A 57,169-nucleotide genomic window follows, 5' to 3' on the forward strand; every position below is an offset into this window, starting at 1 on the left:
CCGCGACCAGCCACTCCATCACCGAGGTGTGGATGAAGCCGAACAGGCCGTCCTCGGTGCGCACCAGCAGGCTGCCCGCCCCCACCGCGTGCACCGCCTGCCCGGCGGACAACCGGGACTCGGCGAGCCCGGCCAACTGCCCGGCGGCCTCCGCCAGCTCGGCCAGGCGCAGGTAGGACTCGCCGCTCTCCCAGAGCTGGAACGCCAGCCGGCTGACCGCCGCCCACAGCTCGGGCCGGCGCAGCGTCACCGGTGACCCCGGCACACCCTGCGTACGCCGCTCCTCGAAGTCCAGCCAGGACTCCAGGATCTCCCGGTAGAGGGCGGCGGCGCTGAACGTGCCGCCCGCCCCGGCGACCGCGGTCAGGCGGCCGGGGTCGAGGTTGGCGATGAAGCCGAGCATCCGCGGGTTGCGGGAGAGGCCGAGCAGGTCCTTCACCCCGGCCAGCAGCTGCATCCGCTCCCGCGCGGCGGTCTCGTCCCCGCCGTACCGGTGGCGCAGGAAGACCTCGATCTGGCCGGGGGTGAAGTCCTCGACGGCCAGCACCCGCCGGTGCGGCAGCAGGCCGACCCGCTCGCCGAGCGCGGTCAGCACCTGCGAGTTGGTCTTGAAGTGCTGGGTCCGGCTGCTGACCACGATCTTCGCGTTGCCCTCGGCGGCCTGCAGCAGCGTCTCCAGGTGGTCGGCCGCCCGGTCGTAGGTGACCCGGGCGACCAGCTCGTCGAAGCCGTCGAAGAGCAGCACGATCCGGCCCTGCCGGAGCATGTAGCGGAACGCCTTGAGGTCGATCACCTGCTCGCCGTGGTTGGCCAGGTGCGCGGCGACCAGCCCGTCGACCGAGTGCGCCTTGTCCAGCGCGCGCAGCTCCACCAGGATCGGGATCAGGTCCGGCGCGGCGGTGGGCAGCCGCCGGGCCACCTCGCGCAGCGCGAAGGTCTTGCCCCGGCCGAAGTCGCCGAGCACCAGCGCGAACCGGCCGTCCGGCGCGGAGACCAGCTCCAGCAGCTCCTCCACCACGTCCTCGCGGACCCGCTGGTCGGCGCCGACCAGGTGGCGGTAGCGCTGCGGCACGTACTGCGCGGGCGGATAGAGCCGGTCGGCCTGGAGCCGGGCGGTCTGCGCGGCGACGTACCCGCGCAGGTCGAGCAGGCCCTGGAACTCGGTCAGGTGCAGCACCCGTACGCCCCGCCGCTGCGCGTCCTCGGCCAGCGCGCGCGGGATCCGGTCCCCGTCATAGACCAGCTCCGACGGGATGTCCGGGTCGGTGGCGTGCACCCGGCGGGCGAACCGGTCCACGTCGGCGGCGGTGGGGGTGCCGACGTGCGCGGCCACCCGCTGCTGCCGGACCACCCCGTCGGCGCGGTAGGTCACGAAGAGGTGCGGCGGGTCGGCCGCCACCCGACGCACCAGCACCCGGTCGTGGCGCGCCTCGCAGACCTCGCCGAGGCGCTCCAGCAGCCGCTCCAGCGGGGTCGTCGCGGCCACGGCCGGCGCGACGGCGGGCGGGTCGGCCGGGGTGCCCTGGGTCGGGCCCTCCGCCGCCGTGGGCAGCCGCGGGTCGGGCACCTGGGCCGGGCCGGTCGCCCCGAAGGTGGCCTCCGACCGGGGCCAGGCCACCGGGACCCGCTCCCCCACGTCGTGCCGGTCGTCGCGGCCCAGCACCCAGCGGGTCATCCCGTCGGCGGCCAGCCGCAGCACCTGCGCCCGGCCGTCCCGCGACGGCCACGCCAGCGGCACCACCGCGTCGACCGGGCCGCCCGCCGGGGCCGCGCCGGTGTGCAGCAGGTTGAGCATCGGGGCGACCAGCCGGTGGAACGACGCCCGATCGCGCACCGTCACCCCGTCGTCGGCCGGCCCCTCCCCGGCGTACGGGGTGCGCGGGCCGGGGGCGTGCGCCATCGCGCCCAGCCGCAACCAGCCCGACTGCTGGTAGTGCCGCAGCCGCTGGGCGAACCAGGCGGCCTGCGCCTCACCGAGCCAGCCGTACCGGTCCTCCTCGCGGTGGGTGACCGCGACGGTGGAGTTCAGCCCAGCCACCACCACCCGCAGGTCGGGCACGGGGAAGAGGGTCCACGGCTGCTCGCTGTCGAAGATCCGGTCCTCGAGCCCCTGATAGAGCTCGTCGAAGAGCCGCGCGTAGTGCCGCCACTTGGGCCAGTACGGCGGCTGCGGGTCCACGTCGTCGGCCTCACAGGTGGCGAAGTACGCCCGGCTGGCCGCCATCGTCACGTCGCGCGGCCCGGGCACCACGACGAGGCGGTGCGGCTCCAACCCGAGCAGCACCCGCAGCCCGGTGAGGAAGCTCAGCGCGTCGGAGAACTCCCGGGGACTGCCGGACTCGGTGAGGTTGCCGGCCACCACCAGCAGGTCCGGCCGGGGCACCCCGTCGTTCATCAGCAGGGTCAGGTCACCCATCAGGTGTTCCTGGAGCTCACCCGGGGTGACCGGCGCGCCGGGGTCGATCACGCCCCGGCCGAAACGCGGGCCGGCCACCTGGAGCACAGTCACCGCGCCGCGGGTCTGCGGCACCGCCGCGGCGGCCGGCGGGAACGGCGGCGGGTTGATCGGCGTACGCCGGGCGCGGCGCGGTGCGGGCGGCGCCGGCGCGGTCGTCGTGCTGAGCGCCCCGGCCGGCCGGCTCGGGTGGTGCGGGAAGGCCGGTTGCAGCACCGGCTTGGCCCGGCCGTCGAGCGCCTCCCGGATCCGGTCGAGCACCCGGGCGCGGGCCTGCGCCGCGTCGGTCACCCCGACCAGGTCGACGTAGGTGATGGTGGCCAGCAGCCCGTCGATCGGGCAGTCCTCCACCCGGACCGTGACCAGCTTATTGCCGGTGCCGTCCGGGTCGGCCCGCAGCGCCGCCTGCCACTCCAGCTTCCCGTAGGTGGAGTGCAGGTAACGCTCGGAGAGGACGGCGACCACGACCGCGGCCTCCCGGACCCCCCGGTCCATGAAGTCGATGAAGTTGGTGCCGGCGACGAAGTCCCACGCCTGCAGCAGCGTGCGGTAGCCGGCCGCCTCGAACTCCCACGCGAGCCACGTCGCCCAGCGCTCGTCGGCCGGCGAGTAGCTGATGAAGAAGTCGATCGGGCGGTCGGACCGGGTGGGATGCGCGCCTGGGGACACCTGGTCATTATGGCCACTCATCGTCAAGTCGTCGCCACCCTCGGCAGCCGCCGGGGTCGCGTCGGGCCGCGCCGGCCGGCCGCGGGTGTGCGAGGATCGTCTCCCGTGAAGACCGTCGGCGAGCCGCCGTCCGCCGTACCGGACCGATCGCGCTGGGGCCGGCTGCACGTCCTCGACTGGATCGCCGTCGGGCTCGCCGTGGCCGGGCTGCTCTGCGTCCTCACCGGACTGCTGCCCCGCGTCGACGCCGAGGCCACCGTACGCCGGATCGTGCCCATCCTGATCTTCCTGGGCACGGTGGTGGTGCTGGCCGAGCTGACCGCGGTGGCCGGGGTCTTCGACGCGCTCGCCGCGCGGGTCGCGATCACCGCCCGGGGCAGCTACCCGGCGCTGTTCTGGCTTTGCGTCGGATTCGCCTCGGTCACCACCGTCGCACTCAACCTGGACACCACCGCGGTCCTGCTCACCCCGGTGATGATCGCGCTGGCCCGCAAGCTCGGCGTGTCACCCACCCCGCTGGCGATGACCACGGTCTGGCTCGCGAACACGGCGAGCCTGCTGCTGCCGGTGTCCAACCTGACCAACATCCTCGCCAGCGACCGGATCGGGCTGGACCCGCTGCCCTGGGCGGCCCGGATGTGGTGGCCGCAGCTGGTGGCGATCGCCATCACGATGCTGCTGCTGTGGTGGTGGTACTGGCGGCCGGCCCGGACCGGAGCCGACCCCTTCGTGCCACCGCCGCCGCACGTGCCCCCCGACCCGGTGCTGTACCGCACCGCGCTCGGCGCCTGCCTGCTCTTCGTCGCCGGCATCCTGGCCGGAGTGCAGATCGGGCTGGCCTCCGGGGTGGCCGCCGCGATCCTGGTCGCGGGATTCGCCGTCCGGTCCCGCGGCGCGCTGCGCGCCGCGCTGGTGCCGTGGCGGCTGCTGGTCTTCGTCACCGGCCTGTTCCTGGTCGTGCAGACCATCGGCCGGCACGGCCTGGACGAGGTGATGGGCGCGCTGATCGGCGGCGACCCCGGCGCCGAGGGCGCGCTACGGGCCGGCGCGGTCGGCGCGCTCTTCGCGAACGTGGTGAACAACCTGCCGGCGTACGTGGCCGGGGAGGCGGTCATCGCCACCGGGCACCACACCCAGCTGCTGGCGCTGCTGGTCGGCACCAACGTCGGCCCGCTCGCCACGCCGTGGGCGTCCCTGGCCACGCTGATCTGGTACGAGCGCGTCCGCGCCGCCGGGGTGGCCGTGCCGCTGGGCCGCTTCGTCGCCACCAGTGCGGCCCTCGCGGCGCTGGCCACCACCGCCACCGTCGCCGCCCTGCTGCTCAGCCCGTAGCCGGCCGTTCCGCCCGCGATCCGGGTCGCCGCCGCCGCACGAGCGTCCCGCCGAGGCCTGCCAGCGCCACCAGGACCAGCACCGTCAGCAGGACCCGCACCACCGTCGGCACCACGTACGCGCGCCCCGGGACGGCGACGACCACCGGGTGGCGCGCCGCGGTCGGCACGTCCACCTCCCACTCGAAGTTCGCGTCCGGGTCGAGCGTGCGGGCCTGCCACCGTGGGCTGACCCGCACGCCGTGGACCGGCCCGGAGGCGACGTGACCCAGCCGGGTCCAGTGGCCCACGCAGCGGCTGTGCTGCCGCTCCTGCCGGTCGTACGTGACGTGGCAGTGGTCCACCGCGGCGCGCGCCGAGTCACCCGGCACCAAACCGGCGAGGTAGCCCGCCACGGCCACCGCCGCCACCAGCACCACCGTCACCACTCTCCGGCCCCGTGACATCGGTCCCCCTCCCGATCCGGCCGCGCCACGCACGGCGCGGCCGGACGGCGACGGATCGACACCCACGGTAGGGGTTCGACGCGCGCCGGTGGGGGCAGGTCAGCGCACGATCGCGGCCAGCTCCTCGACCTGCCCCGGATCCTCGGCGTAGCAGTAGAGCACCAGCTCGTCGGCGCCGAACTCGCGGTACGCGGCGACCGTGTCGGCGAGCTGCGCCGGATCGCTCACCGGCGCGCCCCAACCCGGCCGCCCGATGAACGCGTAGTAGTCGGCGACCGCCCGCCGGGCCCGTTCCACGGTCTCCGGTGGGCCGGCCGCGACGGTGAGCTGACAGACCAGCCGCCGGACATCCGGTCGAGGGTGGCGACCTGCTTGGCCAGCAGCGCGGTGCCGCGCAACGGGCCGAGCAGCACCTCCGTCTGCAACCGGACGCGGGTGGTGACACCGGCGAGGACGGCGAGCGCGACGAGCGGCTCCGGATTGTCGTACGCGAGCCGGTCGAGCAGCGCCAGCGAGGCGAAGCCGGCGGCTTCCGCCCGACGGGCCCAGTCGGGCAGGCAGCCGGGGTTGCCGATGGGGAGGCCGAGGCCGAGGTCCATGGTGATCTCCTGAAGGTGGGCAGCAGACAGTGCTGTCGCCACCTCCTCCCCGCCCGTGCGGGGTCCCGGGTCCATCTGCGACGTCATTCCCGGACCGGAGATTCGGAGTTCCGCACCGATCCTAGGGCACCTCGGCGGGGCGCGTGGTCCCCCCGACGATGGCCGGCGCCAGCCGCGCCAGCTGGCGGTCGTGCACCCGGCTGAGCAGGACCAGCGAGGTGACCGCGCCGACCAGCGCCAGGAACATGTCCCACTGGGTGTCCCAGACGTCGCCCTGGGTGGCGAGGAAGTCGTCGGCGGCGGACCCACCGGCCAGCGCCGCCCACCACTCGATCAGCTCGAAGAACGCGCTGAACGCCAGGCAGGCGCAGACCACCAGCGGGGCGAGCCAGCGACTGCCCCGCAGCGGCGAGCGGCGGACCAGGATCTCGCGGACCAGCACGGCCGGCACGAAGCCCTGCGCGAAGTGCCCCAGCCGGTCGTACGGGTTGCGGGACAGGTCGAACAGGTCCCGCACCCAGTCACCGAGCGGCGTCCGCGCATAGCTCCAGTGCCCGCCGGCGATGAGGATCAGCGCGTGCCCGGCCAGCAGGCAGCACAGCAGCGTGGTCAGCGGGAAACGCCGCCAGGTGAGCAGCACCACCGGCACGCCGACGATCACCCAGACCGTCTCCAGCAGCCAGGTGAGCCGGTCGTACGGCCGGATGCCGGAGGCGACCAGCGCGACGAGGACGACGCCGAGCAGCACCCGGGGAAGGACCTTGCGCACCGATGACCCTGCTTCCGCTCGTGGCGACGACCCCTCGGTCGGCCGGTCCGCCGATCCTGCCCGACGGGTGACCGGCGGCGCGAAACGGGGGTCACCAGCCGACGGTGGTGAGGGTGACCGGGGTGAGCCGGCGGATCTGCGGTTCGATCCACTGTGCCGCGGTGACCAGCTTGACCAGCCGGTCGATGGTCTCCGGCGGACCGGCCACGAAGCTGCGCCGCTCGGCGGGGCAGCCGTACCGGTCGTCGAAGCAGCCGCCGTCGAGCGCCCGGACCGTCATGCCGGCCTCCACGGCGAGGAGCACCCCGGCGGGCAGGTCCACCGACTCCGGGTGGTAGCCGATGATGCCGTCGATGTCGCCCCGGGCCAGCATCACCCAGGACAGCAGCGGCGCCCACAGTTGCAGCACCCGGCGGGCGGTGGAGTCCAGCACCACCTTCAGCGCCCGGGCGGTGCTGTCGTCCCGGCGTACCCCGTGGCCCTGGGTCCAGGCCAGCACCGGCGCGGCCGGCACCGGCCGGTGGCGGGCCCGCAGCGCCCGCCCGGCCGCGCCACCCGCGCCCACGAACGCCCCCTGCCCCCGGACCGCCGACCAGGTCCGCCCGGCCACCGGGTCGTGCACCACGCCGACGACCGGCGAGCCCCGGTCGCAGAGCGCGATGCCGACCACGTACGCCGACAGCCCGATGGCGACGTTGTTGGTGCCGTCGAGCGGGTCGACCAACCAGGCCCACCGGGTGTCGGGGGCGTACTCGCCGCCCTCCTCGGCGATCACCCCGTGCTCCGGCCAGCGGGCCCGGATCCGGTCGACGATCAGCCGCTCGGCGGCCAGATCCAGGTCGGTGACCAGGTCACCCGAGGCGCTCTTGGCGCGGGTGTGCAGCTCGCCCCGCACCCCCCGGCGCAGCAGCCCGCCGGCCGCGCGGGCGACCTCCAGCGCGAACCGGTGCGCGTCGCGCAGGTCGGGTCCGGGTCCGCCCGGCTCCTCGTCCATGGCCCCTCCAGCCAGTCAGCCCCGTGCCACCAGCCGGGCGATCGCCCGGGCCAGTCGTGCCGTCTCCCCCGCACCGCAGCGCTCCCGCCGGACCCGGTGGCTGCGCCCGTCCACCGCGCCGAGGCTGAGGTCGCAGGCGCCGGGGGTGGTCCGGCCCAGCGCCACCGTCACCGCCGGCTCTCCCCGCCGCACCTCGGAGGTGTGGAACCCGCCGGCCCGCAGCGCGTACGACCGGCCGGCGGCGTGGGTCTCCACCGTGGCGGTCACCGCGGTGACCAGCCGGTCGGTCGCGGCCATCTCGTCGACGTCACCGCGACTGCGCACCTCGTACACCCGCCAGGAGGGGTCGGCGGGGGCGTCGGTGACCTCGACCAGCTCGTTGCGGACCTCGCCGTGCAGCACATGGCTGAGCAGGTCCCAGCTGTGCGAGTGCATGGTCGAGGTGGTCGGTGCGACCGGCGGCGGATCGGCCGGCCAGGCGTGTACGCAGACCCCGTCGAGGCCGGCGCGCTCCACCGGCAGGCAGGTGAAGCCGAGCGGGTGCCGCACCGCGGCGAGCGGACGGCGTCCCTCGGCGATGTCGTCGAGCACGTCGAGCACCCACCGGCGCAGCCGGTCCGGGCGGGTGCCCCGGTCGATCTCCCGTTCCAGTTCCGCGTAGCTCGTCATGCGTACGGGTTCCTCGCCTGGATGGCCTTGCTGACGATGTCGGCCACGTCGCGGTCGCCGAAGGCCCGCGGCAGCGGCAGCCCGAGGGCGGTGAACAACCGGCGTACCTGCTCCACGGAGGGTTCGTCGTCGAGCCGGACCTGGCCGGCGGCCTCGATCGGCACCCGCCGGCTCTGCTCGCGGCTGTACTGCAGTTCGATGTTGTAGCGGTTGTAGTAGAGCTCCTTGCGGTCGATGCGCAGGGCGGGGGTCTGCGGGTTCTCCTGGGTGATGACCACGCAGGACGACGAGAGGTCGTAGCGGAAGGTGGTCATCCGGGTGGCCAGGCGGACGTCGATGGTGAGCAGCCCGGAGCGTTGCAGGTGCCAGCAGGCGGCCAGCACGGTGGCGAAGGACTCCTTGCGGGTGCGGTCCACGGTCCACCGCTCGCCCGGCGCGTCGGGGGCGAGGCTGCGCCGGAACCGCGCGTACCGCTCGCAGACCTCCTCGTCGGTCGGGTCGATGATCTCGATGTCGAAGCGCAGGGTGGCGTTGCGCCGGCGGGCCTGCTCCAGGCACTCCGGCAGGGTGACCGCGCGGGTGAAGGTGCCGGTGCCGCCCTTGAACGCCCACCGGTCGGTGTGCCGGCGCGCGTCGGCCAGGGCCTGCCCGACCTCGGTGCCGCTGAGCACCCGCACCATGGAGACGCTGTCGATGGCCTCGCGGGCCCGGTTCAACGCGCCCCGGTCCCCGGTGATCTCCTCCAGCTGCGGCACCAGCTCGGTGAGCCGGTCCCGGGTGTCGGCGAGCACGTGCTGCACCCGGTGCTGGGCGTTCTCCCGGCGCAGCCGGTCGCGCAGCATCGCCTGCGCGAGCAGCGCCAGGATCAGCAGGATGGCGCTGTTGACGACCTCCTGGCTGACCGTGCTGGTCAGGCCGAGCACCGAGACGGTCAGGGCGAGCACCAGCCCGATGAAGGCGTCGAGATTGTTGACGACCCAGGTGAACAGGCGCGCCATGACATCCCCCGCTCGACGACGGTCCACCCATGATAGCCCTATGTCAATATCACGATCACGCGCTGTTCCGGGGCCGCGGTCCGTCCGGCGTCACCCGGCGGGCGGCGCAGATCAGGGAACCGCCGAGTCCCGGCGCGAGGCGGGCGAGCAGCCGGGAGGTGACCCACCGGCCGGACGGCAGCCGCCAGCCGACGTGGTTGGAGCGGATCGCCAGCGGGACGAACCCGGCCCGCCACAGCACCCGGCGCAGCAGCGACGCGGTGAACGGCCGGATGTGCAGCCACAGGTAGGGGTGCAGCGGGTCCACCTGGCGCGGCGCGCGGCCGGCGAGGAAGGCCAGCCGGTCCTGCACGGTGGCCAGGTTCGGCGTGGTGAGCACGAGCAGTCCGTCCGGGGCGAGCACCCGGTGACACTCGCGCAGCAGCGCCACCGGGTCGTAGACGTGCTCGATCAGCTCGCCGGTGACCAGGCCGGCGAAGCTGCCGGCCCGGAACGGCAGGCCCCGGGTGGCGTCCAGACAGACCGGCAGGGCGGCCGGCCCGGCGGCCCGCCGGGCGTCGCGCAGCGCGGTCTCCGCCAGGTCCGCCAGCACCAGCGGCACCGGCAGGTCCGCCGGGTCGAGCATGCCGCGCGGGCCGCAGCCCAGTTCCAGCACCGGCAGTCGCCCGGTGAGGCCGTCGGCCACCATCCGGGCCGCGACGCTTCGGCGGGTCCGGTGGTACGGGTCGTCGACGTACCCGTTCACCTGGACGCCGTCGTGGTAGCTGCGCCGGTTGGCCCGGCGGCCGTGCGCCTGCGCGCCGCGCGACGCGGCCCCGGTCGGTTGCTCCACCATGGCGCCTCCCCTCCTCGGCCGTACTGGCGTCCAGCCTCGCACCGTGCGGCGGCGCGGGCGGCGATCGGCGCGACGGACAGACGCCGACGCGGCGGCCGGGAGCCGGCCGCCGCGGCGGAGGGTCGATCAGGTCAGAGGGCGCGGGCCCAGTCGATCCGGCTGCTGTCGTCGTACTCGTCGCCGGGGATCCACCACGAATCGCCGAAGCCGCTGGTGGTGACGATGATGTTGCCGCCGTCCGGGTACTCGTTGGTGCGCGGCACGGACATCGCCGCGCAGTAGCGGCCGTCCGGGGAGAAGACCGGCGAGGAGTACATCCACTGGCCGTCGGTGAGCCGCTTGAAGCCGGTGCCGTCGATCCGGACGGAGGCCAGCGACTGGGCGGTGTACGGGTCGCCGGCCACGGCCCAGCGACTGGTGCTGAACACCACCCGCTCCGAGTTCGGCATGAAGACCGGGTCGCTGAAGTACTCGCCCTCGACCCCGGGCGAGTAGATCCGTCGCAGCTTCCCGGTGGCCAGGGTCAGCGTGCGCAGCTGCGGGCCCTCGGAGCGGCTGTACCACCACATGGTGATCATGGAGCCGTCCCGGGACCAGTGGGGCTTGCTCATGGTGTGCCCCTGCACCAGGATCCGGGTGCCCCCGGTGGCGACGTCGACCGCCAGCAGGGTGTCCCGCTCGCGGAGCAGGGCGATCTCGGTGCCGTCCGGCGACCAGACCGGCCACTCCCAGTGGACCCCGTCCTCGGCGGCCAGCAGCGGCCGGAGCTGCCCGGTGACCCGGTCGAAGACCGACAGGGCGGCCGGGCGCGGCTCGCCGGGACGCCAGCCGCCGGAGAGGACGGCCACGTACCGGCCGTCGGGTGAGGCGACGCCGTCACGGCAGTTGTCGATCAGCAGCCGCGGCGTGGTGCGGCCCGGCTCGACGGTGAACACGCCGTAGGTGCTGACCAGCCACGGCCCGTTGACCACCCCGGTGGTGTCGGCGGCGCTCGCCGGGAGCGCCCGGGTCAGGCCGCCGGCCAGGCCGGTCACCGCCGCGGCTCCGGCCAGGGCGGCGCCGCGCAGCATCGTCCGTCGGTTCAGGTTCATTCGTTACCCCCGTGTGAAGAGACCTCGGTCCACCCTCCAGAAGCGACGGACGCCGCCGTATCGGATGACCGGCCCGACCCGGGTGGGCCGGTCGGTCAGCCCGCCGTCGACGGAGCGAATGGTCGTACGCCCCGGTCGGGTGTTTCACGGCCGCCCGACCGATCGATTTCACCGTCCTCCTTTTCGGTGTTCCGGGAACCGCTCGGCCTGACCGGTAGACGACTGAGATGTCGGTCACCAAGGGCCTGCAAAACGGTTGAAGAAGGCCCCCGAGCAGGTCTTTCACCTTCACTCGCCGGTCGGCCAACAGGTCGGTAATACCGCCGGGGAATGGTCTGTCAATTAGCCGTCCGGCAATTCGCTTCCGCCGCCACACCGTCGTGCCGCTCACTGGGGACACCACTTGTGCAGAAACGGAGTCCACCGTGTCCACCACCACTGAGACCGGGACGGCGATCGTCCTCGGCGGCAGCATCGGCGGCCTGCTCGCCGCCCGGGTGCTGAGCGACGCGTACGCGAAGGTGACCGTCTTCGACCGCGACCTGCTGCCCACCGCGGACGCCGACCGTCGGGGCGTGCCGCAGAGCATCCACTCGCACGGCCTGCTCGCCCGAGGGCTCCAGGTCCTCGAGGAGCTCTTCCCCGGCCTGATCGCCGACCTGACCGCCCGGGGCGCCGTCCCCGTCGACGTGCAGCGGGACTGCCTCTGGGTCAACGACGGCCACCGGGTCCCCCGGGTCACCTCCGGGATGGCGGGGCTCTGCGTGAGCCGGCGCGCCCTGGAGGGTTACGTCCGGGAACGGGTCCGGGCGCTGCCGAACGTCGACCTCCGCGACGGTTGCGAGGCGGTGGGGCTGATCGCCGACGCCGACGGCGGCAGGGTCGTCGGCGCGCGGATCCTCCCCCGCGGCGGCGTGCCCGAGCACCACGACGCCGACCTGGTGGTGGACGCCACCGGGCGCGGCAACCGGGGCAGCACCTGGCTCGCCGAACTCGGCTACCAGCCGCCCGTCTCCGACCGGGTCGACCCCGGCACCGTGTACGTCTCCCGCGAGTACCGCCGCACCCCCGGCGAGACCGACTTCGCCGCCTTCATCAGCGGCCCGTCCCCCGAGACCCCGTACGGCGGGGTGGCCATCTCGGCCGAGGGCGACCGGTGGATGGTCACCCTGCTCGGCGTCGGCCCGGGCCAGGACCCGCCGGTCGACCCGGACGGCTACCTGGCCTTCGCCGGCCGGCTGCCCGCCCCGGAGCTGCACGCGCTGCTGAGCCGGGCCGAGCCGCTCGGCCCGCCCCGCCGGCTGCGGCTGCCCACCAGCGTGCGGCGCCGCTACGAGCACCTCACCCGCCTGCCGGAGGGCTTCCTCGCCGTCGCCGACGCGCTGTGCAGCTTCAACCCCGCGTACGGGCAGGGCATGACGGTCGCGGCGGCGGAGGCGATGGTGCTGCGGGACTGCCTGCGGCAGGGCCGGACCGGGCTGCCCCGACGCTTCTTCGCCGCGGCGGCGAAGGTGGTGGACGTGCCGTGGGACATGGCGGTCGGCGCGGACCTGCGGTACCCGACGGTGGTCGGGCCGCGCAGTCGACGGACCCGCTTCCTCAACGCGTACGTGGCCCGGCTGCACGTCGCCGCCGCGCGGCACGCCGTCGTCGGGCGGCGCTTCCTCGGCGTCGCCAACCTGATGACGCCGCCGCCCGCGCTCTTCGCGCCGGGGATCGTCGCGCGGGTGCTCTGGTCCGGTCGGCGTACCGCCCCGACGGTCGCCCCGGCGGAGGCGCGGGTGGAGGAGTTGTCGGTCCGGTGAGGTGCCGGCACGCTCACCGGCGCGGGGGCGGCCCGTCGGTGAGCAGCTGCTCGATGGCGGCCCGGATGACCGGGTCGACCGGGTACCGGTCCACCAGCCAGGCCAGGGTGAACGCGGCGGCCCGCCGGTTGTCCGCATAGCCGGGAACCATCTCGGCCAGCGGCAGGACCTCCGGCGGGTACGCCGCCTCGACCCGTCGGGACAGGTCGAACGGGTCCCGACGGTGGCCCGGCCCGGCCGCCAGGTGCAGCAGTGCGATCACCCGGTCCACGGCGTACGACTGGATGAACCGCGACGCGGTCAGCCGCTCCCCGCGCAGCTCCCGGTGCAGGCCGACGTAGAGGTTGGTCAACGCCTCGTTGAGGTGGAACTCGACGGTGTCGAAGGGCGGGCCGGCCGGCGCCGGGCCGCAGCTCGTCAGGTCGGCGGGCGCGTCGGCGCGCCGCCACACCACCCGCGCCCCGGCGATGGGCAGGGCGCGCAGTTCGTCGACGGTGAAGACCGCGTACTCGACGAAGACGCCGTCGGCGTAGCGCGCCTTGCGGCCGTTGCGGTCGTTGGCGAAGCTGTACGCGACCGGGCAGGGTGCCGCCAGCCAGTCGGTCGACGCCAGGTAGCGGGGCTTGGCACCGTCGTCGACAATGACGAAGAAGTCCAGGTCGGAGTGGTCGTCCAGCCGGTCGTGCTCGGCCCCGGCGGAACCCAGGCCGAGCAGGGCCAGAACGTCTCCCCGGGTGGCCAGGTGGGCGCCGAGGTCGTCCAGTCGTCGCAGCAGGGGATGCACGCGCGTCGTCCCTTCGTGAAGAGTCGACGTTTCAGCCCGCACGGCCCATGAGGGCCGCCGAGGTCGCGACATCCGATGCGTCGATCCTCGGACGGCGACCCGCCCGCGTCAAGCCGCGACCGCCGGGACGGCGTCAGTCGGCCAGGGCCGCGCTGATCGCCCGCACCTGGGCCGGTGCCACGGAGACCCAGTAGTCGGTGTCGTGGCAGCCGGTGCCGATCTCCACCATCGCCGGGTCGGGCAGCCGCTCGCGCAGCCGCCGGACGGCGGGGGCGAACGGGTCGGCCGCGCCGATCGCGATCCGCACCGGCCGGCCGGCCAACTCGCGGGCCCGGGCGGTGAGGTCGTAGCGGGCCCACTCGTCGGCGCTGTCGAACGCGCCGGCGTTGACCCGCTCGGCGTCGGCGTAGGAGTGGAACACCGCCGGGGAGGTGGCCACCACGGCCCGGAACCGGTCGGGGTACGTGACGGCGGCCAGCAGAGCGCCGTACCCGCCCATCGACCAGCCGGCCACGGCCACCCGGTCGGCGCTCAGGCCACGGGCGGCGAGCAGCGGCAGGAACTCGTCGACGAGCATGCCGAGCGGATCGTCACCGGCGTGCGGGTGCCAGTAGCCGTCGCCGCCGTCGGGCGCGGCGAGGGCGAACGGCGCCGCGCCGGCGGGGAGCGCCCCGGCGAGGAACTCCGGATAGCGGGCGGCGGTGACGGCGCTGCGGGCGTCCGCCGCGTACCCGTGCAGCGCCAGGCAGACCGGGAGCGGGGAGCCCGGGGCGTACCCGGGCGGGTAGGAGATGGCGAAGGCGACCTCCCGGCGGCGCGCCGCGGAGCGGAAGCTGCCGGTGACCGGCGGGGGCGCGGTGGCCTGCGGCGCGTGCGGCGGCGGGGCGTCGCACCGGCCCAGCGCGTGGTCGAGCACCGAGCGGCCCGGCAGCACCTCCGCGTCGACCAGGGCGAGCCCGCCCGCGCCGAGGCCGGCCACGCCGACGACGGTGCCGAGAGAGGTCAGGAGTCGACGGCGGGTGACCGGCATGCGATCACCGTAGCGGCGGGCGGCGCCGGCGGATGCCCCTACCGGGAGCCGGGGTCGGGCGCCTCGTAGATCCAGGTCCCGTCCGCGCCCTCGGGCGCCCGCTCGACCCGGCGGTACGCGAACGTCTCCGCCCCCTCGTGCGGCCCGTGGAGCCTCAGCTCGTACGACATCGGCGGATCGTCCGGATCCGGCACGTCCCAGCCCACGGTCTGTCCGTCGTACGGCCCGCCACGCAGGCGCAGGTTCACCTCGGCCACGCCCCGACGGTAGCGAAGTCGGGGGCCGAGCAGGTCCGGGATGCCCGCATCGCCCTCGCCGGTGAACCGCCCGTGAACCCCGGCGGAACGGATTCGTTTCGCTGTCCGCTGCGACGTCGCTCATATTTCACTCGCACACGGGTCCGGGCCGACTAGCCTCAGTACGACATCGTTTCGCTGGAGGTGGGGATGCGGGCAGAACAGCGGGGCGGCCTCGACCAGGCCACCGCCGCCGACCGCAATCCGGAGCTGATGACCACCGTCATCGACCTGCTCCGCGAAGTCGGCTACGACCGGATGACCATCGACGCGGTCGCCACCCGTGCCCGGGTCAGCAAGGCCACCATCTACCGCCACTGGCCGGGCAAGGCCGAGCTGGTCGCCGCCGCGCTGCGGCACCGGCACGTCGCCGTGCACACCCCCGCCGACACCGGCTCGCTCCGCGGCGACCTGATCGAACTGCTCCGCACCACGGCCGCCATCTGCATCGCCGACGGCGACCTCATGCAGGCGCTGACCTTCGCCATGCGCAGCAGCCCCGAGCTGGCCCACCTGATCCGGCAGCAGGTGATGCCCGCCGGTCAGGTCGGCAGTGTCGCCGTCGTGGTCCGCGCGGCGGCCCGAGGCGAGATCCCCGCCGAGGCCGGCGAGCGGCACCTCTTCCACGACCTCGCCCCGGCCATGGTGATGTCCCGCCTCCTGGCCCACGGCCTGCCCGTCGACGACGCGTTCCTCGTGCAGCTCGTCGACCAGGTCCTCCTCCCGGTGCTCCGCTACCGGTCCGACTGACCACCCCGGCGCCCGTCACGACGCGGGTGTCCCACCCGTCCACTGCAACACCCCGGCTCTCGTCACCACGGAAGGCCCCTCCATGTCCGGAACCACCTCGACCCTGCCCGGCGCGTCCGACGCCCCGGCCCCGACGACGCCACACCCGCGCCGCTGGCTGGCGCTCGCCGTGATCGCCATCTCCCAGCTGATGGTCGTCCTCGACGCGACCATCGTGAACATCGCCCTGCCGCAGGCCCAGGCCGACCTGGGCATCTCCGACGCCGACCGGCAGTGGGTGGTCACCGCCTACACGCTCACCTTCGGCGGTCTCCTCCTGCTCGGCGGCCGGATCGCCGACTACTGGGGGCGCAAGCGCACCTTCGGGGTCGGCATCGTCGGCTTCGCCCTCGCCTCCGCCATCGGCGGCCTCGCCCAGACCGGCGGCCTGCTCTTCGCCGCCCGGGCCCTGCAGGGCGCGTTCGGCGCGCTGCTCGCCCCGGCGGCGCTGGCCCTGCTCACCGTGCTGTTCACCGAGGCCCGGGAGCGGGCCAAGGCGTTCGCCGTCTACGGCGCCATCGCCGGTGGCGGCTCCGCCGTCGGGCTCGTCCTCGGCGGCGTGCTCACCGAGTACGCCGACTGGCGCTGGTGCCTGCTGGTGAACATCCCCATCGCCGCCGTCGCGCTCGTCGCCGCCATCCCGCTGGTGCCGGAGAGCCGCGCCCACGGCGACACCCGCTACGACATCCCCGGCGCCGTCGTCGTCACCGCCGGCCTGGTCTCCCTCGTGTACGGCTTCACCAAGGCGGCCGAGGACGGCTGGGACGCCGCCGCCACCATCGGTTTCATCGCCGCCGGGCTGGTGCTGCTCGCCGTCTTCGTGCTGATCGAGCTGCGCTCCAGCCACCCGCTGCTGCCGCTGCGTATCCTGCTGGACCGCAACCGGGGTGGCGCGTACCTCGCCTCGATGCTGATCGGCGCGGGTCTCTTCGGCGCCTTCCTCTTCCTGACGTTCTACTTCCAGGTGGTGCTGCGCTACACGCCGGTCAAGGCCGGCCTGGCCTCGCTGCCGGTCACCCTGGGTGTCCTCGTCGCCGCCGGCGTGGCCAGTCAGCTGCTGCCCCGCATCGGCGCGAAGCCGCTGATGCTGGCCGGTGCGGTGCTCGCCGCCGGGGCGATGCTCTCGCTGACCCGGATCGGCCTGGACACCTCCTTCGTCGCGCACCTGCTGCCCGCCCAGGTCGTCCTGGGCCTGGGGCTGGGCTTCACCTTCGTGCCGCTGTCCAGCCTGGCCCTGGTCGGGGTGCCGGAGCACGACGCCGGGGCGGCCAGTGCCACCCTCAACGCCACCCAGCAGGTCGGCGGCTCGCTCGGCACCGCGCTGCTCAACACCATGTACACCAGCGCGGTCGCCGCGTACCTGGTCGGCAGGATGCCCGATCCGCTCACCCAGGCCAAGGCGCTGGTGCACGGCTACACGGTGGCGTTCGCCTGGGGCGCGGGGCTCATCCTGCTCTCCGGCCTGGCCACCCTGCTGCTGATCAAGGTCCGCAAGGAGGACCTCGCCACGACCAACGCCGTACACCTGGGCTGAGGCCCGCACCGCACGCCCGATCGCCGGCCTCCCGTCACGGGGGGCCGGCGATCGCGTACGGGTCGGCGGCTAACCGTGGTCCGGCCCTGGCGCCGGGCGGTCTCGACGAGCTGGTCGTTGGCGCGGGCGCTGGCGATCGTCGCCTGGTAGAAGAGTTCGTCGTCGACGACGTAGCGGTCGCGGCGGAGTTCGTCGCGTTCCCGACGGACTGGGCTCTGGCTCTCCAGGAAGGCGATCGCCTTGCCGGACCGCCGACAGGTACCGGAGTCGTGACCTGATGAGGTGCCCCGACCAGGATTCGAACCTGGGCTCTTCGGCTTCGTAGGCCGACGCTCTCTCCACTGAGCCACCGGGGCGTACGGTCGGCGCCCCCTCGGGCGCCGACCGGCCTAACCCTTCACGCAGACCACCTGCTTGAGGTGTGCGACCACCTCGACCAGGTCGTCCTGCTGCGCCATCACCTCGGTGATGTCCTTGTACGCGCCGGGGATCTCGTCGACCACCCCGGCGTCCTTGCGGCACTCCACCCCGGCGGTCTGCGCGACCAGGTCGGCGGTGCTGTACGTCCGCTTCGCCTGCCCCCGCGACATCCGCCGCCCCGCCCCGTGCGACGCCGAGCAGTACGCGTCCGCGTTGCCCTTCCCGCGCACGATGTACGAGCCGGTGCCCATCGAACCGGGGATGATCCCCAGATCTCCCCGGCCGGCCCGGATCGCGCCCTTGCGGGTCACCAGCACGTCCACCCCGTCGTACGTCTCCTCCGCCACGTAGTTGTGGTGGCACGAGATCGGCTCGCCGTACGCGACCTGCGGGAACGCGTCGCGGACCACGGTGCAGAGCAGGGCGAGCATGACGGCCCGGTTGCGCCGCGCGTACTCCTGGGCCCACCAGAGGTCCCGACGGTAGGCGTCCATCTCCGGGGTGCCGGCGAGGAAGACCGCGAGGTCCCGGTCGGGCAGGTCGACGTTGTGCGGCAGGTGCCGGGCGACCGCCATGTGCCGCTCGGCCAGCTCCTTGCCGATGTTGCGGGAGCCGGAGTGCAGCATCAGCCAGACCTGCCCGTCGTCGGGGCCGCCCTGCTCCAGGCAGACCTCGATGAAGTGGTTGCCGCCGCCGAGGGTGCCCAGCTGCCGCTGCGCCCGGTGCTCCAGCTGGGCCACCTTCCGGTCCAGCTCACCGAAGCGCTGCCAGAAGGCGTCCCAGCCGGCCTGCTCCAGGCCCCGGACCCGGCGCGGGTCGACCGGGTCGTCCCGCTTGGCGAAGCCGACCGGGATGGCCGCCTCGATCGCCGAGCGCAGCGGGGCGAGGTCGTCGGGCAGGTCCGCCGCGGTGAGCGAGGTCCGGACCGCGGACATGCCGCAGCCGATGTCCACGCCGACGGCGGCCGGCGAGACGGCCTGCCGCATGGCGATCACCGAGCCGACGGTGGCGCCCTTGCCGAAGTGCACGTCCGGCATGACGGCGACGCCCTGCACCCAGGGCAGCGCGCCGATGTTGCGCAGCTGCTTCGCCGCCTGCGCCTCGATCGTGTACGGGTCGGTCCAGACCCGTACCGGGGCACGGGTGCCGGCGAGCGGGGTGAAGCCCATCGTGGTCTCCTCGCAGATGGTGGGTGATGTCGAGCAGGGGCGGCAGGATTCGAACCTGCGACCGTCGGGTTTGGAATCCGGTGCTCTGCCGGGCTGAGCTACGCCCCTCCGGGATGACGAAAAAGCCGCCCGGACCCGGGTACGGGGCGGGCGGCTGCGCGTGTCGCGCTGGCGCTAGTCGCGCCGCCACCCGTCCTGCCAGCGCTGCCACCGATAGCGGGCCCGGTTTCGCTCGCCGGTGGGCAGCGTGGCACCACCGCGCGGCATGGGCCGCGGGGCTTCGGTGCGCAGGTGCTGCTGCACGGCGTACTCCCCTGGGTTGATCCGGTCGGCGGTGCTCCATGAAGGTAGGTCGACCGCGCAACCACCGCAATGGATATTCGGCCGCCCGGTCGGACCGGCCGCGATCGCAATCCGGTTGTCCGACCAGGGTACGCGGGCGGATCATGGTCGGCATGGCGCAGGAGCGGGCGTGAGGTCGCCGCTGCAGGGCGGGCTGCCGCCGACGGAGGCGCCGGTCGGCGCGGTGGTGGAGATCGCCTGCGACGAGTCCGGCTTCTCGGGCACCAACCTGCTGCACTCGACCGCCCCGGTGATCACCCACGCGAGCGTCGACCTGGACCGGGACGAGGCCGCCGCGCTGATCACCGCCCTGCGCGCCACGTTCCGGTTCGCCCCGGACGAGCTGAAGTCCGGGCAGTTCCTGCGCCGCCCCGACGCGGGGGCGGCGGTGCGGTGGTTCCGCACGGCGCTGACCGGTCGCGCCCACGTCCACCTGGTCGACAAGGAGTTCTTCCTCGTCACCCGGATCGTCGACCTGCTGCTGACCGAGCCGTCGTACGCGGCCGGCACCCGGCTGGCGCACCGGCACCGGCCGGCCGCGCTCGCCCTGCACCGGGCCGGACGGGCCGTCGGCAGCGACTGGGACGCCTTCCTGACCGCCTTCGTCGACCTCGTCCGGACGAAGCGCCGGCAGCCGGGCCGCCAGAACGTGCAGCGGTTCTTCCACGCACGGGACGCCCTGCTGCGACACGACCTCGACGCGCCGGCCGTCGCCCTCCTCGACGGGCTCGACCCGGCCCGCGTACGAGCCGTGGTGACCCGGCTCGACAACGAGGACCGGTCGATCCCGCCACCGCTGGAACCGCTGCTGCCGGCGCTGGCGGAGACGGTGCTGTCCTGGAGCGACGGCCGGCGGCAGGTGCTGGTGACGCACGACGAGCAGAGTGCCCTCACGGCCGACCGGCTGACCCGCCTCCAGCGGGTGCTGGCCGACCGGTCCGGCGGCCTGCCGGCCGGCGTGTCACCCCTGGCCGGGTTGGTGATGGTCGACTCCCGTGACGATCCGCGCGTCCAGGTCGCGGACCTCCTCGCCGGGGTGGCCCGGCGGCTGCCCGGCATCGTCGACGACACGCTGCTCCCGCCGCACCGCGCGTGACCGACCCGACGGGTGACGGGGCTCCCGCCGTACGATCGCCCCGTGCTGGAGGAGTTGATCACCAGGGCGGTCGCCGACGACGGTGACGCGATCGAGGAGCTGGGTCTGATCGCGGACCGCGACCCGGAGCGGCTGACCCCGTCGGCGAGGGTGCCTATTACCTGCACCTGCCGTGCGGGTTCGCGGCGGTCAACTATCAGCAGAGCTGACCTAGCGCGCCTCGGCCACCCGCAGCTGCTTCATGAAGCAGAACAGCGCGCTGATCTCGTCGAGCGTCGCGCCACCGCGCCACGCGTCGGCGACCTGCGCGACCTGGAGCAGGTCGGTGGCGTCGCCGCGCGCCTGGACCTCGCCGTCGACCCGGAGGTCGAGCATGAAATAGCGGGCCTGGGCACCCAGCCCGACGCAGACCGTCCCACGCTCGGAGCTCAGCTCGGCGCAGGTGAAGCGACTGCGCCCCTGCTCGGGAGCGGTGACCCGGCCGACGTCGAGGCCGTTGCGGGCGGCAGTCTCGGCGAGCGCGGGCGCGAGCCCACCCCGTTCGACCAGGTCCGGGTAGAGACGCACACCCAGCGCGGCGGACACGTCGCTCATGACTGACTCCCACTTCTTCGTGACAGAACCAGCAACGCGCTGGTTACGGGGACGTAACCGGGGCGCGCCTGGTCATCCTGTCCCTCCTGGACGCCGGAGGCAATAGGAACCGTCGATCGGGTGTGCCGGTCGCCCGTCCGGGGGACGCCCTGGTCGGCGGGTCGGGGCGGGTAGCATCCACGCCCATGGCGCGGATCCGCTGTGACTTCTTCTCCGAGGCGCTGGGCATGGGCACGTCGATGACGGTGCTGCTGCCGGACCGGACGCCGGCCGGGATCGGCATGGCCGGTGGCGCCGTCGACGGCGACCCGCCGGTGCTCTACCTGCTGCACGGCCTCACCGACGACGACACCGCCTGGACCCGGCGCACCGCGATCGAGCGGTACGTGGCGCCGCTCGGGCTGGCCGTGGTGATGCCGCAGGGCGGCCGGAGCTTCTACAGCGACGAGGCGCACGGCAACCGGTACTGGACCTTCCTCAGCGAGGAGCTGCCCGAGGTCTGCCGGACCTTCTTCCGGCTCTCCCCGCGGCGCGAGGACACCTTCGTGGCCGGCCTCTCGATGGGTGGCTACGGCGCGATGAAGTGGGCGCTGCGCGACCCGGGCCGGTTCGCCGCGGCGGCCAGTCTCTCCGGCGCGCTGGACATGGCCCGTCGACGGGAGCACCCGACCCGCCCGACGGACCCGGCCGTCATGCACACCGTCTGGGGCGACCGGCCGGTGTCGGGCACCGACGACGACACGATCGCACTGCTGGAACGCGCCGGCGACGACCTGCCCGCCCTGCACGTCGCCTGCGGCACCGAGGACCACCTGTACGAGGACAACACCCGCTTCGTGGCGACCGCCCGGGAGCGGGGCGTCCCGCTGACCGTGGACTTCTCCCCGGGCGACCACGACTGGGCGTACTGGGACGCGAAGATCCAGGACGTGCTGGCCTGGTTGCCGCTGCGCCGGGGCGACGCCGGCTGACGCCGCCCCGACGCCCGACCCGGTCAGCCGCGGGTCAGCACGACCTTGAGGGCACCCGTCTCCGCCGGCCGGGCGAAGACGTCGTACGCCTCGACGATGCGGTCGAGGGTGAACCGGTGGGTCACCATCTGCGCCGTGTCGAGCTGGCCGGCGACCAGCATGTCCAGCAGCTTCGGCGTGGTCCGGGTGTCGACCAGGCCGGTGGTGATGGTGACGTCGCGGATCCACAGCTGCTCCAGGTGCAGGGTGGCCGGCTTGCCGTGCACGCCGATGTTGGCCACCCGGCCGCCGGGACGGACCAGCGCCGCGCAGAGTTCGAAGGTCGCCGGGGTGCCGACCGCCTCGATCACCACGTCCGCGCCGAGCCCGTCGGTCAGCTCCCGGACGACCCCCTCGGGGTTGCCGTCGGCCAGCACCGTCACGTCGGCGCCGAACTGCTTCGCCGCGTCCAGCCGGCGCTGCGCCATGTCGACGGCGACGACGTGGGTCGGCGAGTAGAGCTTCGCGGTCAGGATCGCGGCCAGCCCGATCGGGCCGGCGCCGACCACCACCACGGTGTCACCGGGGCGGACCTGGCCGGCCAGCACGCCGACCTCGTACGAGGTGGGCAGGATGTCGGCCAGCAGCACGGCCGACTCGTCGGTGACCGACTCCGGCAGCCGGTACGTCGACAGGTCGGCGAACGGGATGCGGGCGTACTCGGCCTGGACGCCGTCGACGGTGTGGCCGAGGATCCAGCCACCGCCGCCGAGGCACTGCCCGTAGACGCCCTCCCGGCAGTAGCGGCAGACGCCGCACGCGGAGATGCAGGAGGCGAGGACCCGGTCGCCCACCTTGAGGTTCGCCACCCCGTCGCCGACGGCGGTCACGGTGCCGACCGCCTCGTGGCCCAGCACCCGACCGGCCTGGACCTCGGGCACGTCGCCGCCGAGGATGTGCAGGTCGGTGCCGCAGATGGTCACCGCGTCGACCCGGATCACCGCGTCCCGGGGGTGGTTGATCGTCGGATCGGGGATCTCGGTCCAGGTCTTCTGGCCGGGGCCGCCGTACACGAGTGCCTTCATGGCTCCTCCTCACGCCGTTCTCCCCGCCCACGTTTCTCGGCGGAAGGGACGGCGGTCAGGGCCGCAAGCCCCGTCCCCGGGGACCGAGGTCCCGCCGCTCAGTCGCGCGGGGTGAGTGCCAGCGCGGCCAGGGCGGCGACCCCGGTGGTCAGCGCTGCCTCGTCGAGTCGCATCCCGGCGGAGTGCACGGGCGCGACGGGCCCGTCCGTCGGCCGGGTGCCCAGCAGCAGCATCGCGCCGGGCATCCGGTGCAGCAGGTAGGCGAAGTCCTCGCTGGCCGGCACCGGCGTGGGCAGCTCGTGCACCCGGTCGGCGCCGAGCACCCCGGCGACCGTCTCCCGCGCCCAGCGGGCCTCGGCCGGGTCGTTGACGGTCGGCGGGTAGCCGGGGTCGATCCGGACCTCGGCGGTGCACCCGTGGGCGGTGGCGACCCCGGTGGCGACCGTCGTGAGCGCCTCCGCGACCCGGCCGCGGACCGGGTCGCTGAAGGTGCGGATGGTGCCCTCCGCGGTCGCCGTGTCCGGGATGAGGCCCGCGCCGGGGGTTCCCGCGTCGAGCCGGTTGACGGTCACCACGACCGGGTCGAAGACGTCGAACTGGCGGGTGACCATCTGCTGCACGGCCAGCACCACGGCGCAGAGCACCGGCACCGGGTCGACGCCCAGGTGCGGCAGGCCCACGTGGCCGCCCCTGCCCCGGACGGTCACGGTGAGCCGGTCGGCGCCGGCCAGCAGGGCGCCGGGCCGGGTGGCGACCGTCCCGGACGGCAGCGCCGGCAGTTGGTGCAGGGCGTACGCGCGGGACGCGGCGAACGCGCCGTCGAGCAGGCCGTCGGCCAGCACCGTACGACAGCCGTCGTGCCCCTCCTCGCCGGGCTGGAACATGAGGATCACGTCGCCGGGTGGGCCCGGTGGGGCGTCGGCGATCAGGTGGGCGGCCTCCACCAGCATGGCGGTGTGCGCGTCGTGACCGCAGGCGTGCATCACGCCGTCGACCTCGGAGGCGTACGGCAGGCCGGTGCGCTCGGTCAGCGGCAGCGCGTCCATGTCGGCGCGGAGCAGCACCGGCGGTGCCTCCCCGCGTCCGGGCAGCCGGGCGACCACGGCGGTGGAGGTGGTGCCGGTACGCAGCTCCAGGCCGAGTGGACGCAGGGCGTCGAGCACGGCCTGCTGGGTGCGCGGCAGCCGCAGCCCCAGCTCGGGATGCCGGTGCAGTCGCCGGTACAGCTCGGTCAGCGGGGCCCGGCGGCGCTCCGCGCGGCCGAGCAGCCCGGAGTGTTCCGTGGTCGGCTGCGCCATCCCCCGAGGATCGACCGGACCACCGGTCCGGTCAACCCGCCGGGGCGGTGCCGCGGCGTCGTCCTTCCGACACCCGCCGGTCAGACGCCGACGGTGCCGTCGATCGCCTCGCGGAGGAAGTCGGCGTGGCCGTTGTGCCGGGCGTACTCGTGCATCATGTGCAGCATCACCAGGCGCAGTGAGACGTCCTCGCCCCAGCGGACCTGGTGGCCGGTGACGTCCAGCGACTCGGCCTCCCGTTCGATGCGGCGGGCGTGCGCCACCTCCCGCTGCCACGCCTCGAACGCCTCGGCGCGGCTCGCACCGGTGGCGTCGTACGCCTCCTGGTAGTCGTCGGTCGCCGACCAGACCAGCGGGACGTCCTCACCGGCGATGACCCGGCGGAACCAGGCGCGTTCCACCTCGGCCATGTGCCGGACCAGGCCGAGCAGGGAGAGCGTCGACGGCGGCGACGCCCGCAGGCGCAGCTCCTCGTCGGTGAGGCCCGCGCACTTCTGAGCCAGGGTGGCGCGGTGGTAGTCGAGGAACGCGCGCAGCGTCTCGCGCTCTCCGGCGCGCAGGGGCGGTCCGATCCGTCCGGTCTCCACGGTGGGCTCCTCACGGGCGACGACGGGAGGCGGCTGGCCTGCCCGTCGAGGGTTGGCAGGGGGTCGGGCGAAGCCTAGTCTCAGCGCATCGATCCACCCGTGAAGGGATCATGAATGCACCTCCACCTCCGACGTTCCGCGCTGGTCGCCACGGCGGCCACCGCGGCGCTGGTCGCCGGCGGCACGACCGTCCAGGCGGCCGGCGACCCGTACGGCAACACCGCCGCCGCGACGGTCTTCGCCCCCAACCCGGTGCAGCAGCTCGGCGACCAGAGCCTGACCGACCAGAAGGACGCCGACTACCCGGCGCTGGCCGGGGCGTACCGGTCGGTGCTGCTGACCAACCTGGACGGCTCCGGCACCCTCACCGGCCGGTACGTGGTGGTCAAGAGCAAGACCGGCACGCCGGCCCGGGCGGTCGACGGCAACTTCCCCGCCTGGCACCGGGACGCCGACCAGTTCGAGCAGGTCATGGGCTACCACTGGGTGAACACCGCCCAGGCCTACCTCCAGTCACTCGGCTTCGGCAGCACCCTGCGCCCGGTCAACCAGCGGCAGATCGAGCTGCGCATCGACCAGTACGGCGGCGACAACTCGTTCTTCCGCGACGACAAGGCCAACATCACCCTGGGCAAGGGCGGGGTGGACGACGCCGAGGACGCCGAGGTGATCGTCCACGAGTACGGCCACTCGGTGCAGGACGGTCAGGTGCCCGGCTTCGGCACCAACGCCGAGTCCGGCGCCATCGGCGAGGCGTTCGGCGACTACCTGGCGGTCGCGGTGACCAGCTGGGCCACCGGCACGCCGACGAAGACCCCGGAGGCCTGCGTGGCCGACTGGGACTCGGTCGCCTACACGCGTACCGCCCCGCACTGCCTGCGCCGGCTCGACGGCACCAAGGTCTACCCGGCCGACGTGGTGGGCGAGGTGCACGCCGACGGGGAGATCTGGTCGCGGGCGCTGTGGGACATCCGGGGCAGCCTCGGCGACCGCAGGGCGAGCACCCTGATCGTGGAGGCGCAGTTCGACTTCGCCCCGGACACCTCGTTCCGGGACGCCGCGCTGGCCACCGTGGCCGCCGCGCAGCGGCTCTACGGGTCGTCCGCCGCCGACGCGACCCGCGCCGCGTTCGCCGCCCGCGGCATCCTCTGACCGCGCGACGCCGTCCCGGCCGGTCGACCGGCCGGGACGGCGTTCAGCGCAGCGACGACCGGGCCACCGGGAAGTCGAACCACGTCGCCGGGTACGGCTCGGCGGTGAACCGGTAGTGCCACCACTCCCGGGGATAGTTCTCGAAGCCCTGCGCGGTCATCAGCCGCTTCAGCAGCTCCCGGTTCTCCCGGGCGTCCGCGGTGACCCGGGGGTCGGCGGTGTGGGCGCGCGGGTCGAAGCAGTCGAAGCCGGTTCCCATGTCGACGGAGTTGTCGCCGAAGCGCCGACCGGCGGGTGCGGTGCAGGCGACCAGCGGCTGTCCGGGCACGTACGCGGCCTGGTCGGGGGGCGCGGCGGGCACCAGGGTGAGGTCGACGGTGCTGCCCCGGCTGTGCGCGGTCGGCGCGCCCAGGTAGCCGTCGGCGAAGAGCCTCGACTTGGGCTCGTCGGGATAGAACTCGGCCTTCATCTGCTGCTGGTCGGGCAGCTTGCCCCAGGCGACGAAGTCGTCGACGGCCCGCTGGGGGCGGTAGCAGTCGTACACCTTGAGGCCGTGACCGGTCGCGAGCGCGGCGGACTGCACCCGGCGCAGCGCCTCGGCCGCCGCCCGGGTGAGCAGGCAGAGCGGCTCGGGATAGCCGGCGACGGGGCGGCCGACGAAGTTGTGCGCGCCCGCGTACCGGATGTCGGCGCGGATGCGCGGGTCGACGTCGGTGAGCACGACGACGTCCGCCGGGGCGCGCGGCCCGGTCGCGGAAGGCGACGGCGGCGGGGGTGCCGGCGGGGGCCGCTGGCAGCCGGCGACCGCGACGGCCACCGTGACCAGCGCCGCCAGGCCCCGACCGACGGTACGCCGGGCGACGTCCGACGGTCCGCCCCGGCTGCTCACGCTGCCTGTCTACCGGACGGAGCCGGGCGGCGGTGGACCTTCGCGCACACCGGCCCGGCGGCTACCGGCCTCGACCGGTGCCACTGGTGTGGGCCCGGACGGCGTGCCGCCGTCGGCGGGCCAGCAGCACCGCTCCCCCGGCCACCAGCAGCGCACCCACCCCGAGCGCGGGCGCGGGCCCGGACCACGGGGTCGGGTCGGTGGTCGGCGCACCGCGCAGCCGCTCCCCACCGGCGAGGGCCGACGCCGGCCCGGACGGCGACGGGCTGGCACCGGTCAGCTCGCCGGGGCGCACCAGCCGGCCGACGGCGGCGTCGCCGGGCAGCGAGAACCCCCAGTCGAGCAGGGCCGCGCCCTGCTCCCAGCCGCGCTGGGTGGGGATCTCCGCGCCGAGCAGGGTCACCAGCAGCCGCCGGCCGTTGCGCTGCGCCGCGCCCACGTAGGTGTGCCGGGCCAGGTCGGTGAAGCCGGTCTTGCCGCCCAGCGCGCCCGGGTACCGGTAGAGCAGCTGGTTGTCGTTCTGGATCTGGAAGGGCTTCTCCCGCAGCGCCGGCTGGCCGGGGATCTCGGCCGTCCGGGTCGCGGTCCAGCGGCGGAAGTTCGGGTCGGCGAAGCAGGCCCGGGCGATCAGCGCGAGGTCGTACGCGCTGGTGAACTGGCCGGGCCCGTCCAGTCCGGAGGGGGTCACCGCGTGGGTCTGGAGGGCGCCGAGCTGCCGGGCCTCCTCGTTCATCGCGCGGATCCCGCCGGCCTGGCCGTCCGGGCCACCGCCCAGCCGGGCCAGCGCGTTGGCCGCCTCGTTGCCGGACTTGAGCAGCAGGCCCAGCCAGATCGTCTCGATCCGGTAGTGGCCGCCCTCGGCGAGCCCCACGGCGGAGCTGCCCGGCTCGATGGCCAGGTCCTCCGCCGTCACGGTGACCTCCCGCTGCGGGTCCAGCCGGGGCAGCATGGTGGCCGCCAGCAGCAGCTTCTGCACGCTGGCCGGCACGCCGTACTCGTGCGGGCCGCAGCCGCCCAGCACCGCGCCGCTGTCCAGGTCGGCGACCACCCAGGAGGTGGCGGTGACGGCCGGCGGCGCGGCGACCGCGGGCGGCACCGCCAGGCCGGCGGTGGCCAGCGCGGCCCCGCCGACGGCCCGGGCCGCCGCGTCGTCCGGCGGCGGGGGCTGCGGCGGGCGGGTCGCCGGCGCGGGCACGTTCGGGCACGGCGGCGCAGCGGCCGGCAGACCGGCCCGGCCGCCGCGCACCGTCGTCCGACCGACCGCGACGGCCGCCGTGGGCAGGTTCAGCGCGGGTACGAGCAGGGCGGTGGCCAGCGCGGCGGGCAGGACTCTCATGCCCCCGGACGGTAGCCACGCCGCCACGATCGGGTCGCCTGCTCCGCCATTCGCGTCCGGCGAACCGGCCGGGCCGGTACGCTGGCCGGTCGACTGCGCAGTCGTGCGTCCGGTGCCGGTGCGCCGCCGTCGGACAGGTCCCCGAACGCGCCGTCGGTCGCGTCCCGGGAGCGATCCGGGTCAGGGTCCGGCCCGTACGCCCCCGCTGACGGCCAACCCGTCGGGCGTCCCCGCCGGCTCGTCGGGACCGTCGTGCGGGTCGCCGCCGGACGCGCGGCCCGGTGTCGGTCCGGCGGCGCTGGTCCGACGACGCCACCGCCAGCCGGCCAGCGCCGCGACGGCCACGCCGATCATGGTCAGCAGCAGCGCCGCCCGGTCGAGCACCGGTCGCAGCGGCGCGGCCGGGCCCCGGACGGCGGGACCGGTCGACCCGGCGGCGGGCACCAGCCACGGGTGGGTGTCGGTGACCGGGGGCAACCCGTCGCGCAGCACCGTCACCCCCACCCGCCAGTCGCCCGGCGTACGGATGTCGTCGACCGTGGCCACCCAGCCGTCGGCGGTGCGGGTCACCGGGTGTACGGCATGCTCCCCGTTCGGGCCGGTGAGCAGCAGCGACACCCCGGTCACCGGGCCGGGCGCCGGCCGGCGGGTGTCGCCGACGGTGACGCTGACGATGTTGCGGCCCGGCCGGTTGGGGCGTACGGCGACGGTGTCGACGAGGTCGGCGACCTGGCCGCTGACCAGCGGTTCGCTCCGGCCGGCGGCGGCCGTCGGGAAGGCCGGACCGCGACCGGGGCCGGCGGCGGCGAGCGCCCCGGCCAGGCCCAGCGCGACGGCCAGCAGGCCGGCCTCGACGAGCAGCCCCCGGCGGGGCAGGTCGGCGCGACGCAGCCGACGGGCGGTCCGCAGGCCGAGCAGCCCGGCCACCCCGGCCACCGCCACCTTCCCGAGCAGCAGCAGCCCGTACGGCGAGCCGCGCAGCGCGTCCACGGTGGCCACCTGGGGGCCGGTGAGCAGCAGCCCGGTGAGCACGAGCAGGGTGAGGCAGCCGGCGGCGAGGACGGCGAAGGCGCGCAGCAGGGCGCGTACCTGGGCGGCGCGGTCGGGGGTGCGGCGCAGCAGCGGCAGCAGGGCGACGGCCGCGGCGAGGACCGCGCCGGCCCAGCCGCCGGCGGCCAGCACATGGATCCCGCCGATCAGGGCGGTCCGGGTCGCGCCGCCCATCGGGTGACCGAGCAGGGCGGTGCCGGCGGCGGCGGCGAGCGCACCGAGCACCCCGACGGTCACGGACCCGCGTCCGGCCGGGCTGTCGACGGGCGGACCGGCCGGGGCCGTCACGCCGTCGGTGGGCGGGGCGGTCGGGCCGGCGACCGGCCGGCAGCGGCGGGCGGCGAGGGCCACCACCGTGAGCAGCGTGGCCGTGCCGACCTCGCGCAGCAGCCAGCGCCCGCTGGTGAGCTGGTCGGCGAGCAGTCGCCCGCGCGCACCCTCCGCCCCCGCGAGCTGGATCGCCAGTTGCAGCGGCGCCGCCAGCAACGCCACCGCCCCCGCGTACCCGGCGACCACGAGCAACCGCCGGCGGACCGTCGGGTCCGCACCGGACGGCACCTCGCGGCGGCGGGCGGGGAGGGCGGTGTGCAGGAGGGCGAGGGCGGCGCCGCCGACGAGGACGGCGAGGCCGAGCAGGCCGAGGGCCCGGGCGACGGTCTCCCGGGGGCCGGGGCCGACCGGGCCGGCGGTGCCGGTGGCGGTGACCTGCCGGCCCACCCCGAAGACCAGGGTGCCGTTGGTGGTGTGCAGGTCGTCGGTGGAGAGCGTCCGCCAGGTGACGTGGTAGGTGTTCGGCGGCAGGGCGGGCAGGCCGGCGACCAGGGTCACCGGCTCCTCGCTGTCGGCGTCCGGCGCGGCCGGTGCGCCGTCCGCGTCGCGCAGCGCCAGCCCGGTGACCGCCCAGTGCCGGCCGTCGCCGTCGACCAGGGCGATCCGGGCGGCGGCGAGTTCCACGTGCTCGGTGAAGGAGAGGCTGAGGGTCTCCGGCGCCGCGTCCAGCACCGCCCCGTCGGCGGGCGCGCTGCGGGCCAGATAGGCGTGGGCCTGGGCGGGCGTCGACCCGACCGGCACGGTCAGCCCGGCGAGGGCGACGACGGCGAGGACGCGGAGCAGCCGGCGCACCCCGCTCACCGCACCGGTACGTGGGCCAGCCGGCGCGGCCCCGAGGTGATCTCGATCCGGTCGCCCCGCTTGATGGCGCTCTCGGCGTTCAGATAGAGCAGGTAGTAGCTCTGCCCGGGGCGCAGCTCGTGCCCCTGCTTCATCAGCGCCGCGCGCCAGGCCAGCTTCCCGGACCGCTCGTTGCGCAGCCGCGGTGGATGCTTCGTGTCGTTCTGGAAGGCCGACGCCTTCTGGGTGTCCAGCACGACGTAGCGCAGCTCCACCAGGCCGCCGTCGCCGACCACGGCGGCCTGGGTGAAGCGGACACCGAGGGTGGCCTCCAGTTGACCGTCGTGCGGGACGGTGTAGCCCTGCCGCGCCGAGGCGTCGCCGCCGAAGCGGACGATCGACACCGCGACCAGCGCCAGGACGAGCAGCAGGAGCACGGCCCGGCCGACGTGGCGGCGCGGGATGCGGGACGGGATCGCGACCATCGTCTGGACTCCTCGTGGACGGTGGGGCCGGGCCGACGCCCGGCCCCACGTGCGGCGTCAGGGTGCGGTGTAGCGGGTGGAGGCGTAGGTGTCGAAGCTCAGCGAGCCGCTGGTGGTGGCGGTCCGGGCCACCAGGCCCAGCGCCGCCGACTCCACCAGGTAGCCGCTGGTGTCGCCGGTCAGCGTCCCCACCGTGACCGTGCCGACCTTCAGGGTCGCGGCGCCCGCGGTGGCCGAGGACCAGTCGACCCGCACGGTCCCGCCGGAGGCCGCCACCCACCCGGTGTACGCCCACCCGGCCGGCCGCAGCAGGCCCAGCCGGAACTGGTTGACCCCGTTGCTGCGCCGGTACTGGACCACCGCGAGCGGGTTGCCGGCGGCGTTGCGCAGTTGATGGACGGTGACCGTGGCGGTCTGCGGGTTGATCGTGCCGAGGGTGAGGTCGAACGCCGTGTGGACGCTCGGTTCGGCGGCCGGGGTGGCGTCCACGACGTAGCCGACCGTGCCGGCGACCAGTTGACCGGAGCCCGCCGACACCGTGCCGACCACCTGCGACCAGGCGCTGGTGCCGGCGGTGAAGGCGTCGGCGAAGATGGCGTTCGGCGGGTCCACGCCGACCGTCACCGCGCCGGGGGCGCCCCAGGTGCCGAGGGCGTCGCGGGCCCGCACCCGCAGGGTGTGGTTGCCCCGGCTGAACCCGTTGAGGGCGACCGTGGCCGAGACGGCCGTCCCGCTGACCGTCATCGGGTGGCCGTGGCCGACGCCCGGGTCGGTGCCCTCGTACCACTCGGCGGCGGTGACCGCCGAGAGCGCGTCGGTGGCGGTGGCGGTCAGGGCGAGGGTGGCCGCCCGGGCCGTCGGGTTCGGGGTGGCGGTGACGGCGCTGGTCACCGGGCCGGTGCGGTCCAGGGTGAAGGTGACCGCGGCGAGCGGCCCCCAGTTGCCGGCGGAGTCCCGGGCGTGCACCAGCACCTGGTGGACGCCGTCGGCGAGCCCGGTCAGCTCGCTCAGCGGCAGCAGGCCGTAGGTGTTCTCGGTAGCGCCGTTGAAGGCACCGTCGAGCGCCACGAAGGTGAACCCGGTGCCGTCGGCCCCGCCGGTGTCGAGGAAGCCCTCGGCGGCGGCCACCACCGAGTGCACCCCGCCGCCGGTGGGGTCGGTGAACGCGGCGTTGATCCGCAGGTCCGTCGGGTCGGACGCCGATCCGGTGCTGCCGTTGGTGGCGGCGGGCTGCACCGCGCCGGAGAGCAGGGTCGGCACGGTCCGGTCGACCACCAGGTCGGCGGACGCGTACGGGCCCCAGAGGTCGAACGAGTCCCGGGTGTGCACGAGGACGGTGTGCCGCCCCTCGGCGAGCGCGGCGACCACCACGGCGGGCAGGGTGCCGGACTCGGCGGTGGCCGCCGTACCGGGGTTGGCCAGGGTGAGCGGGGTGCCCGTGCCGGTGACGCCGGTGCTGTCCACAAAGTACTCCGCGCCGGTGACGGTGCCGCCGAGGCCGCTGTCGTCGCCGGAGGCGGAGAGGGCGACGTCGCCGGTGCCGGCGGTCGGGTTCGGGGTGAGGGTCACCGCGGTGGTGACCGCGCCGGTGACCGCGAGGGTGAGGGTGGTGCTGCCGACGACGCCCCAGTTGCCGGCGACGTCGTGGCCCCGGACGTAGATGGTGTGCCGACCCTGGCTGAGGGTGGTGAGCAGCTCGGCGGGGAGCGCGGCGGTGGCCCCGGTGACCGTCGCCCCGGCGCCGAACGCGGCGGCGCTGAACGGCACCCCGGTGCCCTCGGCGATCCGCAGGTCGTCGACGACCGCCTCGGCCCGGTCGACCACCGAGTTGCCGTTGCGGGCGTCGGTGAAGTCGGCGGTGACGGTCACCGCGTCCCGCACGCTGGCCGGATCCGGGGCGGCCCGGACGTTCGCCGCGGTCGGGCCGACGTGGTCGCCGCTGACCGGCGGCGGGTTGGTGTCGAGGAAGGTCAGCATGCCGCCGAACGCCTGCTGCGGGCTGACCCCGGTGACGGTGGTGCCGTAGCGCTGGCCGACGTTGTTGAGCTGCCCGCCGGACTCCAGCAGCGCGAACCGCCGCCCGTCCGGGCCGGCCGGCACGCTCACCACCGCGTCGACGGCCTGCCCCGGTTGCAGCGGCACGGTGACCGCCGCCTCCGGGTACGCGGCCGGCCGGGCGTCCTGGCCGACCACGGACTGGTCGAGCCCGAGCAGGGTCATCGGGTGCGGCTGCACCCCGGCGGCCACGTACCGCAGCAGCACCTTCCGGCCGACGTCGGTGGCGACCACGTCGGTCTCCGGGAACGCCTTGCCGTTGATCAGGCGGTACTTCGGGGCGTACCGGCGCAGGTCGAAGGTGAGCGGGGCCGCGTTGAGCGCCGGGTCGACCTCGGTGAGCACCAGCAGCGCCTCGTCGTCGTAGACCGAGGCGGCGTCGCCGTACGCGCTGGGCCGGCCCGCGACGGCGGGGGCGCGGACGACCAGCGCGCCGACCAGGCCCATGGCGACCTGCCGGGCGCCCTGGGCGGTGTGACCGGCCTCGTAGAGGTAGGTGCCGGGGCGGGACGCGGTGAAGGTGTAGGCGCGGGTGCCGCCGGGGGCCGCGCCGACCCGGTCCGGGGCCAGCCCGGTGACGGCCGGGAACGCCAGCGCCAGGGCGTCGGCGAGTCCGTTGTGCACGGTCACGGTGACCCGGGCGCCCTGGTCGACGACCAGCACCGGACCGGGCACGGTGGCCGGGGCGGCGTCGGTCGACGCGAAGCCCCAGATCGGCACCGGGGTGGCGGCGCCGGGCAGCACCACCGAGCCGGGCTTCGCCCACAGCTCGCAGGTGGCCGTACCGTCGGCGAGCTGGCAGCCGGTCTGCGGCAGCGGGCCCTGCGGCGGGCCCGGCGGGCCGGCGAAGGTGGCCGCCGCCGGGCCGGCCGGCGCCGCGGCGACCGGGGCCGCGGCCCGCGCCGGGGCCGGGCCGAGCGCCAGCAGCGCCGCCGCGAACCCGGCGACGAGCCGGGGTGTACGGGTCAGAATCATCGTCGCCCTCCCCTGCCTGGTCATGCCGGGCACCCGGCGGGCGGGTCGATGCGGATCAGCGTCATCATGCCGCCGAAGCTCGCCCCGTAGTTGGTGGCCTGTTCCAGCGCGTGGCTGTGCGCCACGTGGTAGTACTCGCCGCACTCGTTGTTCTGCACCACGCCCGGCGGCAGCTCGCCGGGGGCGCCGCCGAGGTACGGGTTCTCCGCGAACCAGGTCTCCGGGCCGGGCCCGACGATCTGGTCCTGCAACGACGGCAGCGGCACCGGGATCGGGTTGGCGTCCGCGTCCCAGTGCTCGGCGTCCTTCCAGATCATCAGCGTGTCCACGGTCTGCCCGGGCGCGACGTCGATGAGGAAGTTGGAGAAGGAGAGATCCTGCCCGCCGGGGCCCTGCGCGGGCCGCCCGTCCCGGGCGATCAGCTGCTCGTCGCTGCCGTGCGGGTGGAACGGGTAGGCGACCGAGCCGGCGTTGAGATAGCGGATCAGCGCCGGTTTCGCGTTCCCCACCGGGTCGTACGGGCGGATGTGGATCAGCGCCCCGTACGGCTGGGCGGGCAGCCAGTCGGCGTGGTTCGGCGCGATGGTGTCCGGCATGCTGCGCCCGTTGATGGTGAAGTACCGGGCCCGGTACTTCGTGAAGTCGTACGCCCGTTTCCGCTCGACGGCCAGGTGCAGGTCAGGGTCGATCTCACCGAGCAGGTAGAGGTACTCGTGATCCGGGTCGAACGCGGAGTCCGCCCGGTCGTTCTCCCGGTCGGGGTGCCCGGCCGGGCGGACCACGAGCGCCCCGTACAGCCCCATCTGCACCTGCTTCTGCACGTCGGTGCCGGACTGGTAGAGGTAGGTGCCGGGCGGCCCGGCGGTGAACGTGTACGTCACCGAGCCGGTGCCGGCCGCCGCGGTGGTGGTCAGCGAGGTCAGGTTGCCGGCGTCGTCCGCCTCCGGCTGGGCGGGCTGCCCACCGGCGAGCACCTGCGCCTGGCCGGGAAAGGTGATCGAGGTGGGCTCCGGCAGGGTGTTGTGCAGCACGACGGTGACCTTCACCCCGCTGTCGACGCAGAGGGTGGGGCCGGGGAGCTGGAACGCCCCGCCGCGGGCGGCGTAGCTCCACATGTAGATGGTGTTCCCGTCCGGCATGGCCGCGTAGCCGCCGGTGGCGGTGAGGTCGAAGGCGTTGTCGCCGGAGCTGAGGCACTCCAGGCCGGCCGGCGGGCTGGCCGCCACCTCGTGCGGGTCGGGCACGACGAGCACGGCGACGATGGCGGCGACGAGCGGCACCGCGCTCAGCCGCCGCCACCGGCCACGGTCTCCACGAAGCATCGTTACCCCCATCTCAGGCGTTCGCCCTGGTCTGCCGCGCGAGCGTGCCCGGCGGCGAGACGCGGATCTCGGTCAACTGGCCGCCCCGTCCGGCGCCGGCGTTGGCCAGCGACGTCAGGTCACGGTCGTAGAGCAGGTAGGTGCCGGCGTCCGGCGCGGTGAAGATGACGTCCCGGCTCTCGCCCGGTCCGATCTCGACGCTGTTGGTCACCTGGTACTCGGCGCTGCCGTCCCGGCCGCGCAGCAGCGCGGCGTCCTTGCCGACCACCAGCAGGTCGATGCCGTCCACGGTGAGGGTGTGGTTCTGGTAGCCGAGGTTCGCCAGCCGCAGCAGCACCCGCTCCCCCGCGTTGGCGGTGATCAGCGAGGAGATCGGCTGGTAGCGCAGCCGGCCGGCGGTGGCGCTGAGCGGGTCGCCGCCGGGGGCGAGGGTGTCCGGGTAGCAGCGGCCGTTGAAGGCGAAGAAGGACGGCTGGTAGTCGGTCCAGTCGGTGGTCTGGATGTGCGCGTCCCGGTAGTGCGCCTCCGCCCACACCTCGGTGAGCATGAGGGCGAACTCCCGGTCGTAGCGGGTGGAACCGTCACCGTCGTTGTAGACGTACCGGCCCGGGGGGACGTCGGGGGTGCCGGCGTTCTGGACGGGGCGGACGTAGACGATGCCGGTCATCCCCATCTGCACGTGTTCGACGTCCTCGAAGTGGCAGTGGTACATGTAGGTGCCGGCGTCGTGCGGCCGGAAGAAGTAGGTGAAGTCCCGGCCGATCGGCACCGACATGGACAGCTCCGGCACCCCGTCGAAGAGCGGGATGGCGTTGCGGAAGCCGTGCCAGTGCACGGTGTGCCCGTCGGTGAGGTCGGGGCGGACCGACAGCCCGAGGTTGGTCAGGGTGATCCGGATGTCGGTCTCCTGGTCGAACCCGAGCAGCGGGGCGCTGACCTGCGCCTTGCCCCGCTGGGCGGTGACCTCGGTGGCGGAGAGCCCGGTGACGTCGCGGAAGCCGAAGACGTAGAGGTCGGCGTCGGGCGGGGCGAGCGGGTCGGGCCAGAACGGGCTGATCGGCGGCGCGCCCTGCGGCATGGAGACCCAGCCGTCGGTGGCGGCCAGGTGCACGTTCGCCGTCGGGTTCGCCACCGCCCGGGGCAGCACCGCGGCCGGGCGGCGCGGCTGCGCGTCGGAGCCGCTCTCCGGCAGGACCGCCCAGGCGCCCAGGCCGGTGACACCGGCCAGCAGGGCGCGCCGGCTGATGCTCCGCCGCCGTACGGGATCGGTCACGATCTCCTCCTGGGTTGATCGGGGTGGGCGGAGGCCCGGGCGGCCGGTGTGGGCCGGCCGCCCGGACGCATCAGGACAGTTCGTCGGCGCCCGCGTCGGGGCGGGTGGTGCTGCGCGGCTGGCCGTCGACGTCGTCGGTCGGGGCGGTCACGGTGAAGGTGCCGTAGGTGCGGGAGGTGACCCCGAGGTCGTTCGCCGGGGAGCCGGCGCCGGCCAGGTGGTAGTCGCCCATGGCGGTCAGCGGGGCCGGTTGGAGCACGATCACCGCCTGCCGGAACGACGGGAACGTCCGGGAGGTGAGGATCGAGACCGACACCGGGAACGGGGTACGGAACTGCGGGTCCACGCCCACCCGGTTGGTGCCGCTGAGCGTGGTGCCGGTGGTGTCCTGGAGCACCGAGTTCGTCGGGGTCAGCGGACCCACCCCGTCGGCGGAGCCCATGTCCCAGTGCCGCAGCGCCTCACCGGCCGGCGCGTCGACGGCGCCGATGCCGTTGACCCGTACGCCGTCCCACTCGCCGGCCCGGTTGTCCCAGAAGACGTTGTTGAACAGCTTCGGCTTGCTGAAGGTCGGCGCGCCGGCCGGCAGCGTGGCCTGGAGCTGCTCGCTGTTGGCCGCGGTGGAGAGGCCGGCGGGGGCGGCCCGGCCGGTGCTGGTGGCGGCGGTCGCGGTGGTGATGTTCCCGGTCACCGTGTTGTTGACGAACCGCACGTCGGTGGCGTCGTCGAGCGCCACCCCGCCGCCCTCGTGCGTGGAGATGTTGTCCACCACCATGTTGTCGGTGACCGAGATCGGCACGTCACCGGCCTGGAGCAGCCGGAGGCCACCGCCGTCGTCGTTGGCCAGGTTCGCCTCGATCACGTTGGAGTCGATCTCCACCGCGCCGGAGCCCGGCGAGAGCTTCGTCGGGTCGGCGGGCAGCTCCCCGGCGACCATCACACCGCCGGCCTCGTCGTACGACTGGTTGAGCCAGATCCGGTTGTCGGCGATCCGGCCGTTGTAGGACAGGCCGTAGTGGCTGACCCCGCCGCCGTACTCGGCGGAGAAGTTGCCGCAGATGGCGTTGTGGTCGACCGAGTAGGCGTTGCTGCCGGCGAAGATGCCGATGCCACCGGCGAGGTTGGTGCCGCCGTTGTCCCGGATCTGGTTGCGGGAGATGGTGACATGGTCGTTGCCGGTGTTCAGGTAGGGCGTGCCGACCCGGACCGCGCCGCCGTACGAGCCGCTGTTGCCGACGATGACGTTGTCGGTGAGCTGGGCGTACCGGGCGGCGCCGTGCAGGTAGATCCCGCCGCCCTGGGTGACCACCGCGCCCGGCGCGCCGTACGGGGTGGTGACCCCGCCGGTCACGTCGTTGACGTTGCCGGCGAAGTCGGACTGGTTGCCGCCGGTGATCCGGAACCCGTCGACGGTGACGGCGTTGCCGGCGGTGAACTGGTTGGCGCGGGCCAGCACGGTGACCACCGCGCCGTCGGGCACCGACGCGGGGCCGGCGTGCGGGACGGAGGCGACCAGGTTGAGCCAGGCCAGGCCGGTCGGGTTGTCGATGCCGAAGCCGCGCCCGTCGAGGATCGACCCGGCGACCACCGTGCCGTCGGCGTACCGGCCGCCGGGGCCGACGCCCTGCAACCGCACGGAGGAGTGCACGACCACGTTCTCGAAGTACGCGCCGGCCGGGTTGTCCGGTCCGGGGGTGTTCGGCCAGACCGCCACGACCGCGATGCCACCGGCCGTGGCCGCCGCCTCCAGCGCCGCCTGGACGGAGGCGTACGTGGTCTCCCCGGTGCGGACCGCCCACGCGGGCGGCTTCACCTGGAACAGCCGCGGGTTGGCCGCACCCCCGATGCCGGTGCCGGTCGTGGCGCCCAGCAGTTGGAAGGTGAGCCCGTTGGTGGTCTGCCGACCGTTGTCGGCGGTGACGCTCACCTCGGCCGGGCCGACCGAGCCGCCGCTGACGGTCACCTCGATCCGCTGGTCCGACCAGGAGGTGACGGTGACCGTCGGGTCGGTGCCGGCGCTGTCGAAGCGGACCGCGCTGCGCGGGCCGCGGGCACCGAACCCGGTGCCGGTGAGGGTGACCCGCCGGTCGGTGTCGGTGCTGCGCAGGAAGGGCCGGGACGCCGAGAAGAGCTGCGGGGTGTCCCCGGCCGGGTCGCACTGCACCGCGCCGAGTTGCCCGGACCCGGGGCCGATGCCGATCGCGGCGACCTGGGTCGGCGCCGTGTCGGTCACCGTGTAGAGCCCCGGCCAGGCCTGGAAGTTGGTGGCGATGGTGCGGTAGCGCGGGTTCCAGTTGCCGTTGAGGTGGCCGGGCTGGCCGGGGTCGTTGCCGACGAAGCGGTACATGTTCGGGCACGGCCCGGCCGGCAGCGGGCAGTTGTACGTGCTGGTGGAGGGCTCGATCGCCTCGTACATGCCGTTGAAGTCGGTGTCCACGGTGTCCACCAGGCGGCCGGCCCAGTCGTAGAGGCCGACCGGGACGTTCGGGATGCCCTCGGCCTCACCGAAGTTGCTGCTGCGCTTGTCCCGGGTCAGGCCCAGGTCGTTGATCACGAGGCCCCAGAAGTGGGTGGGCAGCGGGACCGGGGTGAAGAGGTTGAAGTTCGGCGCGCTGGCCTGGCCGGCGCGGACCTCGACCAGCTTGGTGTCGCAGAGCGGGCGCTGCTGGCCCTCGAAGGGGCTGCCACCGCCGTCGAGGAAGCCGGGGTCGGTGACGTGCACGGTGTGCAACTTGCCGGCGCAGGACGAGTTGATGCCGGTGCCCTGCGACGGCGGCTGACCGGGGTCGGGCTGCGGGGCGGGCGGGGCGGGCTGGTCACCGGCCTGCTCGGCCGAGGGCGGGAAGTTCTCCTGAGGCAGGAAGCCGTCGCCGTCGAAGACGTTGACGTCCTCCTCCCGGGTGGGTTGATAGATCGCGCCGCCGCCGACCGGGTTGGTCGGGCTCTCCACGCTGACCAGGTAGTCGTCCGGCGGGAGCGGCTGGGTGCCGCCGTCCGGCAGCGGCGCGTACAGCGGCAGGTCGTGGTCGGCGCCCGGGTTGGTCGGGTCACCCGGCGGGATCAGGTTGAGCTTGGAGTCGGCGAACGCGTAGTTGCCGTTCACGGTCTGCCCGAAGTTCGCCGGGTCGTTGTCGGTCGGCGCGGCCTGGAAGCCCATCATCGGGGCCTCCACGCACAGCTGGTTCGCGCCGGTGCCGAAGTCGGGCAGGGCGAGCTGGTCGGTGAGCGGTCGGCCGTCGAACATCCGGGCGGTGCAGCCGCGCCCGGGCGCCCAGGTCTCCGAGGTGTACGCGTCGTTGAGTTCCGGGCCGCGCTTGAGCGAGCCGTCCGCCTCGCGCACCGGCTCGCCGTTGTCGTCGCGCACCACCGCGTACAGGTGCACCTTGATGCCGGGGATGCCCGGCTGGTACGGCTCGGTGACCGCGTACTGCGGGTCGAGTTCGTTGCGGGTGGTGTCGTAGGTGACGGTGCCGGCGATGCCGCCGTTCTCGGCCCCCTGGTAGGGCTTCACCCCCCAGTCCACCCGGCCGGTGAGCCCGATGATGGGCAGCACGTCCACGTCGACGGCCGCGCCGAGCAGCGTCGTCGGGGTCGGCTCGTTCGCCGCCTGGTAGGTGATGCCGGTGGTCCGGTAGCGGGTGTTGAACGCCTCCAGCACCAGCCACTTCGTCAGCGGGTACGCCTCCTTGATGGCGTAGTGCCCGGCGCTGTCGGTGACCACGCTGTTGGTGCCCTGGTCCATCAGGGAGTTGTCGCGTTCCTTGAGCACCACCGGGAAGCGCGGCACGCCGCTCTCGCCGGTGTCCCGCCGGCCGTTGCCGTTGGTGTCGACGAAGACCGTGCCGGTGATCTCGGTGAACCAGCCCACGAGGGGCTTCGCGCCGATGTCGACGGTCTTCCCGCCGCTGACCGTGACGTTGAACGAGTCGAGCAGCATCTCCTGCGGGCCGTCCCAGAGGGTCAGCTGGTAGTCGCCGTCGGGGACGTGCGGAATGGTGAAGGAGCCGTCGGCGGCGCCCCGGTCCAGATAGACCATCCGGTCGCCGTCGCCGAGGTCGGACAGGGCCACCCAGGGGCGGGCGACCGGTCCGGCGATCTTCGCGCCGGCCACCCCGTCGGCCGGCAGCGTGACGCCGCCCTGGCCGCCGACATAGGTGTACGCCTGCACCACGGTCCCGGTGACCGCGCCGGTGGCGGTACCGGTCAGCGCCTTCGGGGAGACGAAGCCGAAGTCGACGTACGGCACCGGCTCGCCGCCGAGGCTCTGCTCGGTGTCGTACCCGGTGTCGCCCTCCTGCACCCAGACGTCCCAGTCGTGGCCGCCCTCGAGGGTGGTGGTCTGCACCCAGCTCTGCCCGCCGGGGGCGACGACCTGGGCGGCGTACCGGTCGGGGCCGAGGTTGGGGATGACGATGTCACCGTTCGCGTCGCTGCGGCAGCCGGTGGACTCGGTCTCGATCACCGGCTTGCCGTCGGCGAAGACGATCTGCCCGGCCGGGTGGCTCGCGTCGGGCGCGCTGTGCTTGTACTTGGTGCAGAGCGGGTTGCCGTAGTAGTCGACGGTCACCTCGCCCATCACGTCGGCCAGGTGCGCGGTGAAGCCCGCGAGCCCCTTCTCCGCGCCCACCTCGTAGGTGCCGTCGACCGGGACGCTGTCCTCGAAGATCCGCAGCCGGACGGTGCCGAGCGGCAACGGGTAGGGCTGCATGCCGACGGTGACGGCGGTGGTCTGCCCGGCGGTGACGGTGAAGTGCTCCCCGTCGATCTTGTAGCCGTCGGCGGTCACCGAGATCAGGTAGCGGCCGGCGGGCAGGCCCTGCAACGGCGTACCCGAGGAGAGGGCGGCCTGGTCGCCCTGCGCGACCACCGGGACCGCGCCCGGGGTGTTGCGGATCGACGGCCACCGGCAGTGGTCGGCGAAGTCCGCCGCGCTCGCCACGCCGGCGCGGGCCGGCAGGCAGTGCGCGAGGTCGTCGTGCGGGTCGCCGGCGTCGTCGGCGGTGATCATCCAGTGGTAGTCGGCCACCGGGTCGCCCTGCTGGACCTGCGGCGCCGGGCCGACGCTGCGGGCGCTGGCGACCTGGAGGGTGACCGCGCCGGTGGTCGGCTCGGCCGCCGCCGCCCCGGGCGGGACGACGAACCCGACGATCAGCAGGCAACTGGCGGACACGAACCAGCGCGGCCAGACGGAACGGCGCGACATGCCCTCACCCCCTCGTTCAGCGGAGAACGGCCGCGACGGACGCGGCCGGGCTGGTCTGTGGAGCATGGGCGGCGGCGGGCCGCCGACGAGCTTTTATGACGACGCCGTCATGTGAGCGTCATTCGGCCCCCCGCCTGCTGTCGGAACGGCGACAGGAATCCGCGCCGTTCGGGCGGTGGCGGGCCGAACGTGAGGCGGGCTTCATGGAACTACCAGAGAGTCGCCGAGGTCTGTGGGGGCACGGTGGGACGAGTACTGGTGATCGAGGACGACGACCGGATCGGGCGCCTGGTCACCCGGGCGCTGGAGGGCGGCGGGCTGCTCACCGAGCGGGCCGCGAGCGGGCCGGCCGGCTTGGACGCCGCGCTGCACCGCGACTTCGACCTGGTGGTGCTGGACCTGATGCTGCCCGGCCTGGACGGCCGGCAGGTGCTCGACCGGCTGCTGCGCCGCCGACCGGAGCAACCGGTGCTGGTGCTCTCCGCCGTGCCGGAGATCAGCACCCGGGTGGCCGTGCTGGAGGCGGGCGCCGCCGACTTCCTCGGCAAGCCGTTCGCGGTGGCCGAGCTGCTGGCCCGGGTACGCGCCCGGATGCGGGGCACGCCGGGCGGCGACGCGGCCCGGTGGCTCAGCGTCGGACCCGTCCGACTGGACCTGCACCGGCGACGGGCCACCGTGGACGGCGTCGACGTGGACCTGCCGCTGCGGGAGTTCCTGCTGCTGCAGCACCTGATGACCCGGGCCGGCCGACCGTGCAGCCGGGACGAGCTGCTGGCCGACGTCTGGGGCCTGCACTTCGATCCCGGCAGCAACGTCGTCGACGTCTCCGTCCGCCGGCTGCGCGGCCGGCTGGACCGTCCGGACCGGATCGAGACGGTACGCGGCGTGGGTTATGCGTACGCCGTCGACTGACCGGCTGCTCGGCCGGGTCTGGATCCTCTTCGCCGCGGTCAACGTGGTGCTGATGTGGCTGCTGCCCGGCCAGGAGACCGTGCCGTTCCACCTGGTCTGGATCAGCCTGGCGCTGGTCTACGGCTTCACCACCTGGCCGCTGTCCTGGATGGTGGCGGCGCTGGCGGCGGTGACCACCAGCACCGGGGCGATCCTCGCCCACCATGCCGCGGTCGGCGAGATCCGCTGGGAGGAGACCGCCGAGGAGCCGCTGATGGCGGTGATCTTCATCGTGATGGCCTGGCACGTGCACCGCCGGCACGTGCTGCTGCACGAGATGCGGCGGATCGGTGCCGCGGAGCGCGACCGCGCCCACCGCCAGGAGCTGCTGGTCCGGCTCGCCTCCCACGAGCTGCGCACCCCGCTGACCATCGCCCGTGGCTACACCGAGCTGCTGCGCGGCACCCACGACGACGCCGCGACCCTGGAGGACACCGCGGTCATGCTGGACGAGCTGGACAAGGCCACCCGGATCGCGCACCGGCTGGTCACCCTGATGCAGCTCGAACAGCCCGACCTCGTACGCCCGGTCGACCTGGACTCCGAGCTGTCCCGGATCGTGCGGCGCTGGTCACCGACGGCCGCCCGGGACTGGTCGGCACACTCGACGATCGGGCTGAGCCGGGTCAACCCCGAACGGCTGGAGGCGGCGCTCGACTGCCTGATCGAGAACGCGGTCAAGTTCACCCGGCCCGGCGACCGGATCGCGCTGGTCGGCCGGCGCGACGCGACCGGCTGGACGGTGGAGGTGTGCGACTCGGGCACCGGCATCGCCGCCGAGGCGGTGCCGGAGCTGCTGTCCGGGCCGACCGGTCGCCCCACCGCGACCGGCACCGGGCTGGGCCTGGCGATCGTCCGCGCGGTCGCCGGCTCGCTGGGCGGGCGGCTCACCGTCCGGCCGGAGCCCTCCGGCGGCGCCCGGGTCGGCCTGCGGGTGCCCGAGCGGCTGCCGGCCGGCCCGGTGCCCGCCCCCGGCGGCCCGACCCGGATCGTCGACGGCCTGCGCCGCCTGCCCGACCCCGACCCGGCCCGCTGAGCGCCCGGCGCGACCGGCCCGCCGCAGCGGGCGGGTCCGGTGTCGGCGGGCGGGTCCGGTGTCGACGGGCGGGTCCGGTGTCGACGGGCAGGTCCGGTGTCGGCGGACGCGTCCGGTGTCGGCGGGACGCGTCCGGGGTAGCCCAGGGGGTGCAGGCCGTCGAAGGAGGAGAGACCATGACCGATCCCAGGTACGCCCCGCTGGGCCTGGCCGCCGCCGGTGACCTCACCGAGGAGACCGGCCCCGGCTCCGACCGCCCGGTGGTGGGCGCGGACGACGCCCGGGCCGACGCGGCCCGCGCCGGGGCCGACACCGACCTGACCGACGCCACCCGCGACTCCGACGGCACCCCCGTCGGAGCGGACGACGCCGAGGCGGACCGGATCCGCGCCGGCGGGGACGTCGAGCCGCGACCCTGACCGCCCCGCCGGTCAGGCGCGGGCACCCCGCCCGGGCCTGACCGGCGGCTCACCGGCCCGAGTCCCGGGCGGCGGCTTCCCGGTCGGCGCGCGGGGCCGTGCCGCCCAGCCAGATGCCGACCACGATGGCCACCACGGCGAGCACGACCAGCGGGATCCGGAGGCCGGACAGGGAGAGCGCCTCCCGGAAGGCGGTCAACCCGATCACGACGCCGGTGACCGGCTCGGTCAGGGTCAGCGCGGTCAACGGGGCGGCGATCCGCCCACTCTGGAAGGCGCTCTGGTTGACCTGGACGCCGACCAGGCCCACCAGCACCAGCGCCGCGAGCCTCGGGTCCAGGACCAGCGCCGCCAGGTCGCCGTGGAAGCGGGTCGCCACCGACTTGAGCAGGGCCGAGGCGACGCCGTAGAGGACGCCGGTGGCCACGCCGAGCAACGCGCCCCGGGCGGCACCCCGGGTCCGCCGGGCGGCCAGCAGACAGGCGGCCACCACCCCACCGGTGCCCGTCGCCACCCACCACCACGCGGTCGCGCCCGGATCCGCGACCCCGGCCCGCGGGTCGACGGTGACCACGAACGCCACCAGCCCGACCACGCCGACGACGGTCGCGGCCAGGTCCCGGTGCTGCACCGGCCGCCGGTTCCAGGCGGCCTCGATCAGGATGGCCATGAAGAGCCCGCTGGCCAGCAGGGGCTGCACGACGGCCAACGGGCCGTAGCGCAGGGCCACCGTCTGGGACACCACCCCGGCCACGTCCGGCGCCCAGCCGAGCTGCCAGAGCCGGGTGCGCACGAGCCGGAACAGCAGCCGGGGATCCAGCGCCCGGCTCTCCGGCTGCCGCTTCGCGGCCCGCTGGTGCATCGTCGTGGAGAGGGCGAAGGAGAAGGCCGCGACGAGCGCGGCCAGCACCGCGAGGATCACCGCGCCGCGCTGCCGTGCTCGGCCAGCGGGCCCACCGTCCAGCCCCGCCGCCGGCACTCGTCGAGCAGCCGGGGCAGCGCGGCCAGGCCGGCCCGCCAGGCCCCCGGGGCCGCCGTGCCGCAGGAGGCGTCGTGCAGCAGCACCGTGCCCCCACCGGTCAGGCCGGAACGGAGGGTGCGCAGCACCGACTCCGGAGTGGCCGAGCCCGTCCAGTCCCGCCCCCAGCAGGTCCAGAGCACCGGCCGCAACGCCAACCGGTGGGCGGCGAGCAGCGCCGCGCCGGTCAGCACCCCGTACGGCGGGCGGAAGAAGCGCGGGGGGCGGCCGGTGACGGCGGCGATCAGCGCCCGGCCGCCGGCCAGGTCACGCCACGTGCCGACCGGTCCGCGCCGCAGCAGGTTCCGGTGGTCCCAGCCGTGCAGGGCCACCTCGTGACCGGCCGCCACGATCTCCCGGCCGAGGGCGGGCGAGCGGAGCAGCCGGGAGCCGAGCAGGAAGAAGGTGGCCCGCACCCGGTGCGCGGCCAGCACCTCCAGGAACCGGGGCGTGGACTCGGGGTCGGGACCGTCGTCGAAGGTCAACGCCACCCGGTCCGGCGGGCCCAGCCCGGCGAGCCCGGGCAGCAGCCGCCCGGACCGTCCCGGCAGCGCGGTGACCGCCGGGGCGAGGTGCAGCGCGGCGGCCGTGCCCGCCCCGGCCAGCAGCCGCCCGGCCGCACCGGTCACCGCGGCCCGCCCGGCGACTGGAGCAGCGCCACGACCACCGCCACCGCGTCGCCGAGCGAGTCGGTGCGGAAGCGTCCGCGCCGCCCGTCGTACGCCCCGGCGCCGCCGGGCACGGTGGCCGCGTCGGCGACCACGCCGGCCGGGTCGACCCGGGAACCCGGTCCGGGAGCGGGCCGGTGATCCCCGTCGGCGAGCGCGGCCAGCGCCGGGCGCAGGTGTGCGGCGGTCGGCACCCACCGGGTGAGGCCGGCCCGGTCCAGGATCGAGGCGTTCGCCCGGCCGTGCCCGGGGATCGGCCGGTACGTCAGCACCGGCACCCCGCACGCCAGCGCCTCCTGACAGGTCAGCCCGCCCGCGTTCTCCACCACGACGTCCACCGCCCGCATCAGCGCCGGCATGTCGTCGACCCAGCCGAAGACGTGCTCCCGTTCCTGCCGCAGCCGCTCGTACAGCGCCTCGTTGCGACCGCAGACCACCACCGGTCGGACGATCCCGGCGGCGGCGATCTCGGCCACCGTGGTCTCCACCTCCCCGGCGCCCCACGCCCCGGCCACGATCAGTGCCAGGCGCTCTCCGTCGGGCAGCCCGAACCGCCGCCTGGCCTGCCGTCGGTCGATCGGCGACGGACCGGCGAACGCGGCGGAGATCAGCGGCTGCACGACCGCCACGTCGATCCCGTCGGCGGCCCCGGAGGGCTGCACCTCGGCGTGCCGGACGGTGCAGTAGACGTCCACGCCGGGGCTGAGCCAGGTGGGGTGGACCACGAAGTCCGTGACGTACGAGATGACCGGGACGACCAGCTGCCCCTGCCGACGCAGCGGCCCGAGGAGCTGGTTGGCGAACGGATAGGTGGTCACCACCGCCCGGGTGTCCGGCGGGATCACCCGACCCAGTCGGTGCCGGACGGGACGCAGCAGGGCACGGACCACCGAAACGGTCAGCCGGGACCGGCTGGTCAGGGTGAACAGCGCCTCGTAGCCCCACGGGAGCCAGCGCAGGATGCCCCGGTACGCCTCCCGGAAGGCCCAGCGGGCCGGTCGGGGCAGCACGTCGAGGAGGTTGCGCCGGTCCACCGTGAAGCCCCGGTCGCGCAGTCGGCGCGCCAGTTCGGCCGCGGCGGTGTCGTGGCCGGCGCCCACGTCCGCCGACACCACCACGATGCGACCCCGGCCCTTCATGCGGGCGCGCTTACCCGTCACCGGCCCGTCCAGTCCCTCGGACCACCCGTCGCTCCCTCAGATCACCTGCCGGCGGACCAGCACCCGCAACGCCAGGTAACCCGGCAGGACGGGGAGCCAGAAGGTGGCGAGCCGGTAGACCAGGACCCCGGCCACGGCGGTGTCCACCGGGACGCCGTAGAGCAGCAGCCCGGAGACCAGGGCCGCCTCGGTGGCGCCGAGGCCGCCGGGCGTCGGTGCGGCGGAGGCCACGCCCTCCCCCACCACGGAGACCAGCACCACCGGCGCGAGCAGGGCCGCTTCGGCCTGGAGCCCCACCGCGAGCAGGCTCAGCCAGAGCGCTCCCGCGTAGGTGAGGGTGAGCGCCGCGCTGGCGCCCAGCAGCCGCAGGACCCGGCCGCTGCGGGCCAGCGAGCGCAGCGCGGTGACCGCCTGCCGGCGGGCGGTCCGCACCCGGGCCCGCAGCCGGGGCACCGCGAGCAGCACCGCCACCACCAGCAGCGTGACCGCCGCGGCGAGCAGCAGGGTGGGGCCCCGGCGGACGGTGGCGGCCAGCAGGTGGTGTCCGGAGCCGCGGGCGAACGGCAGCAGGACGGGCAGCAGCAGGGCCACCGCCAGCACCCCGGTGATCCGGTCGACGGCGACGGTGGTGGCGGCGACCGGCATCGGCAGACCCTGTCGGCGCAGGTAGCGGAGGCTGAGCGCCACCCCGCCGACGGCACCGGGCGCGAGCCGGTTGACGAAGGCCGACGCCAGTTGCACCGCGACGGTGGTGCCGAACGGGATCCGGTCGGCCGCCGCGAGCCGCAGTCCCCAGGCGGCGAGCGGGATGGTGGCCGCCGAGGCGAGCAGGGCGGCGGTCACCGTCGCCGGGTCGGCGTCCCGCAGGGCGTGCAGCGCGGCGGTCACCTGGGCGCGCCGGGTCAGCACGAAGACGCCCAGCAGCACGAGCATCATCAGCAGGAACACGGTCCGGGGGCTGATCGGCGCGCGGCGGGCCCGCATGCTCCGACCCTATGGCCGCACCCACCCGGATCGGGCGGCAACGCGACGGATGCGACCGGCGCGGGACGGGTGGCCCGGTGGGGCCGGCGGTCAGCCGCGGCGGCGGGGGCGGCGGCGGGCGGCCAGCAGCGCCGCCACCCCACCCACCAGCACGGCGGCGACACCGGCCACCGGGAGGATGACCCGCCAGTCGCCGTCGGCGATCCGCTGGCCGGCGGTGGCGGCCGGGCCGCGCCACGGTGGCGGCGGGGTCGGCGCGGCCGGGGCGGGGCTGGGCGCCGCCTCGGCCGCCCGGTCGAGTTCGCCGGGCGCGACCAGGCGGCCGACCGAGGCGTCCCGGGGCAGGGCGAAGCCCCAGTCGAGCAGTTGGGCGCCCTGCTGCCAGCCCCGGACCGGCCGGGCCTCGGCGCCGAGCAGGGTGACGACGAGTCGTCGACCGTTGCGCTGGGCGGCGCCGACGTAGCTGTGCCGGGCCAGCTCGGTGAAGCCGGTCTTGCCGCCGAGGGCGCCGGGGTACCGGTAGATGAGCTGGTTCTCGTTCTGGATCTGGAAGCCGCCCTTCTTCAGGGCGGGCTGCGCCGGGATCTGCGTGCGCTCGGTGAGGGTGTAGCGCTGGAACAGCGGGTCGGCGAAGCAGACCCGGGCGATCAGCGCCAGGTCGTAGGCGCTGGTGAACTGCCCCTGGCCGTCCAGCCCGGAGGCGGTGACGGCGTGGGTCTGCCGGGCACCGAGGTGGCGGGCCTCCTCGTTCATCGCGCGGATCCCACCGGCGACGCCCTCGGTGCCGCCACCGAGCCGGGCCAGCACGTTGGCGGCCTCGTTGCCGGAGTTCAGCAGCAGCCCCAACCAGATCGTGCCGACGGTGTACCGGCCGCCGGGCAGCAGACCGACGGCGGAGCTGCCCGGGGTGATGGCCAGGTCGGCGGGGGTCACCGTGACCTGCTGGTTCGGGTCCAGCTTCGGCATCATCGTCGCGGCGAGCAGCAGCTTCTGCACGCTGGCCGGGGTGCCGTACTCGTGCGGGCCGCAGGCACCGAGCACCGCGCCGGTGTCCAGGTCCGCGACCAGCCAGCTGGTGGCGGTGACGGCCGGCGGCGCGGGCGCGCCGGCCGGCGTCACCAGGCCGGGCGTGTCGAGCGCGGGGCCGCCGACGGTCCGGTCCGCGGGCACGGCGGGCGGCGGCACCGGGCGGGGCGGTCGGGTCACCCTCGGCGCGGGCGCCTTCGGGCAGGGCAACGGCGCCGCGGCGGCGGCCCGCGCGGCGGGCGCGGCCGACGCCGGGACCGGCGTGCCGACGGTGACGAGTACGGCGGCGACTGCGGCGCCCAGGAGCCGAGCTCTCATGACCAGGGAGACTAACCCGCAAGATCGCCCGGCTGCCGCCGACCCGGCGTCACTCCCGTCGGGGCGGCCCGTCGGGCGGCCGAGCACCCGCTGAGCGTGGGAGCGCACACATCCACGTCCGCCACCGTTGAACGATCTCCGGCCGCGCGCCGTATCCCTCCCCGACAGGACGGATCATCCTTGTCCGCCATGCCGGGTCGGACCGGGACGATCCGTACGCGCGCCGCCCGCGCCGACGCTCCCGCACCGCGCGCCCGCGGCCGACCAGAGGAGAGGTGCATGGCCGGACGTACCCGGAACAACGCGGTCCTGAAGCTCGGCGGGGTGGGTGCCTTCACGGCGCTCGTGCTGGGCGCGGGACTTCACCTGGCCTCCGCCGACGAGAACGCGGGCACGAGCACCGTCTCGGTGAGCTGCCCGGGCGTCGCGGAGCGGATCGGCGCGGTGCCGGCAGCCGCGCGGGCCGGCGTCGACCAGGAGCTGCGCAACCTGGAGACCCAGATCGCCAACGTCAACGCCCGACTGGCCCGCGAGCCCAAGGCGGCCCAGGGGCAGCTCGCCGACATCGCCGGCAAGCGGCGCGCGGTGGTGGACCGGATCCGGCTGGACATCACCCGGGTCGGCGGCGTCGCACCGGCCGGACTGGACCAGCTCGCCGCGTGCTCGCTGAGCACCGCGACCGGCGCGGGCAACGGCAACGCCGGCCAGGGCAACCCGGGCCAGGGCAACGCCGGCCAGGGCAATGCCGGACAGGGCAACGCCGGTAACGGCAACGGCGGGAACGCGGCGGCCGGTGCGCAGACGGTGAACTGCCCGGCCGTACGCGACAAGCTGCCGGCCGTGCCGGCCGCGGCCGCCGCCGGGGTGAAGAAGGAACTCGGCAACCTCGACCGCGAGATCGCCGAGGCGAACGCCCGCCTGGCCCGCCTCGCGGTGAAGCCGGAGGGCGGCCCGAACTTCGTCCGCAACGCCATCCTCGGCCCGCTGCGGAACAAGCGGGTCGCCGTGCTCGACCGGATCGCCATCGACATCGCCCGGGCCGGCGGCCAGCGCCCCGCCCTGGGCGACCTCGCCGCCTGCTCCCTCAACGCCGCCGGCACGGGTGCCGCGGGCAACGCCGGTGGGAACGGCAACGCCGGTGGGAACGGCAACGCCGGTGGGAACGGCAACGGGAACGGCAGTGCCGGCGGGAATGCGGGGAACGGGACCGTCGGGGCCGTCCGCACGGTGAACTGCCCGAGCGTCGCCGACCGGTTGCCCGCCGTCCCGGCCCAGGCCGCTGCCGGCGTACGGACCGAACTGGCCAACCTGGACCAGCAGATCGCCGAGGCGAACGCCCGCCTGGCCCGCCTCGCGGTGAAGCCCGAGGGCGGCCCGAACTTCGTCCGCAACGCCATCCTCGGCCCGCTGGAGGACAAGCGGGTGGCCGTGCTGAACCGGATCGCCACCGACATCGGGCGGGTCACCGGTGACCGCCCCGCCGACCTGGTCGCCCTGGCCCCCTGCACGCTGAACTGACACCCGCCGTACGCGCGGCCCGGCCGGGACTCCGGCGGGGCCGCGCCGGTCAGCCGGCGTCGACGACCGGTGCGGGACGGGCCGCCCGGGCCGCGGCCCGCTGCACCGCCGGCAGCCAGGAGGCGGCGGCGATCAACGTCCGCGCCTGGGTCGGGGTGAACAGGTACGTCCGCTCGCCCCCGCACTTCCCGTCCGACTCCCCCGGGTCCTTGATCCAGAGCAGCGCGGCGAGTCCGGGCCGGTCGGTGACGGGCCGGGGCGGCGGCCCCAGGGCCTGCCGGGCCGGGTTGCACCACTCGTCGTCGCGGGCCGGGTCGTCCGGCGGGGGGCCGACGCCGTTGCGGGAGGTGTCGATCACGAACTCCCGGCCGCCGACGAGGTCGGACAGCTCCCGCCCCCAGCGGTAGCTCTCGTCGGTGGTCTGCCGGTTGGCCACGTTCACCGCGAACCCCTCGGCGGCGGTGATGCCGGCGGTGAGCAGCCGCTGCGCGGTCTCCCCCGTCGAGCGCCACCGCGCGTGCCCCGCGTCCAGATAGACGGCGTGGCCCGCTTTCGCCAGCCGGGCCGTCGCGTCGGCGATCAGCTTGCCCCGGGCGGCGTCGAAGCAGTCGGCGGCGATCGCGTCCGGCTCCATCACCACCACCGACCGGGTACGCCCCAACGCCCGGATCAGCTTCGTCACGTACTCCCGGTAGGCGGCGGCGTCCGGCGCGCCCTCGCGGAAGTTCCCGCACCCCCGGTTCGGGATCCAGTACGCGACCAGGACCGGCAGCTCGCCGCGCTGCCGGGCCCGCTGGGCGAGGGTGGCCACCGCGGGAATGTCCCGCGGGTCGTTTACCCAGCGGGCCTGCGGTCGCCCGGTGACCGGGTCCAGCCAGCTCCCGCCGTGCGCGGCCTGCCACCGGGCCGCCGCGGTCTCCCGGTCGACGTGCAGGGTGGCGCCGCGGAACGGGTGCAGCGGCGGGGCGTAGCGGACCGCCGGCGGCTCGGGACGCAGCGTGGTGTCGGGTACGTGTACGCACCCCACGGCCAGCAGGGCGACGAGGGCGAGAACGAGGGCCGGTACGGTCCGGCGGGCCCGGGTCACGGCAGCATCCAGTGTTCGCTGACCCGCAGCACCTGCACCCGGTCGTCGCCGGAACCGAAGCTCGCCACCGGCACCGCGTGCTTGCGGGCCTCCATCAGCGTCGGGTACTTCTCGGCGGCGTCGGCGGTGCGGTAGTACCAGTCGGGCACCACCAGGTAGTCGACCCGCCGTACCTCCCGCCGGACCGCCGGGTCGGTGTCGAGCTTGTAGACGATCACCGGTCGGGGGTTGAAGCCGTAGTGGTGCACCAGGTCCGTCCAGATGGCGTCGTGCACGACGAGGGTCTTGTCGCGGGGCACGTTGCGGGCCACCCAGGTGGTCGCCGACCGGAGCGGCTGCTCCTGGCTGACCGTCGCCATCTGGTGCAGCCGCGGCGTCCAGGCGACGGTGGTGACGCCGGCCAGCCCGATCAGCAGCAACGCGGCGGTGGCGACGCGGAAGCCGTACCCGAAGCCCTGCCTCGCCCGGCGGCGGAGCCAGCCGGTCGGGACCAGGCCCGGGGTGCCGGCGATCGCGCTGCCCACCCCGGCGATCAGCAGGGCGCTCCACGGCAGCAGGTTGATCACGTGCATGAACGGCACGTAGCCGCCGCGCACCAGCACCAGCCAGCCGATCGCGAGGGCGAGCGCGGCGGGTCGCAGCCGGCGCACCAGCAGGGCCACCGGCAGCGCGGCGAGACCGAGCAGGGGCAGCCAGTGGTCGTACTGGAACCAGTTGAGCACCTGCTGGTGGGTGGCGCTGCCGGCGTCGAGGACCGAACCGCTGGAGGACCGACCGTCGAGCTGCCACTGCGCGGTGCCGAGCAGGCTGTTGTGCCCGGGCCCCTCGAACAGTTCGCCCTTGAAGAGGGCGAACAGCGGGTACATCGCCATCAGCAGGGCACCGGCGAAGCCGGCGGTCACCAGCACCTGCGGCCGGTTGCGACGGTCCAGGTTCTGCACCATGGCCCAGCCGAAGGCCGGTAGCAGCAACAGCGACGTCTCCTTGGTGAGCGCCGCCATGGCGAAGGCGAGCGCCGCGCCGATGCCGGCGGCGATGCTGCGGCGTGGCGAGTACGCCAGCACGAACGCCAGCAGCAGCCACGGGGTGACCAGGTTGTCGAGGAACGTCCAGCGGCCGTAGACGACGGCCAGCGGCGACAGGCCGAACAGCAGCACGGCCACCGCGGCGGCGACCCGGCCCAGCCCGAGGCGGCGGGCCAGCACGAAGAGCAGACCGGCGGCGGCCACCTTGGCGATCAGCATGCACTCGTTGCCGAAGGCGATCGCCGACTCGTACCGGTCGAAACCGTCGGTCAGCGCCGCCCAGGCGGCGAGCTGGATCCAGCCGCCGGGCGCGTGGTCGTAGAAGTACGAGTAGGGCGAGAGCTGTCCCTCGTAGCGCAGGGACCAGGCCTGGGACAGGTAGGTGCCGGGGTCGTCGACGTACCCGGGGAAGGTCGACATGCCGACCGCGTGGATCGTGCCGACGAGGGCGAGCAGCGGCACCAGCAGCGCGATGCTGCGGCCGTGCCGGGCGGCCCACACCTGGAGCCCGACGCGGGCCCGGCGGTGGGCGGGCAGCGCCCGGTCGATGTCGGCGACGGTGCGCAGGTCGATGGTGGGTGGCTCGATCGTGCTGGTCACGCGACCACCCCCACCGGCACCCGGGCCTCGTCGGCCGCGGGCGGCGCACCGAGGTGCGCGCCGCTGTGCGCGGTCTTCACCCAGTCGGTACGCCCGGTCAGGTGCCGCAGCAGCGCCCACACCCCGGCCACCGAGAGCACCACCTGGTACGGGTAGCCGCCGAGCACCACGCCGAGGTGGTCGCGCAGCCGGACCCGCTGGCCGAAGGTGCGTCCGAACTGGTGCAGCATCAGCACGTCGAGGGCGATGGTGAGCAGGCTGATCCCGAGCGGGACGCTGGCCAGCAGCGCGACCACCACCGGCGACTTGTGCGCCAGCGCGAGGGCCAGCGCCACCGGGGCGAGGACGACGGAGAAGGCCTGGAAGAACTGGAAGCCGAGCACGTAGACGGCGAGGACCTTCTGCCAGGGCCGGGGCAGCGCCAGCCACTCCCGCTCGGTGAAGACCTGGATGAAGCCCTGCATCCAGCGCACCCGCTGGCGGACCAGGCCGCGCAGCGTGTCGGGAGTCTCCTCCCGGGTCACCAGTTCGTCGACGTAGACGACGTCGACGTCGTAGCCGAGCACCGAGGCCACCATGCCGATCTTGCAGTCCTCGGTGAGGCAGTCCTCGTCCCAGTACGCCCCGTAACGGCGGCGCAGCGCGTCGAGGAACTCGCGCCGGAAGAAGACGGTGTTGCCGCCGAGCGGCATCACCTTCGTGACGGCCTGGAGCTTCAGCCGGGACTGGAACCACTTGTAGTACTCCAGCACGTTGGCCGCCCGCCACCAGCCGGAGGCGTTGGCGCGCAGCCACCGGCGCAGCCGGGGCAGCCGCCCGGCGGGCAGCGGCTGCGTACGCGGGTCGGCGCTGAAGTTCATCAGCTGCACCCCGCACTGCACGATGCCCGCCCCGGTGCGGCGGAACCGGTAGTCGACCATGCGCAGCAGGTCCGGGTGGAACAGGTCCTCGGCGTCGGCGATGCCGATCCACTCGTAGTGGACACCCAACCGGTCCAGTTCGCGGACCGCGGCGTTCAGGCCGATCGGCTTGTTGTGCACCTCGGTGTCCTCCGGGTAGGCCGCGACGAGCACCCGGCCCGGATAGCGGGCGGCCTTGGCGTGCGCGATGGCCGCCGTCCCCGGGTCGTCCGGGTGGTCGATGATCGGCACCACCCAGTAGTCCGGGTGGTCGAGGTTGGCCAGCCGTTCCAGGGTGTGACCGGCGACGGCCTCCTCGTGCCGCATCGGCACCAGGATCACGCCGGGCAGTTGCGGGGCGTCCGGCTCGCCGTACCGGTCCGGGTCGTTGTGCTCCGGCAGCCACCACTTGTAGAGCTGGAACGCCAGGGTGGTGATCGCGACGGCCAGCATGAAGAGCGACACCGTGGTCAGGAAGACGTCGAGGAAGAGCACAGCCGACACGGTCAGGGCGGCCAGGGCGGCGGCCAGCCGACCGATCCGCCACCCGGCCGGGGTGGGCCGCCGGTGGGTGCCCCGCCGCCGTGGCGGGTCGGGGCGGTGCGCGAAGGACCAGAAGCGGTCCGAGCAGTAGTTGATCGCCGTCCCGGCCACGACCAGCGCCCAGTAGGCGACCGAGGCGCCGACCACCGGCACGAGCAGCGGGAACGCGACGAGGCTCAGCAGGGCGCTGCCGCCCCGCGCGGTCTGGAACCGCCACCAACGGCCGGCCGCTCGTCCGGTGCCGCGTCCCCAGGTCAGCCGGTCGTGGGCGACGAAGCTGAGCTGGAGGGTGACGACCAGTTGCACCGCGTTCGCGAGCGCGGGGCTGGCGCCGGCCGCGATCAGCGCCACCAGCAGGGCGTGGCCGATCACCGCCACGGCACCGCCGACGGTCAGGAAGATCCAGGTTTCGCGCTGCCGGAGCAGCTTGAGGACGGGACGCACACGGGCCTCTCGATCGGCGTCGGGGGTTCACGCCGATGGCCGGCGAACGGCCGTCACGGCGACGCGTCCACCGGTCGGGGCGGGAGCCGGGACGCGGCACGGCCCGGTTCGGGCCCCGCCAGCCGGTGCGGACGCAGGCCCCTCCTACCCGTGTTGAGCTGCGGAAACCGTGACGTGCCCAGCGCCACAGCGCCGGGTCAGCGGATCCGGCGCAGCCAGCGCCGCTGCCACGGTGTCTCCACCGCGCGCGGGTGGTGGTGCTCACGCACCCAGGCGAGCGCCCGCTCGGGCGGCAGCCCGTCGAGGACGGCGAGGGCAGCCAGCGCCGTGCCGGTCCGGCCGATGCCGCCCCGGCAGGCCACCTCCACCCGCTCCCCGGCGTACGCCCGGCGCCGCGCCTCGCGCAGCGCGTCCCAGGCGTCGGCGGGGTCCAGGGGAACGAGGAAGTCGGGCCAGCGGACCCGGCGGTGCGGCCAGGCCGGGATCGGGCCGGGGGCGAGCAGCAGGGCGAAGTCGGCGGGCGACACGGTGGCGGCGATCCGGCGTCCCCGCACCACGGCGCCGCCGGGCAGCACCACCAGCCCGGTCCGGTCCGTCCACGCCGTCGCCGTGCTCATCCGCTCATTGTGCCCGGTCGTACGCACGCGCGGGTGCCCGCCGGACGAGAGTCCGACGGGCACCCGCGGTGGTCCGGGCCGGGCCCGGTGCGCCGCTCAGGTCAGCGCGCACCGATGCCGAAGCGGCTCCGGCGACGCCACGCCAGCGACAGCAGCACCAGGACGGCGCCCGCCCCGACGAGGCCGCCACCGAGCTTCATCGGCGTGCTGAGGCTGGACCCGGTGACGGGCAGACCCCCGTGGTGCGGCGGGCGCGGCGGGTGGGTCGGCCGGACCGGCAGGACGGTGCCGGTGACGCTGGCGGTCAGGCCGGTCACCTCGTCCCGCGCGGTGAAGGTGTACCGCCCGGGCCGGTTCGGCCGGTAGGTGACGGTGAAGTTGCCGCTGGCGTCGACCCGCACCGTGAAGTGCAGCGGCGCCGGCTGCGGCTGCTCGAACGCCACCGCCGCGATGGCGACGTTGCTGCCGTCGCTGAGCCGGGCCGTCCCGGGAGCGGGTGCGGCGACGGGCAGCGCGGTGATGGACACGTCGATGGTCGCCGTGGTGTTGGGCGTGAAGCCGCTGCCGCGCAGCACGAAGCTCTGGCCCAGGGTGATGGTCGGGTCGTCGAGCGTCAGGACGGGCGGCTGGGGCACGTACACCGGTGGCTGGGGCGTGCCGACCGTCGGTGAGGGCTGCGGCTGGGCCGCGCTCGCCGCGGTCGGCACGGCCACAGCGGCCAGGCCGACCGTGAGCGCCATGATGATGCGGGATAGCCGCATGGTGAGTTCCTCCTACTGGTCACAGCTTGGTGCGGAAACAACTTGGGTGGTCCATGGGGTGACGGTGGGGGTGAGCACCAGGTCGGCGGTGCCGGCGCTGGTTCGCCCGGTCACCAGGGTGAAATCGAGGGTCCGGGTCGCCCCGGGTCGGACGTCGACGGTCGCGAGGGTGACCTGGCGGCGACGGTCGGTCCCGCCGCCCATCGCCGTCGTCTTCCCGTCGAGCCGGCCGCCGAGCACCGCCCCGCCGGTCGGGCTGTACACCGTCACGAAGGTGCGGGCGGTGTACGGTTCGCCGGCGAGGGCGAGGCCGGTGACCGATTCGGTCAGGCCCGAACGCGGTGCGGTGGAGTGCACGGTCACCCGCAGCCGCAGCTCCCGGCGCCCCTCGGCCTGACAGTCACCGACCGTCAGGCTCGCCGAGAACCTCAGGTAGTAGCCGAGCTTCGCGCCGGTGCCGTCGTTGAGGAACACGCCGACCGTCGGCACGGTGTCCTTCTCGGGGAGCGTCCCGGTCAACCGGCTGTCGCCGAGGATGTCCTGCTCTCCCTGATGGGCACTCCAGAACAATATCCGACGTTCCGCCACAGAACGGTTAAAAGCCCCTAAA

General features: G+C 74.7%; 48 protein-coding genes and 2 tRNA genes (2 of these 50 cut by a window edge). 11 read left to right on the forward strand and 39 right to left on the reverse strand.

From position 1 onward, the window contains the following. Positions 1 to 3,124 carry the 5' portion of a WD40 domain-containing protein gene (locus tag ABUL08_RS10420; RefSeq protein WP_350936900.1) on the reverse strand. 2,681 nt of this gene lie to the left of the window's left edge, so 3,124 of the gene's 5,805 nt are visible here — the first part of the coding sequence; the start codon lies at positions 3,122 to 3,124; its stop codon lies off the left edge, out of view. A gap of 105 nt (positions 3,125 to 3,229) precedes the next feature. Between ABUL08_RS10420 and ABUL08_RS10425 the strand changes: the two genes are divergently transcribed. Next, positions 3,230 to 4,456 (forward strand): ArsB/NhaD family transporter, encoded by a 1,227-nt coding sequence (locus ABUL08_RS10425; RefSeq protein WP_350936903.1) that lies wholly within the window; start codon positions 3,230 to 3,232, stop codon positions 4,454 to 4,456. On the opposite strand, the gene ABUL08_RS10430 is transcribed toward ABUL08_RS10425, so the two are convergent. From ABUL08_RS10430 to ABUL08_RS10470, 9 genes are all read right to left on the reverse strand, one after another. Then, positions 4,446 to 4,901 carry a hypothetical protein gene (locus ABUL08_RS10430; protein ID WP_350936905.1) on the reverse strand — a complete coding sequence of 152 codons (456 nt, stop codon included), beginning with the start codon at positions 4,899 to 4,901 and terminating at the stop codon, positions 4,446 to 4,448. The two genes, ABUL08_RS10425 and ABUL08_RS10430, sit on opposite strands and share 11 nt — an antisense overlap. A 99-nt stretch (positions 4,902 to 5,000) precedes the next feature. Beyond that, on the reverse strand, positions 5,001 to 5,129 hold the full coding sequence (locus tag ABUL08_RS10435) for a hypothetical protein (RefSeq protein WP_350936907.1): 129 nt from the start codon (positions 5,127 to 5,129) through the stop codon (positions 5,001 to 5,003). Next, entirely contained in the window at positions 5,126 to 5,500 is a 375-nt protein-coding gene (locus ABUL08_RS10440) for an LLM class flavin-dependent oxidoreductase (protein WP_350936909.1), read from the reverse strand. The genes ABUL08_RS10435 and ABUL08_RS10440 overlap by 4 nt, the downstream gene beginning before the upstream one ends. Positions 5,501 to 5,621: 121 nt before the next feature. Next, positions 5,622 to 6,269, reverse strand: coding sequence for a DUF2238 domain-containing protein (locus ABUL08_RS10445; RefSeq protein WP_350936911.1), 648 nt, complete (start codon positions 6,267 to 6,269; stop codon positions 5,622 to 5,624). Positions 6,270 to 6,360: 91 nt separating this feature from the next. Then, entirely contained in the window at positions 6,361 to 7,263 is a 903-nt protein-coding gene (locus ABUL08_RS10450) for an inositol monophosphatase family protein (protein WP_350936913.1), read from the reverse strand. Positions 7,264 to 7,278: 15 nt separating this feature from the next. Beyond that, positions 7,279 to 7,932, reverse strand: coding sequence for a hypothetical protein (locus ABUL08_RS10455; RefSeq protein WP_350936916.1), 654 nt, complete (start codon positions 7,930 to 7,932; stop codon positions 7,279 to 7,281). Then, positions 7,929 to 8,930, reverse strand: coding sequence for a hypothetical protein (locus ABUL08_RS10460; RefSeq protein ID WP_350936918.1), 1,002 nt, complete (start codon positions 8,928 to 8,930; stop codon positions 7,929 to 7,931). Before ABUL08_RS10460 ends, ABUL08_RS10455 begins: the two co-directional genes overlap by 4 nt. 55 nt (positions 8,931 to 8,985) lie before the next feature. Then, positions 8,986 to 9,765 carry a class I SAM-dependent methyltransferase gene (locus ABUL08_RS10465; protein WP_350936920.1) on the reverse strand — a complete coding sequence of 260 codons (780 nt, stop codon included), beginning with the start codon at positions 9,763 to 9,765 and terminating at the stop codon, positions 8,986 to 8,988. 131 nt (positions 9,766 to 9,896) lie between these two features. Further along, positions 9,897 to 10,856 carry a TolB family protein gene (locus tag ABUL08_RS10470; RefSeq protein WP_350936923.1) on the reverse strand — a complete coding sequence of 320 codons (960 nt, stop codon included), beginning with the start codon at positions 10,854 to 10,856 and terminating at the stop codon, positions 9,897 to 9,899. A 425-nt stretch (positions 10,857 to 11,281) separates the two neighbouring features. Between ABUL08_RS10470 and ABUL08_RS10475 the strand changes: the two genes are divergently transcribed. Continuing rightward, on the forward strand, positions 11,282 to 12,661 hold the full coding sequence (locus tag ABUL08_RS10475) for a squalene monooxygenase (protein WP_350936924.1): 1,380 nt from the start codon (positions 11,282 to 11,284) through the stop codon (positions 12,659 to 12,661). 13 nt (positions 12,662 to 12,674) lie between these two features. Here ABUL08_RS10475 and ABUL08_RS10480 read toward each other — a convergent pair whose 3' ends face one another. The 3 genes from ABUL08_RS10480 to ABUL08_RS10490 form a co-directional block, all read right to left on the reverse strand. Next, positions 12,675 to 13,445 carry a hypothetical protein gene (locus tag ABUL08_RS10480; RefSeq protein WP_350936926.1) on the reverse strand — a complete coding sequence of 257 codons (771 nt, stop codon included), beginning with the start codon at positions 13,443 to 13,445 and terminating at the stop codon, positions 12,675 to 12,677. 133 nt (positions 13,446 to 13,578) lie between these two features. Continuing rightward, complete coding sequence (locus tag ABUL08_RS10485) at positions 13,579 to 14,475, reverse strand: alpha/beta hydrolase (protein ID WP_350936928.1); 897 nt, start codon at positions 14,473 to 14,475, stop codon at positions 13,579 to 13,581. Positions 14,476 to 14,513: 38 nt separating this feature from the next. Further along, on the reverse strand, positions 14,514 to 14,732 hold the full coding sequence (locus tag ABUL08_RS10490) for a hypothetical protein (protein WP_350936930.1): 219 nt from the start codon (positions 14,730 to 14,732) through the stop codon (positions 14,514 to 14,516). Between the two features lie 189 nt (positions 14,733 to 14,921). Between ABUL08_RS10490 and ABUL08_RS10495 the strand changes: the two genes are divergently transcribed. Together ABUL08_RS10495 and ABUL08_RS10500 are read left to right on the forward strand one after the other, a co-directional pair. Next, positions 14,922 to 15,521 (forward strand): TetR/AcrR family transcriptional regulator, encoded by a 600-nt coding sequence (locus ABUL08_RS10495; RefSeq protein ID WP_350936933.1) that lies wholly within the window; start codon positions 14,922 to 14,924, stop codon positions 15,519 to 15,521. Positions 15,522 to 15,603: 82 nt separating this feature from the next. Then, positions 15,604 to 17,094, forward strand: a complete 1,491-nt coding sequence (locus ABUL08_RS10500; RefSeq protein WP_350936935.1) for an MFS transporter — start codon at positions 15,604 to 15,606, stop codon at positions 17,092 to 17,094. A 283-nt stretch (positions 17,095 to 17,377) separates the two neighbouring features. Here ABUL08_RS10500 and ABUL08_RS10505 read toward each other — a convergent pair. The 3 genes from ABUL08_RS10505 to ABUL08_RS10515 form a co-directional block, all read right to left on the reverse strand. Further along, positions 17,378 to 17,450, reverse strand: a tRNA-Arg gene (locus ABUL08_RS10505). A gap of 33 nt (positions 17,451 to 17,483) precedes the next feature. Further along, positions 17,484 to 18,683, reverse strand: a complete 1,200-nt coding sequence (locus tag ABUL08_RS10510) for an RtcB family protein (RefSeq protein ID WP_350936937.1) — start codon at positions 18,681 to 18,683, stop codon at positions 17,484 to 17,486. Between the two features lie 34 nt (positions 18,684 to 18,717). Then, a tRNA-Trp gene (locus tag ABUL08_RS10515) sits at positions 18,718 to 18,791 on the reverse strand. A gap of 364 nt (positions 18,792 to 19,155) precedes the next feature. Between ABUL08_RS10515 and ABUL08_RS10520 the strand changes: the two genes are divergently transcribed. Then, on the forward strand, positions 19,156 to 20,121 hold the full coding sequence (locus ABUL08_RS10520) for a DUF3800 domain-containing protein (protein ID WP_350936939.1): 966 nt from the start codon (positions 19,156 to 19,158) through the stop codon (positions 20,119 to 20,121). A 210-nt stretch (positions 20,122 to 20,331) separates the two neighbouring features. Here the strand turns inward: ABUL08_RS10520 and ABUL08_RS10525 are convergent, their stop codons facing one another. Next, positions 20,332 to 20,715 (reverse strand): hypothetical protein, encoded by a 384-nt coding sequence (locus ABUL08_RS10525; RefSeq protein ID WP_350936941.1) that lies wholly within the window; start codon positions 20,713 to 20,715, stop codon positions 20,332 to 20,334. 185 nt (positions 20,716 to 20,900) lie between these two features. Between ABUL08_RS10525 and ABUL08_RS10530 the strand changes: the two genes are divergently transcribed. After that, on the forward strand, positions 20,901 to 21,686 hold the full coding sequence (locus ABUL08_RS10530; RefSeq protein ID WP_350936943.1) for an alpha/beta hydrolase: 786 nt from the start codon (positions 20,901 to 20,903) through the stop codon (positions 21,684 to 21,686). A 23-nt stretch (positions 21,687 to 21,709) separates the two neighbouring features. On the opposite strand, the gene ABUL08_RS10535 is transcribed toward ABUL08_RS10530, so the two are convergent. The 3 genes from ABUL08_RS10535 to ABUL08_RS10545 form a co-directional block, all read right to left on the reverse strand. Beyond that, positions 21,710 to 22,750: a zinc-dependent alcohol dehydrogenase family protein gene (locus ABUL08_RS10535; protein WP_350936945.1), complete on the reverse strand. Its 1,041-nt coding sequence runs from the start codon at positions 22,748 to 22,750 to the stop codon at positions 21,710 to 21,712. 98 nt (positions 22,751 to 22,848) lie between these two features. After that, on the reverse strand, positions 22,849 to 24,048 hold the full coding sequence (locus tag ABUL08_RS10540; protein WP_350936947.1) for a M20 metallopeptidase family protein: 1,200 nt from the start codon (positions 24,046 to 24,048) through the stop codon (positions 22,849 to 22,851). A gap of 80 nt (positions 24,049 to 24,128) precedes the next feature. Continuing rightward, a complete protein-coding gene (locus ABUL08_RS10545) occupies positions 24,129 to 24,635 on the reverse strand; it encodes a DinB family protein (RefSeq protein ID WP_350936948.1) in 507 nt (168 codons plus the stop codon). 114 nt (positions 24,636 to 24,749) lie between these two features. Here ABUL08_RS10545 and ABUL08_RS10550 point away from each other — a divergent pair, with 114 nt between their 5' ends. Continuing rightward, positions 24,750 to 25,787 carry a M4 family metallopeptidase gene (locus tag ABUL08_RS10550; RefSeq protein WP_350936950.1) on the forward strand — a complete coding sequence of 346 codons (1,038 nt, stop codon included), beginning with the start codon at positions 24,750 to 24,752 and terminating at the stop codon, positions 25,785 to 25,787. A 43-nt stretch (positions 25,788 to 25,830) separates the two neighbouring features. On the opposite strand, the gene ABUL08_RS10555 is transcribed toward ABUL08_RS10550, so the two are convergent. The 8 genes from ABUL08_RS10555 to ABUL08_RS10590 form a co-directional block, all read right to left on the reverse strand. Next, positions 25,831 to 26,613 carry a M15 family metallopeptidase gene (locus tag ABUL08_RS10555; protein WP_377522751.1) on the reverse strand — a complete coding sequence of 261 codons (783 nt, stop codon included), beginning with the start codon at positions 26,611 to 26,613 and terminating at the stop codon, positions 25,831 to 25,833. A gap of 124 nt (positions 26,614 to 26,737) precedes the next feature. Then, positions 26,738 to 28,012 carry a D-alanyl-D-alanine carboxypeptidase family protein gene (locus ABUL08_RS10560; RefSeq protein ID WP_350936952.1) on the reverse strand — a complete coding sequence of 425 codons (1,275 nt, stop codon included), beginning with the start codon at positions 28,010 to 28,012 and terminating at the stop codon, positions 26,738 to 26,740. Positions 28,013 to 28,192: 180 nt separating this feature from the next. Beyond that, on the reverse strand, positions 28,193 to 30,184 hold the full coding sequence (locus tag ABUL08_RS10565; protein ID WP_350936953.1) for a copper resistance CopC family protein: 1,992 nt from the start codon (positions 30,182 to 30,184) through the stop codon (positions 28,193 to 28,195). A gap of 5 nt (positions 30,185 to 30,189) precedes the next feature. Further along, complete coding sequence (locus tag ABUL08_RS10570) at positions 30,190 to 30,657, reverse strand: hypothetical protein (protein WP_350936955.1); 468 nt, start codon at positions 30,655 to 30,657, stop codon at positions 30,190 to 30,192. A 57-nt stretch (positions 30,658 to 30,714) separates the two neighbouring features. Beyond that, entirely contained in the window at positions 30,715 to 33,711 is a 2,997-nt protein-coding gene (locus tag ABUL08_RS10575; protein WP_458329392.1) for a multicopper oxidase domain-containing protein, read from the reverse strand. Further along, complete coding sequence (locus ABUL08_RS10580) at positions 33,708 to 35,009, reverse strand: multicopper oxidase domain-containing protein (protein WP_350936960.1); 1,302 nt, start codon at positions 35,007 to 35,009, stop codon at positions 33,708 to 33,710. Before ABUL08_RS10580 ends, ABUL08_RS10575 begins: the two co-directional genes overlap by 4 nt. 13 nt (positions 35,010 to 35,022) lie before the next feature. Continuing rightward, complete coding sequence (locus ABUL08_RS10585; RefSeq protein ID WP_350936962.1) at positions 35,023 to 36,282, reverse strand: multicopper oxidase domain-containing protein; 1,260 nt, start codon at positions 36,280 to 36,282, stop codon at positions 35,023 to 35,025. A gap of 70 nt (positions 36,283 to 36,352) precedes the next feature. Further along, complete coding sequence (locus tag ABUL08_RS10590; RefSeq protein ID WP_350936964.1) at positions 36,353 to 41,485, reverse strand: IPT/TIG domain-containing protein; 5,133 nt, start codon at positions 41,483 to 41,485, stop codon at positions 36,353 to 36,355. A 258-nt stretch (positions 41,486 to 41,743) separates the two neighbouring features. Between ABUL08_RS10590 and ABUL08_RS10595 the strand changes: the two genes are divergently transcribed. From ABUL08_RS10595 to ABUL08_RS10605, 3 genes are all read left to right on the forward strand, one after another. Continuing rightward, positions 41,744 to 42,397, forward strand: coding sequence for a response regulator transcription factor (locus ABUL08_RS10595; protein WP_350936966.1), 654 nt, complete (start codon positions 41,744 to 41,746; stop codon positions 42,395 to 42,397). Continuing rightward, a complete protein-coding gene (locus ABUL08_RS10600; RefSeq protein WP_350936968.1) occupies positions 42,378 to 43,472 on the forward strand; it encodes a sensor histidine kinase in 1,095 nt (364 codons plus the stop codon). Before ABUL08_RS10595 ends, ABUL08_RS10600 begins: the two co-directional genes overlap by 20 nt. A 176-nt stretch (positions 43,473 to 43,648) precedes the next feature. After that, complete coding sequence (locus ABUL08_RS10605) at positions 43,649 to 43,891, forward strand: hypothetical protein (RefSeq protein WP_350936970.1); 243 nt, start codon at positions 43,649 to 43,651, stop codon at positions 43,889 to 43,891. Between the two features lie 49 nt (positions 43,892 to 43,940). On the opposite strand, the gene ABUL08_RS10610 is transcribed toward ABUL08_RS10605, so the two are convergent. From ABUL08_RS10610 to ABUL08_RS10630, 5 genes are all read right to left on the reverse strand, one after another. After that, entirely contained in the window at positions 43,941 to 44,813 is an 873-nt protein-coding gene (locus tag ABUL08_RS10610; protein WP_350936972.1) for a DMT family transporter, read from the reverse strand. Then, entirely contained in the window at positions 44,810 to 45,538 is a 729-nt protein-coding gene (locus ABUL08_RS10615) for a polysaccharide deacetylase family protein (RefSeq protein ID WP_350936974.1), read from the reverse strand. Before ABUL08_RS10615 ends, ABUL08_RS10610 begins: the two co-directional genes overlap by 4 nt. Then, positions 45,535 to 46,737, reverse strand: a complete 1,203-nt coding sequence (locus ABUL08_RS10620; RefSeq protein WP_350936975.1) for an MGDG synthase family glycosyltransferase — start codon at positions 46,735 to 46,737, stop codon at positions 45,535 to 45,537. The genes ABUL08_RS10615 and ABUL08_RS10620 overlap by 4 nt, the downstream gene beginning before the upstream one ends. A 36-nt stretch (positions 46,738 to 46,773) precedes the next feature. Next, complete coding sequence (locus ABUL08_RS10625) at positions 46,774 to 47,721, reverse strand: lysylphosphatidylglycerol synthase transmembrane domain-containing protein (protein WP_350936977.1); 948 nt, start codon at positions 47,719 to 47,721, stop codon at positions 46,774 to 46,776. 90 nt (positions 47,722 to 47,811) lie between these two features. Then, positions 47,812 to 49,065 (reverse strand): D-alanyl-D-alanine carboxypeptidase family protein, encoded by a 1,254-nt coding sequence (locus tag ABUL08_RS10630; RefSeq protein ID WP_350936979.1) that lies wholly within the window; start codon positions 49,063 to 49,065, stop codon positions 47,812 to 47,814. Positions 49,066 to 49,344: 279 nt separating this feature from the next. Between ABUL08_RS10630 and ABUL08_RS10635 the strand changes: the two genes are divergently transcribed. Further along, complete coding sequence (locus tag ABUL08_RS10635; protein WP_350936980.1) at positions 49,345 to 50,583, forward strand: hypothetical protein; 1,239 nt, start codon at positions 49,345 to 49,347, stop codon at positions 50,581 to 50,583. A 49-nt stretch (positions 50,584 to 50,632) separates the two neighbouring features. On the opposite strand, the gene ABUL08_RS10640 is transcribed toward ABUL08_RS10635, so the two are convergent. The 6 genes from ABUL08_RS10640 to ABUL08_RS10665 all read right to left on the reverse strand — a co-directional run. Then, on the reverse strand, positions 50,633 to 51,670 hold the full coding sequence (locus tag ABUL08_RS10640) for a glycoside hydrolase family 6 protein (protein WP_350936982.1): 1,038 nt from the start codon (positions 51,668 to 51,670) through the stop codon (positions 50,633 to 50,635). Then, positions 51,667 to 53,295 carry a glycosyltransferase family 39 protein gene (locus tag ABUL08_RS10645; protein WP_350936983.1) on the reverse strand — a complete coding sequence of 543 codons (1,629 nt, stop codon included), beginning with the start codon at positions 53,293 to 53,295 and terminating at the stop codon, positions 51,667 to 51,669. The genes ABUL08_RS10640 and ABUL08_RS10645 overlap by 4 nt, the downstream gene beginning before the upstream one ends. Next, entirely contained in the window at positions 53,292 to 55,181 is a 1,890-nt protein-coding gene (locus ABUL08_RS10650) for a glycosyltransferase (RefSeq protein WP_350936985.1), read from the reverse strand. The genes ABUL08_RS10645 and ABUL08_RS10650 overlap by 4 nt, the downstream gene beginning before the upstream one ends. 197 nt (positions 55,182 to 55,378) lie before the next feature. Further along, positions 55,379 to 55,798, reverse strand: a complete 420-nt coding sequence (locus ABUL08_RS10655; RefSeq protein WP_350936987.1) for a protein-tyrosine phosphatase family protein — start codon at positions 55,796 to 55,798, stop codon at positions 55,379 to 55,381. Positions 55,799 to 55,899: 101 nt separating this feature from the next. After that, positions 55,900 to 56,559 (reverse strand): peptidase associated/transthyretin-like domain-containing protein, encoded by a 660-nt coding sequence (locus ABUL08_RS10660; protein WP_350936988.1) that lies wholly within the window; start codon positions 56,557 to 56,559, stop codon positions 55,900 to 55,902. A gap of 12 nt (positions 56,560 to 56,571) precedes the next feature. Further along, positions 56,572 to 57,169: the end of a DUF4012 domain-containing protein gene (locus ABUL08_RS10665; protein ID WP_350936990.1), read on the reverse strand. 1,130 nt of this gene lie beyond the right edge of the window; only the last 598 of its 1,728 coding nucleotides appear in the window; its start codon lies off the right edge, out of view; it ends in the stop codon at positions 56,572 to 56,574.

The organism is Micromonospora sp. CCTCC AA 2012012, from assembly GCF_040499845.1.
In the GTDB taxonomy this organism is placed as follows: Bacteria; Actinomycetota; Actinomycetes; order Mycobacteriales; family Micromonosporaceae; genus Micromonospora; species Micromonospora mangrovi.

Bases quoted from the DNA above. Each gene is read 5' to 3' on its own strand.
- ABUL08_RS10605 (WP_350936970.1), top strand. From the start codon at position 43,649: ATGACCGATCCCAGGTACGCCCCGCTGGGCCTGGCCGCCGCCGGTGAC.
- ABUL08_RS10560 (WP_350936952.1), bottom strand. From the start codon at position 28,012: ATGAGAGTCCTGCCCGCCGCGCTGGCCACCGCCCTGCTCGTACCCGCG.
- ABUL08_RS10625 (WP_350936977.1), bottom strand. From the start codon at position 47,721: ATGCGGGCCCGCCGCGCGCCGATCAGCCCCCGGACCGTGTTCCTGCTG.
- ABUL08_RS10460 (WP_350936918.1), bottom strand. From the start codon at position 8,930: ATGGCGCGCCTGTTCACCTGGGTCGTCAACAATCTCGACGCCTTCATC.
- ABUL08_RS10600 (WP_350936968.1), top strand. From the start codon at position 42,378: ATGCGTACGCCGTCGACTGACCGGCTGCTCGGCCGGGTCTGGATCCTC.
- ABUL08_RS10635 (WP_350936980.1), top strand. From the start codon at position 49,345: ATGGCCGGACGTACCCGGAACAACGCGGTCCTGAAGCTCGGCGGGGTG.
- ABUL08_RS10550 (WP_350936950.1), top strand. From the start codon at position 24,750: ATGCACCTCCACCTCCGACGTTCCGCGCTGGTCGCCACGGCGGCCACC.
- ABUL08_RS10455 (WP_350936916.1), bottom strand. From the start codon at position 7,932: ATGACGAGCTACGCGGAACTGGAACGGGAGATCGACCGGGGCACCCGC.
- ABUL08_RS10570 (WP_350936955.1), bottom strand. From the start codon at position 30,657: ATGGTCGCGATCCCGTCCCGCATCCCGCGCCGCCACGTCGGCCGGGCC.
- ABUL08_RS10495 (WP_350936933.1), top strand. From the start codon at position 14,922: ATGCGGGCAGAACAGCGGGGCGGCCTCGACCAGGCCACCGCCGCCGAC.
- ABUL08_RS10525 (WP_350936941.1), bottom strand. From the start codon at position 20,715: ATGAGCGACGTGTCCGCCGCGCTGGGTGTGCGTCTCTACCCGGACCTG.
- ABUL08_RS10500 (WP_350936935.1), top strand. From the start codon at position 15,604: ATGTCCGGAACCACCTCGACCCTGCCCGGCGCGTCCGACGCCCCGGCC.
- ABUL08_RS10510 (WP_350936937.1), bottom strand. From the start codon at position 18,683: ATGGGCTTCACCCCGCTCGCCGGCACCCGTGCCCCGGTACGGGTCTGG.
- ABUL08_RS10465 (WP_350936920.1), bottom strand. From the start codon at position 9,765: ATGGTGGAGCAACCGACCGGGGCCGCGTCGCGCGGCGCGCAGGCGCAC.
- ABUL08_RS10430 (WP_350936905.1), bottom strand. From the start codon at position 4,901: ATGTCACGGGGCCGGAGAGTGGTGACGGTGGTGCTGGTGGCGGCGGTG.
- ABUL08_RS10590 (WP_350936964.1), bottom strand. From the start codon at position 41,485: ATGTCGCGCCGTTCCGTCTGGCCGCGCTGGTTCGTGTCCGCCAGTTGC.
- ABUL08_RS10535 (WP_350936945.1), bottom strand. From the start codon at position 22,750: ATGAAGGCACTCGTGTACGGCGGCCCCGGCCAGAAGACCTGGACCGAG.
- ABUL08_RS10450 (WP_350936913.1), bottom strand. From the start codon at position 7,263: ATGGACGAGGAGCCGGGCGGACCCGGACCCGACCTGCGCGACGCGCAC.
- ABUL08_RS10655 (WP_350936987.1), bottom strand. From the start codon at position 55,798: ATGAGCACGGCGACGGCGTGGACGGACCGGACCGGGCTGGTGGTGCTG.
- ABUL08_RS10440 (WP_350936909.1), bottom strand. From the start codon at position 5,500: ATGGACCTCGGCCTCGGCCTCCCCATCGGCAACCCCGGCTGCCTGCCC.
- ABUL08_RS10660 (WP_350936988.1), bottom strand. From the start codon at position 56,559: ATGCGGCTATCCCGCATCATCATGGCGCTCACGGTCGGCCTGGCCGCT.
- ABUL08_RS10540 (WP_350936947.1), bottom strand. From the start codon at position 24,048: ATGGCGCAGCCGACCACGGAACACTCCGGGCTGCTCGGCCGCGCGGAG.
- ABUL08_RS10470 (WP_350936923.1), bottom strand. From the start codon at position 10,856: ATGAACCTGAACCGACGGACGATGCTGCGCGGCGCCGCCCTGGCCGGA.
- ABUL08_RS10630 (WP_350936979.1), bottom strand. From the start codon at position 49,065: ATGAGAGCTCGGCTCCTGGGCGCCGCAGTCGCCGCCGTACTCGTCACC.
- ABUL08_RS10580 (WP_350936960.1), bottom strand. From the start codon at position 35,009: ATGCTTCGTGGAGACCGTGGCCGGTGGCGGCGGCTGAGCGCGGTGCCG.
- ABUL08_RS10485 (WP_350936928.1), bottom strand. From the start codon at position 14,475: ATGCCGGTCACCCGCCGTCGACTCCTGACCTCTCTCGGCACCGTCGTC.
- ABUL08_RS10530 (WP_350936943.1), top strand. From the start codon at position 20,901: ATGGCGCGGATCCGCTGTGACTTCTTCTCCGAGGCGCTGGGCATGGGC.
- ABUL08_RS10575 (WP_458329392.1), bottom strand. From the start codon at position 33,711: ATGACCAGGCAGGGGAGGGCGACGATGATTCTGACCCGTACACCCCGG.